Origin of the sequence: Aquiflexum gelatinilyticum (assembly GCF_024741135.1) — a bacterium.
GTDB classification, from domain to species: Bacteria; Bacteroidota; Bacteroidia; order Cytophagales; family Cyclobacteriaceae; genus Cognataquiflexum; species Cognataquiflexum gelatinilyticum.
The window spans coordinates 57672-115342 of record NZ_JANSUY010000013.1; the positions used below are offsets into that span (position 1 = coordinate 57672).

Consider the following 57671-nt stretch of genomic DNA (forward strand, 5'->3'; position numbering starts at 1 on the left):
TATTTTGAAAAATTGGCAGCAAGTTCGCCCCGGGTAAAGTTCGAAATCATCGGATATACCTATGAAAAGCGGCCCCAAATCATGTTGACGATCACCTCTCCCGAAAACCTCGCCAACATCGATAAAATCAAATCCGACAGACAGCAACTCCGTGACCCCAATGCCAAGATTGATTTTGATAAAATGCCCTTGGTCATGGCCGCGGGATATTCGGTCCATGGCAATGAGGCAAGCGCTATCAATTCCTCGATTTTGGCGGCCTACCATTTTGCTGCAGCAAATGAGATAGAACAAGACTTAAAAAACATCATCATCCTGATAGATCCTGCACTGAATCCTGACGGAAGCAACCGATACGCCTCTTGGGTCAATACCCACAGGTCTTACAACCTCAACGGCGATCCTGCAAACCGCGAACACAGCGAAGCTTGGCCGGGCGGAAGGGGAAACCATTATTGGTTTGACCTCAACAGGGATTGGCTGCTTGTACAGCATCCCGAATCACAAAACAGGGTTGCTAAATTTCAGGAATGGCTGCCCAATATTTACCTTGATTACCACGAAATGGGAACCAACAATACTTTCTTTTTTCAGCCGGGAATCCCAAGTCGGGACCATCCACTGACTCCAAAGAAAAATATGGAACTGACGGAGAAAATCGCCCAATACCATGCCAAGGCCATGGATGATTTAGGTTCTCTTTACCATTCCAGAGAAAGTTTTGATGAGTATTATTTTGGCTATGGATCTACTTATCCTGATATCCAAGGTTCAATAGGCATTTTGTTTGAGCAGGCTTCCTCAAGAGGTCATTTGCAGGAAAGCATCTATGGTCCTTTGCCTTTTGCTTTTACCATCAGAAATCAGTTCAGAACGAGCGTGAGTTCCTTTGAGGCAGCCAAAAACATGCGGGGAGAAATCAACAAGTTCATGCAGGATTTCTATGCTGAATCCTTGAAAGAATCTGCCGTGGACACCAACAAGGCATATATCTTTGGTGATACCGCAGATGCCGCACGTGGTTTTCACCTGGCTGAAATGATCCAACAGCATCAGATCGATGTCTACTCCCTCAACCAAAACATCACTGTCAACGGTGTCTCTTTTGAGAAAGAAAAAGCCTATATCGTCCCGCTAGACCAACCGCAATACAAGTTGATCAAGGCGATTTTTGAAACTCGAAATACTTTTCAGGATAGCCTTTTTTATGACGTCTCGGCTTGGACCTTGCCGATGTCCTTCAACCTTGACTACACCGCATTGAGCAGCAAAATCATGAATCTTGCAGACGTCACACTTCTCGAAGAAGGTTTTGGCAAAAAAGCCGGAACCCTGATCGGTGAAAAAAACGCCTATGCCTACGCCTTTGAATGGGCGGACTATTATGCGCCAAAGGCTGCTTACAAGTTGATGGATGAAGGATATTTGGTTCGTCTGACGCATGAACCCATCACCCTTGCTGACGGAAAGGTCCTGAAAAGAGGAAGTATTCTAGTCAGCACACAAAGAGATGCTGAAGAAGATGCTGCCACCAAACTTCACTCCTCTTTAGCTTCCCTTGCTGCCGAAACGGGAATCACTGTCTACGGCATCAATACCGGATATACTTCGGGTGTCAATATCGGATCTCCAAGCATTGATGTGTTGAAAAAACCAGAAGTCGCTGTCTTGGTAGGAACAGGTGTCGCAAGCGGAGAAGCCGGAGAAATGTGGCACCTCTTGGACCAAAGGTTTGATATGCCAATAACCCTCTTACCTGTAGAAAGACTACGAAATACCGACATGAGTAGGTACAATGTCCTTATCATGCCGAATGGCAATTATTCAAGTTGGGGAAAATCCGAAGCCGAAGAAATCAAATCCTGGGCAAGTGCCGGAAATACCCTGATCGCGAGAGGCAATGCCATGACTTGGCTCAACAGCAATGAACTGGTTTCATTTACCTTCAAAAAAGAACCCAAAGAGGAAGAAAAAATGGCCGCCCAACCTTATGAAGACTACACCAAAAATACCGGTGCAAGGATGACAAGCGGGACGATTTTCAATGTAAAACTTGACATTACACATCCCATAGGGTATGGCTACGGCAAGGGGGATCTTTTCACTTTCCGAAACAGTAACCAATTCCTTGAACCTGGAAAAAATCCTTACTCCAATCCCATGGTCTATACCGACAAGCCTTTGGCAAGTGGTTATGTCCATCCTGAAAACCTCGAGTTGGTCAGAAACAGCAGCGCCATTCAAGTCAAGCGCCTCGGCCGGGGACGTGTCATCGGTATGGTGGACAACCCCAATTTCAGGGCGATTTGGTACGGAACCAACAAGCTTTTCCTCAATGCCATATTCTTTGGTCAAGTGATAGAAGGCGGGACTGCGGATTGATCTTTTTCCAATTAACCCTCCAAGCCTTGAAAACCCTTGGAGGGTTATTCCTATTCTAGGGTCTTGAAATAATCCTTTTTGTAAACCAACGGCGTCACCCCAATCCTTTCCTTGAACTGTCTGTTAAAATTGGAAAGGGTATTGAAACCGCTTTCATAACAGATTTCGCTGATGTTGGCATCCATTTCATGTAGCAGTTTGCAGGCATGCCCGATCCTGACATCTGCAAGAAACTCCGAAAAAGACTTGTTCATCCTCGAAGAAAAGTACCGGCTGAAGGCACTTTCCGTCATATTCGCCAAGGATGCCACTTCCTCCAACAGGATTTTTTGGCGGAAATTCTCCATAACATATTCATAGACTTTACTCATCCTGTCTTTTTCGGATTCTTTGTTGGTATTGATGTAGCCGGCCTGCGTAATGGGATGACAGTCGGAAGACTCTGACAAAACTTTCAGTATTTCCAGCAATTTCAGGATACTGTCAATCCCTTTTGAATCAAGCAGTTTTTCCAATTGACCACGAAGCAACTCATTGGTCTTCCCTGTAATCTCCAATCCCCTTTCTGATTTTTGGAGCAAAGTCTTGATCGCTTCAAATTCCTCCTTGTCATAAATGGCATTTCCCAAAAAATCTTTCCCAAAGTACACCACAATCCCCTTTGTCATGAGGCCGCTGTCTTTGTCAAAGTACTGCGGATCATTCCTCCACAGATGCGGAAGGTTTGGTCCTGTAAAAACCAAATCAAACTCCTTGAAAGGCTTCATTTGATCACCAATAAACCTTGTCCCTTTACCCTCTAAAACTAAGAACAACTGGTACTCATTGTGAAAGTGCCAATGCTTGTCAAAATTGGGGGCAACAAGCGCTTTTGCCACAAATGCTTTGTCCTCAGGGATCCTGGATTTTTGAAGTGCCTGTTTCATGATTAGTCAATTATGCCATAATAATATTCAATTATCAAATTTATAGACAAAATTCAGTCACAATCAGCAAAAAAAAAGGAAGATTGCCATCTGTTTTATTTCCAATTTGAATCTTCCAATAAACCCTTATTTTCCCTAAATAACGCTATCCATGAGATATTCTCATTTACTCCTCCTCCTGCTCCTCTTTTTTGCCATCGGTTGCGGCAAAAAATCGAAATTACCTGAACTTCCTTCAGGACCAAGAAGGGCAGAAATCCTCTTCCTCGGTCATGACAGCAAGCACCATGATTCCGAGAAACTGATGCCTTACTTGGCTCGTCCCCTTTTCCAAAAAGGCATCAACCTCACCTATACTTCTGATCCCAATGACCTCAATCTGGACAACCTGAATCAGTATGACGGGATCATGATTTATGCTAACCATGACAGTATTACAGTAGAACAGGAAGCAGCCCTCAAAGAATATGTGGAAAGCGGCAAGGGTTTTATTCCCCTCCACAGTGCCTCTTTCTGTTTCCAGAATTCTGATTGGTATGTCGAAGCCGTAGGCGGACAGTTCCAATCGCATGGAACAGGGGATTTTACAGTCGACATCATTGCGGCTGACCATCCTGTAATGCAGGGCGTGGAAGTTTTTGAGACCTGGGATGAAACTTATATCCATACCCGAATCAATCCTGACATGACTATTCTGATGGAAAGGGAAGAAAACGGACACCGCGAGCCTTGGACTTGGGTGAGAAATCAAGGAAAAGGACGTGTATTTTACACAGCTTATGGACACAATGAGCGCACTTGGTCTCAGCCAAATTTCCATACCCTTGTCGCCAACGGCGTACTTTGGGCGATAGGAGATGATTTAGCCAAGCAGGTGGCCGATTTCAAAATCCCTCAACCGGTTTTTGAAGATGCCGTCATTCCAAACTACGAAAACAAAGACCCGGCGCCGAGATACCAACTTCCACTTTCTCCTGAAGAATCCATGAAATTGGTACAGATCCCAGTTGGATTTGAATTGCAGCTTTTTGCCTCTGAGCCTCAGATCGTCAATCCAATGGCAATGTGTTGGGATGAAAAGGGAAGACTGTATGTGATCGAAACAGAAGATTATCCCAATGAAGTTCGCACCGAAGGCGGAAATGACCGCATCAAAATTCTTGAAGATACAGACGGCGACGGCAAAGCTGACAAAGTAACTGTCTTTGCCGAAGGACTGAATATCCCTACTAGCATCATGGCCATGAATGGGGGAATCCTCATCTCCATGGCTCCGGATTTTGTATTCTTAAAAGATACCGACGGTGACGACAAAGCCGACGTAAAAGAAGTATTGATTACAGGTTGGGGCAAAAGCGATACGCACGCCGGACCTTCCAACTTGAAGTATGGCTATGACAATAACATTTGGGGTGTATTGGGCTATTCTGGATTTCAGGGAACTGTAGGCGGAAAGGAATTCAACTTCTCCCAAGGTATTTACAGATTCGCTCCTGATGCTTCGAACTTTGAGTTTTTGGGCTCGACCAGCAACAATACCTGGGGCCTTGGCTTCTCGGAAGATTTCAATGTCTTCATCTCTACAGCCAACGGTCAGCACTCTGCCTACTTGGCTATGACCAACAAAAACGTCAAAAGACCAATCGCCGGTGGGATGAACAATACCGTCTTTGGTATTGACAGCCATTACGACATGCCGCACCTGACGCAGTTTTTGAGACAGGTGGATTACCATGGAGGATATACAGCTGCTGCTGGACATAATTTCTACACGGCAAGAACTTTCCCCAAATCTTATTGGAACCGCGTCGCTTTCGTAGCTGAACCCACAGGAAGGGTACTTCACAATGCCATCATTACCAAAGATGGATCAGGATTCAAAGAAAAGAATGGCTTCAATATCGTGGCGAGTTCGGATGAATGGTTCTCTCCGGTACACGCAGAGGTCGGACCTGACGGTTCACTTTGGATTGCGGATTGGTACAACTTTATCATTCAGCACAATCCTACTCCCAAAGGATTTGATAACGGTGCCGGTAATGCCTACATCAACCCGATGCGGGATGCAAAGCATGGTAGAATTTACAGGTTGGTTTACAGAGGCGCTCCTGAATACAAAGGCTTCGCCATTGACCCAACCAAGAATTCCGATTTGATTGCCGGCTTGAAAAGTGACAACATGTTTTGGAGGATGACGGCCCAAAGGCTCATCGTCGAAACCCAAAACAAATCCATCATCGGTGACCTTTACGAGCTGATCGAAAATTCGGATGTAGATGAAATCGGTCTCAATACCGCTGCCAACCATGCTCTTTGGACATTGCACGGCCTCGGCGCACTGAGCGGTGATGATGCCCATGCCATCAAGAATGTGGGCAAAGCATTGTCCCATCCTTCTGCAGGTGTGAGAAAAAATGCCATTGAGGTATTGCCAAAAACCAATGAAACTTTTGCGCTGATTCAATCCAACAAGGTCCATCAGGATCCTGACCTGAATGTGAGAAAAGCGGCTTTCCTTGCCTTGTCGGAGATTCCTGCTTCTGCTGAAATCAGCAACCTGATCTATGAAGCAAGTCAGGACGAAGCCAACGGAAAGGACGCCTACCTTCCTCAGGTGATTTTCTCCGGGGTTCTCGCCCATCCAAATTATTTTGAGCAGAACCTTGCCACGCTTTTCCCTGAAGAAAAAGTAGATTCCCTCTACACACTGACAGAAAAACTCACCAAGAGTCTTGTCGTCGAGCAATACAACCTCGACAGAAGGGCAGCGATCGTCTATCCTCCTGATGTCAGCAACAAAGAAATCCATATCGTCACCGAATTGGCGGAAGGTAACGAACCGCTCGAAGGAGTCATTGCCGCACAGGGAAACAAGATGAACGGGTATTCCCTTTTTGTAAAAAAATCTACCTTGAATTGGGTAGTAAAACAAAACGGCAAAACCTATAAAATCACTGCCAGCAACCTGCCAAAAGAACTGTTTAAGGTGGAAGCCAAGCTTCTTGAGGGTGGAGTGATGACATTGCAGGTCAATGACAATCCGGTTGCCAAAGCAAAAGCACCTTCCCTATTTACCGCTCCATTGACTCCGGACAGAATCCGTGTGGGCAATGACATGGGTGGAGAAAATCAGGTCGGCGAATATGAAGGTTTCTCTTGGCTAAGGGGAAGAATGGGCAGAGACAGCTACCTCAGCCTCAAAGATCCCAACTTCAACCTGCAGGAATATTTGGCCAAAGGCCCTGAAAAAGCCGCCGCTCCGGTATCAAGAGAAAATGCCTTGGTAGTGAAGATTGGCGTAATTCCACATGAGATGAAATACAATGTGACAAGCTTCAAGGTGAAAGCCGGCCAACAGGTGATCATTGACTTCGAAAACAAAGATTTCATGCAGCACAACCTGATCGTTGCCAAGATAGGTTCTCTGGAAACGGTAGGAAAAGCCGCTGACGAAATGGCAAGAGATCCTAAAGGAATCGAAAAAAATTACGTTCCAAATATCCCTGAGATCATCATAGCCTCCAAGCTTGTAGATCCTGAAGGGCTCGAATCCATCATCTTCACTGCGCCAACAGAAAAAGGAGAATATCCTTTTGTATGTACTGTACCGGGACATTGGCGCATCATGAACGGTAAAATGATCGTCGAGTAAAAACAGGACATTATGGCAATAAATGCAACTTTTGGTGTCAGCACCTGGCTTTGGACTTCTCCATTCCAAAAAGATACAATTGGATTATTCTCAAAAATAAAAGAAATGGGCTTCGACGCGGTAGAAATACCCGTCGAAAACCCGGATCTGATCGACATCCCTTCCGTCAAAAAAGCACTTGAGGAATTCAGCCTGCAGCCCATCATCTGTGGGGCTTTTGGGCCGACAAGGGACCTGACGCATGATGATCCGAGTTTTCACAAGACAAGCTTTGACTACCTGCAAAGATGCTTTGAGATCAGTTCGGATCTCGGCGCACATTTCGTCGCCGGACCGATGTACTCTGCGGTGGGAAAAGCAAGGCTTGTCTCTCCCGAGCAGCGGAAGATAGAGTGGGACCGCGCCGTAACCAACCTCCACAAGGTCTGTCAGATGGCAGAGTCAATGGGTCAGGAGATTGCTTTGGAAGCTTTGAACCGCTTCGAAACTGACCTCATCAATACCACGAAGGAACTCATGCAGCTCATCTCAGACATCAACCATCCTGCTGCCAAAGTGCTCTTGGATGGCTTTCATATGAGCATCGAAGAATCCAATCTGGAAGAGGCCGTCAGGCATGTCGGGGATAAATTGCTCCATGTGCAAGTTTCCGAAAACCACCGCGGCATCCCCGGAACAGGTCAGACAAGTTGGTTTTCATTTAAGCGCGGACTCAATGCTGTAAACTATACCGGAGTGATTTCGATTGAGAGCTTTACGCCAAATGTGCAGGAACTTGCCGGTGCTGTCTGCATCTGGAAGCCCCTCGCCCCAAGTCAGGATGAATTTGCTTCCCAAGGACTTGCCTTTCTCCAGGACTGGATCTCAGGTACAAAATTCACACACTAGGGATGTCTTTCACCACAGAGCACACAGGGAGCACGGAGCCGGAGAGAACTAACATCTTCTTACCTCTCACCACTTACCTTTAACCAATAACCATTAACCAAATATCCCTCAACCAATAACCACCAACCTCCTACTTTTCAACCCTACCCATTAATTAACCAAATAACCATTTAACCTTTAACCAAATGAAAAAGCAAATCAACATCGCCATCGTCGGACTGGGTTTTGGGGCGGAATTCATCCCCATCTACCAAAAGCATCCGTTAGCAAATATGTATGCCATCTGCCAAAGAAATGAAGACAAACTCAATGAAATCGGAGATGCTTTTGGCATTGCAAAAAGATATACCGATTACGATGAACTGCTCAAAGACCCGAACATCGACGCTGTCCATATCAATACCCCCATCCAAGCCCATGCCGAGCAATCGCTTAAGGCACTCCGTGCCGGCAAGCATGTCGCCTGCACCGTACCCATGGCGACGACCGTGGAAGAGTGCCGTCAGATCGTCGAAGCCTGTGAGGAAACAGGACTGACATACATGATGATGGAGACGGTGATCTATTCCCGTGAATTCCTTTTTGTCAAAGAAATGTATGAGAAAGGGGAATTGGGTAAGATCCAGTTTCTGAGAGCAAGCCACCAACAAGAGATGGCCGGTTGGCCGGGATATTGGGAAGGGCTGCCGCCGATGCACTATGCGACGCACTGTGTGGGACCGGTATTGGCACTGCCAAAAGCACAGGCCGAATATGTGTCCTGCTTTGGTTCGGGAAGGATAGACGAAAACCTCATCCCAAAATACGGTTCTCCCTTCGCCATCGAGACCTGTCATATCAAACTCAAAGATTCCGACCTCTCCGCGGAAGTCACCCGCTCGCTCTTTAACACGGCGAGACAATACCGCGAAAGCTTTGATGTGTATGGTTCCAAAAAGTCATTTGAGTGGACACTTATCGAGCATGAAGACTCCGTCATCCATACCGGGGAAGTCCCCGAGCGGGTCAAAATCCCTGATTACGCCCACCTGCTGCCAAAGGAAATCGCTTCCTTCACCACCGCTGGTGTTTATGATTCGGATGACAACCAACACCTTTCCTTTATCCAAGGGGCGGGACACGGCGGTTCGCATCCTCACCTTGTCAATGAATTTCTGTCGGCACTGCATGAAGGAAGGGCACCCTATCCGGATGCAAGACAGTCCGCCAACATCACCTGTGTGGGCATCCTTGCCCATGAGTCCGCGATGGCCGGAGGTCAGATCATGAAGCTGCCCGACTTTACCTTCAGGTAAGCCAATCCCCTACAACCTATATCTCTCAAACCCTAAGAACCACTGCGAAAGCGGTGGTTTTTTTGTATTAAATTCAAATTGAGGGATGAAGGAATCAGTTACCAAACCGATTAAAATTCCTAATTTAGGATATCAAAATAGAAACATTATGTCAGTATCTGAACTCAAATTGGAGATAATCAATAAAGTAACCTCCATTTCTGATGAACAAATCCTTGAAGACATCATCAGACTGATCAATCAAGAATCAATTTTAGCCCAAACCTATAAGCTTACCCAAGAGGAACGTAACGCAGTCCAAAAGGGGCTTCAGGATGTTGCTGATGGGAATTTGCATTCTTCTGAATCTGCGAAAAATATGCTTAAGGAATGGTTAAAGAAATAGTCTGGACCCGCAAGTCAATTGAAGACAGGTACAAAATCTATCTTTATTGGGCAAAAAGAAATAAATCAGAGGTATTCAGCAAAAAATTGGAATTGCTTTTTAATCAGACAGCTATGCTCGTATCTCAATTCCCTGATATCGGACTTGTAACTGATTTTCCCGATGTTAGGGTAAAAATCATCAAAGATTTCAAAATGTTTTACCTCAATCATCCCGATAAAATCGTGATACTTCGGGTTTGGGATACAAGACAAAATCCAAAAAAGTTAAAGATGTAGGAACGTACTTTTCAAATAAAAAAGATCATGAAGCTTCCTGACTTTACCCTCAGGTAAGCCTATTCCTTACAACCTTTATCTCTCCAACCACAAGAACCACTGCGAAAGCGGTGGTTTTTTTGTGGGGTTTGGGAAGGAAGTGATCAGATAAAAAGACCGGAGGATGGATTGGATATTTAGGGGATTAGTTTTATGTTTAGATAATTGAAAAATAACAACAGTATTGTTGATACCAGCCCGAATTGGATAGATATCATCAAGTCTTGTTGATATACAAGCGTTGTTTGTAAGCATGTCCAAAAAAAAACAAGATGAAAAATTACTTAATAGGTACAATTTTACTACTTCTACTTACGTCATGTGGGCAAAAATCATATCAAATCCCACAAACTACTCAACTTGAAATAGGTGAAATAATTGCAAAAAAAGGGATTACGGAAAATCTCGATTCACTAATAAATAGACGATTTGACACACTAAGAAATCAACTACAGATTCAATTATCCATACCTGAAATAGAAAAGAAATTAGAGGGCAAATGGGTTCCTATAAAGTCAACTCGAGTTAATGGAAAAAATGCTGAAATCTTTAACAACACTAAATATACCTTTAATAGGGAAAAAAGGTTTATTGAAAAAAAGCCAGATGGAACAATAAACAAAGGAACATACTCTATAGTGCATAATCAAAGTGGAAATTTGGAATTACACTACGATGAACCCCAAATTCCTAATTATCCTACAGAGTATCTTGAAAAAATGACAATCGAGGAAATCAACCAAGCATCATATACGACAAGTCTATTAAACATATTTGAAGTGTCTGAAAATGAATTACTACTTTATACAGTATTGCCTCTTTTTGATAATTCGAATCCAGGATTAATAACTCACTCAAGATTGATAATTGAAAAACTCAAAAAAGAATAGCCTACAGACAACAATGCAAGACCATGCCAGGGGCCCCCGTCGGCAGGCTCCGCCAGGTATACTCATCGTTAACGGTAATATTTAAAGACTATGAACCCACTTAGGTGTAGTTTAGAGCTTGATGCTGCGACTGGGTGGGATAATATAAAATATCAAAATGACATAAAAAAAATTGGGAAACATCAAATCAAAAAATCAGACGAAGGTAGTTACCATAATATGCTTGACTTTTGTCATTTTGACAACATTCTATTACCATATTGATAAGCATTTAACAGGTATAGAATTTATTATTTTGACTATCTTAATCCCAACAACATTTATTGCAATGCTTGTTTACCTGGTAAAAGGACTTATTGGGATAATTCGAAATCGAAATAATTTAACCCTTCTTTTTTGTATGCCAACAATAGTAACGGTAACAACTTTTCTATTCATATTCAGCCCATGGTATTTTGACTCTGAGGATTTAGAAAGTAAAATTGAATTCAGAGCTTGCTATGAAGGGACACAAAATCAATCTTATATTAAATTTAGAGAGGATAAAAGCTTTGAAATACATTCGACAGGAGTATTCTTTGCCAATTCCTGGTATACAGGACATTGGAACAAATCCGGAGATACCCTTTTCATGGAATTTGACGAAAAAAATCCTGGATTTATTGGTGATACCTTGGTTATTCGGAATGAATATTTAATTGAAGTAAACAAATTAGCTTTAACAGACTCCACAAAAGACTACCGGAAAAATTATTATTTAGGATATTGTAAAGGATTAAATTGAAAAATTTTCTTTCTCTAATTCAACTACAACAGGATTTTTGTCCGACTCGAAAAAACCAGATTTGAATAGCATTGACTTAATTACCATCAAAGTGAAATTAAGATTAAAAACAACCTCTGAAGGTGGACGATGGTCAGGAATCTCTTCGGGTTATCGGCCTAATCATGTTTTTGAATACAACAAGAAGGGAAATTTCAATACCTCCTTCATTGGAGAAATTACTTTTGACAAGGAATGGATTCAACTTGGGGAAGAGGAGATTGTAACCATAAGTTTTATACCCGGACAGGTTGAAAAATATTTGAATGTTGGACAAAAATGGTGGTTACATGAAGGAAAGCAACTCGTTGGAGAAGCTGAGATTCTGCAAATAATCGAACTAATTAGTAAAATTAAGGAGTAAATATATATTCAATTGAATTAGGAATCTCCGACTAGATGTAATTCTAAATTACATCTTTTTCGTTCCTAAGAATTTGTAATTCAATAATCCCCGCAGGGGTACTTCCGAAGTGGAGGGGGGTACTTCGGAAGTACCCCCTCCCACTTCATAGGTGAACTCACTCACCTTTTTACCTACCCAGTTCACCTTTTTGGTAAACTCACTGACCTTTTTGGTGAACTCACTGACCTTTTTGCTGAACTAGTTCGCCTCAGAGGTGAACTCACTGACCAATTTGCTAAACTAGTTCACCTCGGAGGTGAACTCACTCACCTTTTTGCTAAACTCACTGACCTTTTTGCTTAACTAGTTCGCCTCAGAGGTAAACTCACTGACCAATTTGCTGAACTAATTCGCCTCGGAGGTGAACTCACTCGCCTTTTTGCTGAACTAGTTCGCCTCGGAGGTGAACTCACCATAAACCTCCCTAATTTTAAGTTTGAATATTTTAGGATAGAAAAATAGTTTGTCTGTATTTTACGGAAGAACAAACCCGTTTATTTACTCAGTAACAAAATATAAAATCCATCATCATGAAAAAATTAATTTCGCTGACTTTTTGCTTGGCTTTTCTTGGTCTTGCAAATTCCTTTTCACAAACAATTAATGATATACCGATTAAAGAAATTGATATTGAATACATCCAAATTGTTGGTTCGGGAAATTTTAGAGTTGGGAAAGTTGGAGTAAGAATAGATTTTGGAAATGAAAACAAATACTTAAGCACCAAAGAAATCAGAATTAAAGATGAAAATGGGGACCTTTTGGAGTTTAACTCTATGATCGATGCATTAAATTTCTTGAGTAAGAATGGCTATGAATTTATTGATTCCTATACAATACCACATGATTATAATGATACCTGTTATTATATTCTGAAAAAGAGGGATATACGGAGGTAAGATTTCCAATCCCACCCAGACAAGTTTTTTTAAGTTTGATATAATTACAATCAGAGAGGGTACTTTCAAAGTACCCTCTCCCATTTCAATTGCGAACTCACTCACCTTTTTACCTACCCAGTTCACCTTTTTACTAAACTCACTGACCTTTTTGCTAAACTAGTTCGCCTCGGAGGTGAACTCACTGACCTTTTTGCTGAACTGATTAGCTTCCGAAGTGGGTAAATGACTTAAAGGACCAAGCGCTTATTGCAAATTCCCTACCTGAATCCCTTTTTCAGTTCTTTTCTGATCTCTTTGGCCTCATCCAACTTGTCAAAAAACCACCTCCGAATTTCCAAAAACTCTTTTTTGTACACGTCTCCTTGGGTTTTTTGTAGCTTTTTCCATGTCCGGTTCAATTGGTAATAACCGACAAACCAGGCAATTGCCATGGGTTTCCTGATATCAAGTAATTGGTGGAGGGGAAAAGACCTGAGCTTTATCGGCAAAAACTTGGTTTTATCCCGGGCATTCCGGTCGTGAATCATCGCTGTAGCCACCTGAATCCCTATCTTGTAGCCAAAATACTGCGCGCGGGCGGCAAAGTTGTTGTCTTCGCCATAATGGAAAAAAACAGGGTGGAACAAACCCGTTTTCCGGATCATTTCGGCACTGAGAAACCATGCTGCCGCTCCCACAAACTTTACCTCTATCACTGGAGCAGGATTTTCATTGCTTAGTTCCTTTATGGCCATATCCGGGTCGGGAGAATAATGCTTCGCAACCTGCCCCTTGAATACCGGATCAAAATCGAGTCCAGAACTGTCCAACTGAACAGGGCTTAGGATTCCATATTGAGGATTTTCCAAGGCTGTGGAATGTAGCTTTGCGATACAATCCTGCTGCACATAAGCATCTTGGTTTAATAGAAAAATATGAGAATATCCAAGCTCCAAAGCCCTTTGGATCCCGATATTATTGGCCCCGCCAAATCCAAGGTTTGAGGGTAATTGTATGAACTCAATTTTTTCAAGGAAAGGACTGAGGATTTCAATCGTATCGTCTGTGGATTTGTTGTCCAAAAGAATGATATCCGAACTAACCGAGCTTTGAAACAAATGCTCCAAGCACTTTTTTATCCACCGGGATCCATTATAGGTCACGATAATAGTTGCTATCCCTGTCATTGATTTTCGCATTGGTCTAAAATTTTACTGACTTTGAATCCGCTATTTCTGAAATGCCTTGCATACTATATAGATTTTATGGCTGTCCTGCAAAGGTCTATATGCATCTTACAAATAGAAAGATATCCAAGGGAAATATACAGGTTGAAAATCAAAGAATGCGAAAAGATGGATGAGAAAAGGTGGAAAGTGTGGACAGATACAGCTTTTTGCGAATTAGAATTTGCCTTTTGATTTCTTTGATACCTGAATTTTTTTGAAAGAAAAGAAAGCTATCCTTACCTGACTTTTAAGATATATCCTGTAAATCGGGCGTATGTTACCGTCAATCAAAAAAAGGATTCACGGTTCATTTACTTCGTGCGATATTTTTATAAAAGGTCTGAAATCAAGCCGATTAAACCTGAAAAGTGTCGGTTTCTAAAAAATCATCCCAATCTGACCCCCTACTCTTGCATGACTGGAAAAATTTATTGAAATTCCTGCTATAACCATAAAACCCTCACTATGAAAAAATCTTTTTTACTTCCGACTTTGGCCATTCTCGGCCTGTTGTTTATCCAAGGTACTTCCAAAACCGATGCGGTATCAGAGTACGAACTGCATGCATTGGCTCCTGACATGCCCGCCAATGTCAAGGCAGTCGTCGAGCAAAAATGCTACGGCTGTCATAATGCCGAATCCAAAAACGAAAAAGGAAAAGCCAAGCTGGATTGGGATGCCTTTGAGGCAACCAAGAAATCCAAGCAACTCGCCACCATGGCCAAAATCAACGAAACATTGTCAAAAGGGGAAATGCCTCCTGCCAAGTTCCTCGAAAACAAGCCTGAGGGTAAGTTGTCCGAGTCTGACCTTGCGACGTTAATGGAATGGAGCGCCGGCAAAAAGAAATCAAAAGAATGAAACTCTGGCAATATATAGTGGGAGGCGTTGCCGTGGTATTTATAGGGATCCAATTTGTCCCAAACGAACTACCCTCGGTAGAGCCCAACAATCCTAGTGATATCGTACTCAACGGCCTGGCAAGTGAAGAGATTTCTACCATGCTGAAAACATCCTGTTACGCCTGTCACAGCAATGAGACGGTGTATCCTTGGTATTCGTATGTGGCACCGTCCTCTTGGCTTGTAGCCAAGGATGTGCGTGAAGGCCGCGAGGAACTGAACTTCTCCATCTGGCAGGAATACGACATGATGGACAAGCTCAAAATTCTGGATGACATCGCCATTGAAGTAAAAGAAGGCAGGATGCCGATGGAGATCTACACCTTGATGCATCCCTCCGGAAAGCTTGACGATGCGCAGCGTGCCAAGATCGTGACTTGGGCAGAGGAGACGATGGATATCGTGGCTGAGGAAGAAGGATAAGTCTCAAAATCCATTAGGTCAGATATAAATAAAAAAACCACCAATATCATGGTGGTTTTTTGCTTTGAGTTTAGATTTTCTTTTCTAGGGTCAAAGTTTTAATCCAAAGATTTCAAAATCTTTTCCATGTCAGATTTTAACTCAGGAATGTCAGTTTCAATTATCTGCCAAACCAGAGTAGCATCGACGCCAAAATACTCATGAACAAGAACATTCCTTAAAGAGATTATCTCTTCCCAACTTATTTGAGAATTGTTGGACTTTAAATCTTGTGAAATATGGTTGCTAGCCTCCCCAATTATCTCTAATTGCTTGATACAGGCAAAGCGAACCATGGAATTATTAAAAAAATCACCAATCTCCATATTTGCTACATAAGATTCGATTTCAACTATAGCATCAAGAATATGTTTTATGCGAATTTTATCCCCAAGTTTACTTCGCATAAATCAGTTTTTTTTCACCATCAATGATCGGTTTGATATATTTTGATAAGCCTGCTGAAGAAACCAAATCAACTTTTTTGTCAAGAAGATTTTCCAATTCAAGCTTCATTTGAATAAATCCCAATCCAATCTTTACAGAATAATCCAAATCAACCAAAATATCAACATCACTTTGTTCATCAGCCTCTTCCCTTACAAAGGACCCAAAAAGGTACGCTTTCAAAACCGGCTTCGTTTTGAAATAATCCTTAATAACTGCAATTTTTTCAGTTCCCAAATGCATGTTTCAAAGATACCAATAATTTGAAAAGAGCAATACCACACAATACATGTTTGGATTTCAACCTAAAAAGCAAAAAACCACTGGGATGGTGGTTTTTTTATGCTGACTTGAGCTTAAGCTCGCCTTTACGCTTGATGATTTTGAGTTCGAAGTACTCGTTGATAAAAAACTTGCAGTGGTTTTCTGACCATTCTGCCCTCGATTCTGTATCAAAAAGCAGGGTCATGCGAAGCATGGTTTTTACATATTGCTCGTGATATCCGAGTTCGTGAACCCACTGAATCAATTGCAAGGACCAATCTTCCTGAAACTTCTCCAAATGTGTCCTGCCGTCAAAAAGAAGTTCTAATTGGTTGTCTTTGTTCTTAAATCTGTAAATCCCGCAAAGCTGCCTATAGATCATCCTCAGCCTGTCCTTTGGATACTCATAGGTATCAAGGATTTTGGCAAAGGTTTCGTCCATCAGCATCAATGGATTGTAAAGTTGGGTGTAGGATTTTTTGAGTTCAAAAACCATCACTTCAAGCATTTGCTCTTCCAAAATGGATTGGGCCTGTCTTAAAATGTAATTTTTGTCAAGGGGAAATAACTTTTGAATCATTTGGCTGTCAAATCTTTCGCAAATTAGCCTTTTGCTTCCAGAAATTAAAGGTTTTGTCCTGAAAAAACAGTTTCTACAGCACTTTGGACCAAATCACTTTCAAATCCCCTACCTATCAGGTACTGTTGGATTTTGTACTTTTTCTTAAAGGGATCGGGTTCTTTAACGAACTCGGATTTTTTCTCCACCAAGTCCAGGAGCTTTTGCCAATAATCTTCAGGATCAATTTCTTTCATGCCCGACTTGATACAGTTAGGACTGACTTTTCGGAGTTTAAGTTCTTGAGTGATTTTGTTTCTCCCCCACTTTTTAAGGTTAAACTTTCCCCTGACAAAAGCCTGTGCAAAGCGCTCTTCATTCAAAAAACCCTCCTCGATCATATGGGAAATCAATTCCTCTGCCTGTTCACCATGAATTCCCTTTTCAGCCAGTTTGCTCCTGACCTCCTCCTGACAGCGCTCTTGGTAAGCGCAATAAGCCGCTATTCTAAGCTTGGCTTCTGTCGGAGACCAGTACTTTTTGGGTCGATCGGGATTATATTCTTTTCGTGGGTAGGACATTTTATGTAATTTTAGCCCAAAGTAACTTTTGAAGTTATTTTTTTCAAATCTAACCATCAAACCGAAGAAACCATGCGCAAAAAAATTGTTGCCGGAAACTGGAAAATGAACCTCACTTTTGAAGAAGGCCAAAAACTGACTTCCGAAATCGTCAATATGCTCAAGGATGAAAACATCAAAGATGTCATCACTGTCCTTAATCCACCTTTTGTACACCTTTATCCCGTCAAAAAACTGATTGGAGATACAGCAAACCTTTTTCTTGGTTCGCAAAATTGCTCCGACAAAGCCTCCGGTGCTTTCACAGGTGAGACTTCCGCCGGCATGTTGGCTTCCTTCGGTGCGACCTATGTGATCATCGGACACAGTGAGAGAAGGGAATACTTCAAAGAATCTAACCAATTGCTTACCGAAAAAACCAAGCAGGCACTTGCCAATGGACTGACTCCGATCTTCTGCTGTGGCGAACCTTTGGAAATACGTGAAGCCGGAACCCACGAAGCTTATGTGAAACAGCAATTGACTGAAAGTTTGTTTGATTTTTCTCCTGAAGAAATGTCTAAAATCGTCATCGCTTACGAACCGATCTGGGCCATCGGAACGGGAAGAACTGCTTCTTCCGATCAAGCACAGGAAATGCATGCGGCTTTGAGAGGACATTTGGCAAGTAAATTCGGCAAAGAATTGGCAGACAATATTTCTATCCTGTATGGCGGTTCAGCCAATCCCGGCAATGCCAAAGACCTTTTCTCCAAACCTGATGTGGACGGAGGATTGATCGGTGGGGCATCGCTGAAGTCAAGGGATTTTGTGGAGATAGTGAAGTCTTTCTAAGGAAGAATTACGAAGTGGGATTTACTAACAGCTAAACTTAAATTTGAAAATCTTTTAGCTCTTTTGAAATTGGCAGTGGAGACACTGCCTGGGGCGAACTTACGATTTAAGAAAAATCAGCGGCAGTGGAGACACTGCCGTTTATGCATAATGCAAATAACAATACAAATGGAATATTTAGAATTTAAGATTTCCTGCACAGAACCATTCCGGGAAATCCTCATCGCAGAGCTTTCTGAAGTCGGCTTTGATTCATTTTTGGAAACGGATGAAGGGATCGATGCGTACATTCAGGAGGATTTGATCGACAGGGAAGCCTATCAGGAAATCATCGACAGGTATAAAGAAGCTGGCAAAATTGAAGTTCAGGAAGGCAAGATGCCCAAAGTCAATTGGAATGAGGAGTGGGAAAAGCATTACGATCCCATCTTTGTCGGCGATCAGGTGTATGTGAGGGCTTCCTTCCACGAACCCAGACCCGAATTCAAATATGAAATCCATATCAATCCTAAAATGTCTTTTGGTACGGGACACCATGCTACCACATTTTTGATGTTGTCCCATCAGCTTACCTTAGATCATTCCGGCAAGAGGATTTTGGATATCGGAGCGGGTACAGGCATTTTGGCAATCATGGCACATAAACTTGGGGCTTTGGAGATTGAAGCCTTTGACATAGACGAATGGTGCGTGGAAAACGGCAATGAAAACTTTGACCTGAACGGCATGTCAAAAGTCAGGATGGGAAAAGGAACAGTCCGCGAAGTAAACCCTCAGGGTGAATTCGACATTGTCCTTGCCAATATCAATAAAAATGTCCTTTTGGATGAAATGGAAGTTTATTCTGGTCTTGTGAAAAAAGGAGGCAAACTACTGTTGAGCGGATTCTATGAGCATGACATTGTAGACATCCAAAACAGGGCTTCTTCCTTTGGACTTACTCTTTTGGAACAAAAGACAAAAGACAATTGGGCAGCTTTAATTTTGGAGAAAAAATGACCGAGCTGATAATTTACGCTTTCCTATTCATTGCCCTGATAGGACATACACTCATGGCCTCCAAGATGTACCGAACCGTACATGCTGACGAATCACTCAACATAAAAGAAAAGAATGACTGGAAGCTTAAAGCCTTGATTTTTCCAGGTTTTTTCTTTGGGAAATATAAAAGGCATAAGACATCCAAAAAGTAAAAATCCCTCCAAGAATCAAAATCTTGGAGGGATTGAACAGGTTGAATATTCCAACTTTTTAGCCGTCAGCATCCTCAATATTTGGAGTAAAAGGATTTGATTGACGGATCATTCCTGAAGGCAATTCTCCTTCCGTAGAAGCCACCGCGACGCATACTGCCGCATCTCCGGTAATATTGACGACAGTCCTAAACATGTCCAAAATCCTATCCGGTGCAATGATGAGGGCGATTCCGGCTCCAGGTACGCCTATAGCCTCCAATACTATGATCAACATGATCAATCCTGCACCCGGTACACCGGCCGAGCCTATTGCCGCCAAGGTTGCGGTCAAAACAATTGTCAATTGCTGGGAAATCGTCAGGTCCATACCCAAAGCCTGGGCAATAAATACTGCGGCAACCGCCTGATACAAACTTGTTCCGTTCATATTGACAGTAGCACCCAATGGCAGGACAAAGCTTGACACTTCCTCAGATACTCCGATTTCTTCTTCCACAATCTTCATCGTTACAGGTAGTGTGGCAGAACTCGAAGAAGTCGAAAAACCCAACAACATCGCAGGTCTAAAGGCTTTTAAGAAGGTGATGAAAGGAATTTTGGTGAAGGATTTTAGCAACACGTAATAAACTCCAAATACCACCAAAAATAAACCTCCTAGTACGACCAAAGTATATTTGAGGAGGGCTAGGAGCAGCTCAACTGCAGAATCAGGATCTTCTCCGGCAATCTCGACTATCAGGGAAGCCATCAATGCAAATACACCATAGGGCGCAATCAGCATGATGTACTCCACGATTTTGATGATCACATCATTGAATGCATCAAAGAAACTGGTAAAGTTTTTTGCTTTTTCCTTGGGAATCTGGAGTAAAGCAATGCCAACAATAATGGCAAAAAAGACAACCTGAAGCATGCTGCTGTTGTCTGCTGCTGCTTGGACAATGTTCTCGGGGACGATTTCAATCAATGGTTGCAAGGGGCCCTGGGTGGTGACTTGAGCAGCCTGGTCCGACTTAGATCCTACTGTGTCATCGTACAAGGACATCAAGCTGTCCCTTGTGGCTTGGGGAAGGCTTTTACCTGGTTTAAAGACATTGACCAACAAAAGTCCGATAGAAATCGCAATAATGGTAGTAATCAAATAAGCTAAAAGTGTTTTTCCGCCGATCCGGGAGAGTTTGGATACATCCCCAAGATTTGCAACGCCGATGACCAAGGAGGCAAATACCAATGGAACTGCAATCATTTTCAGGGAATTGATGAAGATAGTTCCTATTGGTTTGACAAAATTGATAATGATATATGGATCAACACCGAATTTGATCATGACCAAGCCGACTACCAGGCCCAAAACCAATCCGATGATAATCTGGGTATGCAAGGGTATCTTTTTCAACATAATAAGTTGGGTTAAAATTAAAGTTTATTTGTCCGGCTGATCAAAAGGTAATCTGCCAATACCAAAGCGGCCATCGCTTCGACTATGGGAACTGCTCTAGGCACTACGCATGGGTCGTGTCTGCCTTTACCCGAAACGGTAACTGAGTCTCCGGATTCATTGACAGATTCTTGATCCTGCATGATAGTTGCGACGGGTTTAAATGCCACATTGAAATATATATCTTCTCCGTTGGATATCCCGCCTTGGATCCCACCGGAATTATTGGTTCTAGTCCTGACCCGATCACCATCCTGGTAATACGCGTCATTATGTTGCGAGCCACGCATCTTCACTCCTTCAAATCCGCTTCCGTATTCAAAGCCTTTCACGGCATTGATGCTCAGCATAGCTTTTCCTAGCTCGGCATGAAGCCTGTCAAACACAGGTTCTCCCAATCCTGGAGGAACACCATTGGCCACACAGGAAACGATCCCGCCCACTGTATCCCTGTTCTTTCTGACCTCATCGATGAACTCAATCATCTTTTCGGCCATTTCCGGATCCGGACAGCGCACGATGTTTTCCTCAGCCTTAGCAAGATCAAGTTCTTGGTAGCTCTTCTCCAACTTCATGTCACCTACCTGACTGACATAAGCTTGGATACTGACACCATAGTGTTTCAAAAGCATTTTGGCAATCGCACCACCTGCTACCCTCGCTGCCGTTTCCCTGGCACTACTCCGGCCTCCACCGCGGTAATCACGGATGCCATACTTTTCGAAATAGGTATAATCCGCATGAGAAGGTCTAAATTTATCAGAGATATGGCTATAATCTTTACTCTTTTGGTCGGTATTCATGATGACCAAACCGATCGGCGTTCCTGTGGACTTCCCTTCAAACACCCCTGACAAGATCTGAAATTCATCTTCTTCTTTTCTTTGGGTGGTGATTTTGGATTGGCCTGGTTTGCGCCGCTGCATTTCGTTGCGGATAAATTCCTCATCGATCGGCAAACCTGCCGGACAGCCTTCTATCACGACACCCAAACCCAATCCGTGGGATTCGCCGAATGTACTTATCCTAAATATCCTTCCAAATGAATTACCCATTGCCTCTTCTTGTGATCAGGACGGCTAGTAGAATGACTGAACCGACCAATAATAAATTGATAAAAACTGAAAAATAGTACTTATATCTCTGGTTTGAAAGCTCGTTGTTTTCCACATCAATCAAATCATAAATCCCTCCCAAACGCTGATTGGAAATGGCTTGGTTGACTTTGGACTCCCCGGTAACATTAAGGATGGCCTTGGGTCTCAGGGTATCGTATTTTTCCAAAGCAGGATTAAAATATATCCATTCAAAGTAATCCCCGAGGTTGATTGTCCCTGGTTCGTTGATGGTAAGGTAATAGCTGAATTCCTTGATGCCGGTAATTTTTCCATTCCCTCTGTTGACCTGCTGACGTACATTGGGATCGAAAGTATTTAATAAATGGATCTGTTTTGTCTGCGGCGGAGAAATCGAATTGATGTTTCCCTGCCCGGTAATTCCAAAATTATAGGTGATGCCTTCTCCCGTTTGCGCTTCAAATTCCGTGATATTTTCTCTCAACTGAAAAATCCCGACACTGACTTCATTTCTGAGTGGATGTGGTGGCAGGGGTTTCACTTTGATAGTTTTTGAGGAAGAGGTAAAAGTTTTGAAATCCTCCAATCTATTGCTGCCAAAGAAAGTTGGATTCTTGGCCACTTTGTATTTGATCATTTCCCATGAAATGGGTGGGATTGTAATTTCACCTTCTGAAAAAGGAAAGAAAGTCGCTTCGTAAACTTTATATTTGATCCAGTTTTTCCCGTTAAAAGTCACCCTTTCAGGCTGGATATTGGTGATGTTGAAGTTTTCTTCCCAAGCATTGGCAGGCTTCATCTTTTTAAGAATAGCGTCCAATTGCTTGCCCGGTTCATAAAACTGAAAAGGGGCCTGATTGGTCTCAGACATGTAAAAAGCCAAGCTTACATTGAATCCTTCTCCAACATATATTTCTTCTTTATCTACGGATGAAGCAAAAAATGCGTCATCTTCGATTTCAATAAATTCGGGTTCTTCCCTTGTCCCGCCAAAAATATCACTGAAAGGATCCGATTGGTTTGGTTGTCTTTGGGCTGCCCGTGCATCGACTACGGTGACGGATTTACCGGGAGAGGCGTAGTCGGTTCCATTTATTTTGATGCTAAACTTTCCAATGTTAACAACACCTTTTTTGGTCGGTTTATAATATTGGATAATGCTGCTGGTACTGCTGACCTGCCCATTGATGACATTCATAGAAGATGATTGGGAAAGGCCCTGTTTTTGAAATCCGGCTATTTCCGGGAACTCATCATAGGATTTGATCTTGTCGTTTGCAATGGTCACTTTGATGCTAAACGTCTCGTTGAGTGCTATTTCATCCGGCCCCAATTCTATGGCCACTTCTTGGGCGAAAGTGCCCATAGAAATAAAAAGAAACAAACATACAAGAATAGCGCTGACTGTCGTTTTACTCATGTTGGTATGACTACTAATGGTTTGCAAATTAGCTTTATATTTTAAACGCAACAAACCAAATTACATGTCGTATTAACAAACAATCTGTTTAATCATTACTTACTAAATTCTTTAAAATATGCTGGAATACGTGAAAATCATCTTGATGAAAGTCAGTTTTGACGGAAAATTGTTTGAGAAAGAGTTGCGCAAGGCCCTAAACCTGCTGATGCCGACTGAGATACAGGAATTTAAGGATTGGTGTTACAGGAAGTTTTCAGGAAAATACGAACCCGTCCTAAATAAATATTTCATTAGCCTTGCAGGTTAAATCAAAAAGCCCCGAGTTTGGGGCTTTTTTTATTTATAGCAATACCGGATGCCTTTCAAAATGCTTCTGCCTATCAAACAAGTACCTGAAGGTAACCAAGGTCCGAAAGTGTTTTCCCCCGAGATTTTTTGAAATATTCAGCATTTTGGGATTAAAGTCCCCCTGCCAATACAGCTCCAGTTTTTTGTAGGAAGTGGTGGATTTGATGACTTTTTCCGCCTCCACGATCATATAATAATCAAGACCTGTGCCTTGGAATTCCGGTACCACACCGAACACCAAACCCACGAAATTCTCATTTTTCCCAAAGGTTTTGATGAGGAAGAATTTCAGTTTCGCAAACCAATCAAACTTTCCGTCAAGGTGCTTGATGATCTGATTGATGTCCGGAAGGTTGATCCACATCACCACAGGTTCATCTTTGTAATAGACAAACCAGATTAGTTTTCCATCCAAAACAGGTTTGATGGTTTTGAACAATTTCAACGCCTGTTCCGGTGAGATATCCTTGTTACCTTGATGCTTTGCCCAAGCCTTGTTGTACACGATACTGAGGTCTTTGGCATATTTCTCCAAGTTGTCCTTTTTGAGATATTCCGCCTTGAAGTCCGGGTTTCCATAAAACTTCTGATGGGCCTCATAAAACTTAGGATCCAGTTGATGCGCCTCTTGGGCCACAGAAAGACTCCAGCAAATTTGATTGTAAAAATTCTGGAAACCGTAGGCTTCAAATAATTTTTGGTAATAAGGCGGATTGTAATTCATGTTGTAGATCGGCGGATGAAATCCATCCACCAACAAACCCCACCATTTATCTCTGTCACCAAGGTTGATCGGCCCGTCCATTGCCTGCATTCCTTTTGACTCTAGCCAGTTTTTGGCAGTATCAAAGAGAAAGTCTGCGGCTTTATGGTCATCTATGCAATCAAAAAAACCGAATCCACCAACAGGGACATCATCCCCTTTGTTGGTGTATCTTTTATTTACAAAAGCGGCAATCCTTCCTATAAGCTTCCCCTGACCGTCTTTAAGGACCCATCGTTTGGCCTCGGATTTTGCCAAAAGTTTGTTCTTTTTTGGATCAAAAACTGACATCACATCAACATCCAATGGCCTGATCCAGTTGGGATAAGGCTTATTGATCAGGACATGAGCTTCCAGAAAATCCCTCTCCAGTTTTCCGGAATTGACTTCAAAAATCTTCATAGCATCTTATTGGTGACCCAAAATTAACCTATTTGATTTCTTAAATACAGATTTTTGGTTAGGATTTTAACAAAGAATGGCCTACCATAAACATGGATTACTTTATCAACCAGCATTTTAAGAGAAGCTATTTTTTTATCTCCTTTTTTGAAAAAATGTGGCGGCACATCCCATTTTTATTTGGAAAAATTAGTTGATATAGATTAGATTTAGGTTTGAGTCGGCTTTACACCTTTTCCTTTCAGAATTAATTTTATGTACCCAAACCTTAAGTGTTTCAGAATGCTAATTTTTTTTAGCATTTTGATGGTGTCAGCCACCTATTCTCTAGCCCAAAAACGAGTAAGAAACGATTATATCCTTTTCCAAGACAGTTTGCATATAGACGGAAGGATACTTGAAATTCCCACTTTAGAAAATCAAAGTTTGGTATTTCGATCAATAAAAGGCGGACAAGAGAAAACTTATGGCGTAAATGATGTCTCGGAGTTTCAATACAAAGACAGAAAGTTTTTTAGAAAGGATATCGGGAGCCCTCGAGAAATGCTGGTTTTCCTTGAATTGATCCCTACGGAAAACCAAGATCTGGCTCTTTACAGACTAAATGTTAAAAAGGAAACCTTTTACCTGGAAAACAAATCAACAGGTAAGTTGTATGCAGTAAACGGTCAAGTGTCTGATGCTTTTTCTTCCCTGAACAAAAACGATGCTGTCAATCCACTGATAGGACTAACCAAGCAAACAGCGGGTTCCATTGCATACCTGCTAAATTCTGCCGATCAGGTGAAAGATTTGCGGACTTTTTCTAAACCAATTTATGTAGAACCATTTTTTGGAACTGGTATTGCAATTGCCGAATTCGGGATTGAACCTGTTGAACAGGTCACTGAAATGGCAGGTCTGGCCATTTCTGGAGGATTATCCATCGAAGCCTTTCTCAATTTCAAGCGAAATATCTCCATTTCATTCTCCCCTCAGTTGTTTGGATTCGATGCTACCAAGTTTGAGAAAATCCAATTGCCTAATGGGCAAAACTATGAAACCGACCTCAGCATATCCATGATTGCTTTGCAGTTTCCGGTGGCAGTCAAGTACTATATTGACCTTAAGCCACAAAAATTCCGAACCTACCTCGAAATGGGGTATGCCTTTTCCAATACCTTGAATCAAAAATCTTATCAATTTGGCGCGTGGAAAAAAAACAATGAAATCACTTTTCATTCTGACAAGCCTGTATTGGCAGACAGTTATCAGGGCATTCATTTTGGTGCAGGGGCCAACATTATCCGAAAAAACAACAGGATCCTGACTTTAGGATTGAAAAGTTATCTCCAAAGCGGAAATTTGGGAAACACGACTTTGTCTATTCATTTGATTACCCTTGGTCTTAAATTTTAATACACCCATGAAATTTTCCAGCAAAAATATACTTGCACTTTTTGTAGTCATTCTTCAGGCATGTACCATCGACAGCAATATTTCAGAAAGGGATTATCCGGTGATCAAGAGCCTAGGAATCAAAGATCTCAATGAATCAGGAGTCAACATTGATTTTATGATCATTCAAAACACCTCATCGACAATTGAGAGCTACGGTGTTCAATATAGGGCAATCGAGAAAGAAGGCTCTGCCAACATCAGCATTCCCGAGTACTTTTTTTATGAGGAAATTACAGGTAAGCCCCAAGGAAATCCCCTGTCAATCAGGCTACAATATGACCTGATTCCCGGTCTTACTTATTTTGCAAGACCTTTTGTCCGTTCGGGATCGCAGATGATTTTTGGTGAATCTTTTAATTTTTCCAGTCTTGGGGTCAAAGGGCCGGAAATAACCTCGGTCTCCGAATCCAAGCTCTTCCGATACCATTCAATAACAATTGAAGGGAACTTCTTCAGTCGGAAACCGGAGAACAACATCCTTGATTTTGGAGGCTTGGAGGCGTATTTCAATTTCAGAATTATGGAGGCGACACCGACAAAACTTGTAGTAGAGGCTGTGAGAAATTCTTCTTTGATTTCTTCTTCAGGCCAAGAATTTGACCTTAAGATTTCAGTAAATGGTAAAACAGCGATACTAAAAGAAGCATTTGAAATAGGAATCCCAAATATCCTGACCGTATCACCAACCCAGTTATCAGTCGGTGAAAACATAACAATTGAATTAAGTTATTTGATCGAGATGGAATCAACTTGGTACCTTATTGATGCGAATAATATAGATTACAGAATACCGACGACTATAAATGAATCAAACAAAGTAGTGGGCGAAATTCCAAATATGCCTCCTGGTAAATATAAACTTGCGTTTAGGATTCAAAATTACAGTGAGATAAATTACGAGAAAGAGATCATTGTAAATGACAATTGGGTAAGCAGTCATGAAAATATTCCAAGAATAGTGGAGGGTTACTATAGTAACTTTTCAACGGGGAATGATATTTTGACTTATAACTATGGAATATATTTCGATATCCATGTTTTTAACTTAGCGGGTAATTCCATGAGTAAACTGGCTGATTTTCCTGATGATGGCAGAGGGAGGGCTTTTTATGCCTTATCTTACATGCCAAAGGACAATAAACTTTATTTTGGACTTGGAAATCAAAATGATTTCCCGAATCCACCGATTAATTATTCAGATTTTTATAGACTTGACCTAGTTTCAAAAAATTGGGAACAGCTACCAAACTTCATTGAGGGCCCTAATGCCGTTAAATTTTCTTTTGAATATGATGGAAAATTAACTTTTGTGTTTTACAACCGATCCAATTTCTATTTCTTTAATCCTGCTTTAAAAATATGGGAGGATTCAGGTATCCAAGTTCCCATTGAAATTAAAAATGCTACGAATATACTTTCGAATGACGGCACGATTTTCTTTCCTGAGATAAATTCCAATGTACTCAAACTGTTTTCGGTAAAAATTGGCCAATCACCAAAATTGTTGGGAGAATTTTCGGGTTTCTATGATCAAGGGTACCTTTGGTCAATCATTTCATTTGGAAACAGTATATTCTTAGCAAAAGGGAACAAAAATATTTTTGAATACAATTTAGCAGATGAAAGGATCAAACCTGTCCAAGGAATTTCAGCGATATTTAGAGAAGAGGCTAAATTTTATAAGGATGACAACAATCTTTACCTAGGATTTCGGGATTATGCCTATTATGATGATCAATTCCGGTTATTTAAATTTGTCAGATAATATTAGAATAGTCCCTTAATCTTATTTATCCTTCTTTGCAAACCCAACATTCCTCCTCAATCCTTTCAGCTTCGTCCGCTTGACAGCCGACTTTGAAAAAACCTTACTGAATGTTTCTTCGGTGATTTCTTCCCAATCATGATTGGTCATTTTCTCCAATTCGGATTTGGGATCAAAAAGCGGTTCTTGGTGGGGTTTTGAAAACCTGTTCCAAGGACAGACATCCTGACAGATGTCGCAACCGAAAACCCAGTTTTCCATTTTTCCTTTGAAGGCAGCAGGTATATTTTCTTTCAGCTCAATCGTCAGGTAGGAAATGCATTTGGATCCATCCACCACACCGGGTTGGACAATGGCCTCCGTCGGACAGGCATCGATGCATTTGGTACATGTACCGCAATAATCCTTCAACATCGGCGGGTCAGGAGCGACCTCAAGGTCGATGACCAATTCTGCCAAAAAAAAGAAACTGCCCATTTCCTTATTGAGTAGAAGGCTGTTTTTTCCCAACCAACCCAAACCTGATTTTTGGGCCCACTGACGCTCCATCATCGGCGCCGAATCCACAAAGGCCCTCCCGCCAATTTCGCCGATTTCTATTTGGAGATTTTCTAGAAGTACTTTCAACTTGTCCTTGATGACATAGTGGTAATCCTGCCCATAGGCATATTTTGCGATTTTGTATGCTTCTTTTTTTTGGAACAATTCCTTTTTTGGAAAATAATTGTAAACCAAGCTGACCACAGTTTTTGCTCCTTCCACGAGTTTAGTGGGATCCAGTCTTTTGTCAAAATGGTTGGCCATATACGCCATCTCACCTTGATAATTTTGGTTGAGCCAAGCTTCAAGTTTGGGTGCTTCCGATTCCAAAAATCCAGCTTTGGCAATGCCACAAAAATCAAAGCCCAGGTATTTGGCCTGGGTCTTTATGATTTGGCTGTATTTTTCTGGAAGATTCACGCTGGATTAATTCCGAATTTGGAAATGAATGCAAAACAATTACTCAAATAAACTGCCACTACTTGCCCCAAAATTCGGTTTGATTTTTAGGTGTTTATAAGCAAGTTCGGTGGCCATCCTTCCGCGTGCTGTTCTTTTGAGGTATCCTTCCTGTATCAAAAAGGGTTCATACACTTCTTCAATTGTCTCAGCCTCTTCACTACAAGCGGTGGCGATGGTAGACAATCCAACCGGACCTCCTTTGAATTTCTCGATGATGGTGAGAAGGATTCTGTTATCCATTTCATCCAAGCCGTTTTCATCCACATCCAAGGCTTTCAGGGCTATTTTAGCAATATCCAATGTAATTGTTCCGGTTCCTTTGATCTCAGCAAAATCACGGGTTCTGCGCAAAAGCATATTGGCAATCCTTGGTGTACCACGGCTTCTCCTTGCGATTTCATAGGCAGCAACTTCTTCTATCGGTGTTTGAAGAATCCCTGAAGATCTCTGCACAATGTCGGTCAGGAGCTTGGCATCATAATATTCCAGTCGGGAATTGATCCCAAACCTTGCGCGAAGCGGTGAAGTCAATAATCCTGACCTGGTAGTAGCACCGATCAAGGTAAATGGATTTAGTGAAATCTGTACCGAACGTGCGTTGGGTCCCGAATCCAGCATGATATCAATCCTGAAATCCTCCATGGCTGAATACAGGTATTCCTCCACGATGGGATTGAGTCTGTGGATCTCGTCAATAAAAAGCACGTCTCCTTCGTCAAGATTGGTCAGTAAACCAGCCAGATCAGAAGGTTTGTCCAATACCGGACCTGAGGTAATTTTGATCCCTGATTCAAGTTCGTTGGCAATGATGTAGCTGAGCGTGGTCTTTCCCAGCCCCGGAGGGCCATGAAGAAGTACATGGTCCAAAGGTTCATTTCTTCGCTTGGCGGCGAGTACAAAGACTTTCAGGTTTTCTACAATTTTGAACTGACCTGTAAAGTCATCAAAACTCAAAGGCCTCAAAGCCTTCTCAATTTCTTTGTCAGATGAATTCAGTTTTTCTTTGTCCCCACTCAGGTAATCTTCTCTCATGGCTTTACAATCAGCAATTCACAAATATAGAAAATAAGCCCATGGCAAAAAGGTAAAATAAATTCGCAAAAAGCTTTTGCAACAAAATTGCAAATAATAAGATTTTTGGAACTTAATTTGGAAAATTACCCTTAACTTTCGAAAAATTGGTCTTTTATATGCGAACCAACGCCAATAAGAACATAATCTATTCCATTATCCTGCTGCTGTTGGTAGCGGTGGTGTACCTCTATCGTCAAAACCAACAAAAGCCCGTTGAGGAAACCGTGGTGAAAGTCACGGGAAAAGTGGTACTAAACGGGAATACGATGGGGACGACTTACAATATTACTTACCTTGATCCAACCGAAAGGGATTTTCAGGCAAGTATAGATTCCTTGTTGACAGTTTTCAACCAATCGCTTTCCACCTATATTCCGGATTCTGAACTCAGCAGATTTAACCAAAGTGATACACTGTATTTCAAACTGCCTTATTTCTTGCCTGTTCTCCAAAGCAGCAAAACTGTATATGAAATCACAGGTGGGGCATTTGATCCGACAGTTGGTCCTTTGGTCAACCTTTGGGGATTTGGCCCGACAGGTCCGCAACTGAAAGACAGTGTCAACATTGATGGTATGTTGGATTTGGTAGGATTCAATAAAATCACTTTTGATTCGGCAAGTGTCAGAAAATCTCAATCGGGGATGTATCTCGATTTTAGCGCGATAGCAAAAGGATATGGTGTGGATGTCGTCGCTGAATTTTTGCAGGGAAAAGGAATAGAAAACCTTCTTGTAGAAATCGGAGGAGAATTGGTGGCAAGAGGAGTGAATGAAAAAGGTGAACTGTGGAAAGTGGGTATCAACCGTCCCGAAGAATTAGGAAGGGCAGATGATTTATTCAGCATTGTGGCTTTGCAGGATAAAGGAATGGCAACATCCGGAAATTACAGAAATTATTATGAAGCAGGGGGAATAAAAATCTCCCATACCATCAACCCCGCCACCGGCAGACCGGTCAACCACAGCCTTTTGAGTGCGACAGTATTGGCAAAAGACTGCATGACAGCAGATGCCTATGCCACTGCGATGATGGTGATGGGAACAGAAAAAGCCATTGAACTTCAAAAAAGCAGAAATCTATTTGAAATATTCCTGATTTACAGTGACTCTACCGGTCAGCTCAAATCCTTTGCAAGTGATGGAATCAAACCGTTTTTGTCATTTCCTCAAGATTAAAATAGTGACCACCCAGAAATCAACATGTATCGTTTTCTTAAAATTGAGTTCTTATTCCTGATTCAAGCCTAATTACCTTTATATCCCATGACATTCAATTTCCTGATTCTTTTCTTTACTGCTTTGATTGCAGGTGGATTGGCATATTTCATTCCAAGATGGGAGGAGCGGTATTTCAAATTGGTCCTGGTATTTGCAGGCTCTTATCTATTTGCCATCACTGTTCTCCATATCCTTCCTGAACTTTTTCTCGAATCATCAGATCCAACCAAGATGGGATTTTATATCCTGTTGGGATTTTTGTTGCAGCAGATCTTGGCCTTGTTGTCCACAGGCGTAGAACATGGGCATATTCACCATCCTGATCATCAACATCATGGAATGCAGGTTGGAGTTTGGACAATTATGATCGGATTGTTTTTGCATGCCTTTCTCGAAGGAACTTTGCTGACTGAAGACGGTTCTTTGGCAGGGCATTTACATGAACATGATGAGCACGCAGGCCACAGCCACCACCACCACGGCAGCAATAACCTGCTTTTTGGAATTCTATTGCACAAAGGGCCTGAGGCTTTTGCATTGGTCGCAGTACTGATGGCAAGCCTTAAAAAAAGATGGGTTTTTGCTTTATTGGTAGTTTTTGCTTTTGCCTCTCCTTTGGGAATGATATTGAGTAATTTTTTGTATGAAAAAAATATCCTTGGCAGGGAAGGACTTAATGTATTTTATGGGATGGTAGCAGGTGGATTTCTCCATATCTCGACTACCATCTTTTTTGAAAGCAGTCCCGACCACCGTTTTTACCTCAATAAAGTCCTGATCAGCATCTTGGCATTTGGCTTGGCTGTGGTTTTGGAAATGTTGGTCTAAGGGATTGGCGATAGGGTTATCTCGCAATTTTTGAAAAGAGAGAATGTTGGATTAGAATTCTTGGGTTTTGTTTTTCCCTTGAAGTAATTTTTTGGAAGATTGAAAATTCCGATTCTTATATTGGGTCAGTTTATCGATTTTAGATTTTAACACTGAAATCATTCCATTTACTGAGTTTGACTTATCTGCCATTAACTGCCGATGAAACCCGCCTATTGTGCTTTGGTTTGTTTTGTACTCATTCAAATGTCTTTTGAGGCAGTTGGACAGGATTCAGCACAGGTAGCCTACAATTCCGCCTTGGAAGATGCCAACAAAATCGATAATAGGTATAAACCTTTGGTTTGGAATCTTGATGCAAATGGCAGCAGGTATTTCAGGTTGATTTTGTGGAATCAGATTTGGGCTAAGGCTACAGAAACCAATCCCGGCACTTTGGGGGTGGATGGCAATCCAAAAAATAGTACCGTGGATATCGGAATCCGAAGGGCAAGGATTTTGGCCTATGCGCAGGTCTCTCCTAAAATTTTGTTTTTGGCTCATTTTGGTATCAACAACCAAACTTTCACCAACGGAGGCGTTCCCGGTGGTGGCAATTCAGGAAATGCAGGAAATATTCCTGTCACAGTGGACCCGGTCACAGGAATTGGAAACAGTTCCGGGACTTCTGCCAAAAAGCCACAAATGTTCCTCCACGATGTCTGGACAGAGTTTAAAGTTAGTAATGGCTTTTTTGTGGGAATGGGGCTGCACTATTGGAATGGTATCTCAAGACTCAGCAGTCAGGGAACATTGAATATGCTTACACCGGATGCGCCGATTTTCAACTGGCCCTTGATCGAAATGACAGATCAGTTTGCGAGGCAGTTTGGAGTGTATGCCAAAGGGCAGTTGGGAAAATGGGATTATAGAGTGGCGGTCAACAAACCTTTTTCTGTGGGCGAAGGAGGCATCTTCGAAAGTTCCCGTAACAGACCTGTGGCGGCCAATATCGTCAATGACAACTGGGCGACACAAGGCTATATCGCTTACCAGTTTTTTGAAAAAGAAAACAACAAGCTTCCCTTTTTTGTAGGTTCCTACCTTGGGTCCAAAAAAGTCTTTAACATCGGTGGCGGATGGCACCATCATCCGAAAGCAACAAGTTCTCAAAATCAATCCGGCCAAATCCAAAAACATGACATTGCTTTGTGGAGCATTGACAGCTTTTTGGATTTACCTCTTAGGAAGAGCAAAGGTACAGCCATAACAGTCTATGCAGTGTATTACACCTATGACTTTGGCCCAAATTATCTTCGGAATATCGGCATCATGAATGTCGGACAAGGTAGCGGAAGCACCCAAAACGGAACAGGAAATGCCCAACCTACCATCGGAACAGGAAATATTTTTTACCTTCAGACTGGTTTTTTGCTTCCGGGTAATATGTTGGGAAGAAATGGAAAACTGCAACCCTTTGGTGCTTTGACCCATAAGGATTTTGAGTATTTTGACACGGGAAGCTGGCAATATGACCTCGGCATGAATTATTTCCTGAACGGGCATCAGGCCAAAATATCATTACAATATAGCAATAGGCCTATCTTTGAAAATTACCAAAAAAGCAGCTCAGCCGGAGAATTTATACTTCAAACCCATATTTACCTATAAAACATGCTTGACAACAAACAAAAAATGAAAGCTTATTGGAAAAAGAATCTCCAAACACTCTTTTTCCTTTTATTGGTTTGGTTTACGGTTTCTTTTGGATTTGGAATCCTCTTGGTCGAACAACTGAACAATTTCAAATTCGGAGGATTCAAACTGGGATTTTGGTTTGCGCAGCAGGGATCTATCTATGCCTTTGTGATCCTGATATTCGTCTATGTCTACCGGATGAACAAGCTGGACAAGGAATTTGATGTCAATGAAAAATAAAACACCCAAAACCCAACCAAACTATGGAAATTTTAACCTGGACATACATCCTTGTCGGACTTTCATTTGCGATTTATATAGGTATCGCCATCTGGACACGTGCCGGATCTACCAAAGAATTTTACGTTGCAGGGGGTGGAGTCTCCCCACTTGCCAATGGCATGGCTACAGCTGCTGATTGGATGTCTGCGGCATCTTTTATCTCTATGGCCGGCATCATTTCCTTTTCGGGATATGACGGTTCGGTTTACTTGATGGGCTGGACTGGAGGATACGTTTTACTTGCATTGCTTTTGGCTCCCTACTTAAGAAAATTCGGAAAATTCACCGTTCCTGATTTTGTAGGCGATAGGTATTATTCTAACAAAGCGAGAGTTGTCGCTGTCGTTTGCGCACTGTTTATTTCCTTCACCTATGTGGCAGGTCAAATGCGGGGAGTGGGAATCGTTTTCTCCCGATATCTTGAAGTGGACATCAATACCGGAGTAATCATCGGGATGTGTATCGTTTTTTTCTATGCCGTTTTGGGAGGAATGAAAGGGATCACCTATACACAAGTGGCCCAATACTGTGTATTGATTTTCGCTTATATGGTTCCGGCAATTTTCGTCTCTATGCAGTTGACAGGAAATCCAATTCCGCAATTGGGCTTAGGAGGAACTGTTGCTGACGGGACCCCTCTCTTGGACAAACTAGATGGCGTATTGACGGAGTTGGGATTTGCGGCATACACTTCAGGAAGGAAAGAGATGGTAGACATGCTCGCCATCACACTTGCATTGATGGTCGGCACAGCTGGACTTCCCCATGTGATTGTCAGGTTTTTTACGGTACCAAGGGTCAAGGACGCAAGGTTATCCGCAGGATATGCATTGGTTTTTATCGCTATTTTGTATACCACTGCCCCAGCAGTAGCGGCATTTGGAATTTACAATGCCATCGATACAGTTGCGGAAAAGCCTGTTGACAACCTTCCTGAATGGGTCGGGAACTGGCAAAAAACCAACCTCATTGTCGTAGAGGATAAAAACGGTGATGGTATCGTGCAGTATGTGGCAGACAAGAAAACCAATGAACTTACCATCGACAAGGACATCATGGTATTGGCAAATCCTGAGATCGCCCAACTTCCAAATTGGGTTGTCGGCCTTGTGGCAGCCGGTGCGATGGCAGCGGCACTTTCAACAGCGGCAGGCCTATTACTTGTGATTTCAACTTCAGTTTCAAGGGATCTTTTTAGAACTTTCAGACCTGAAATGTCTGAGAAAAAAGAACTACGAATCGCTAGGATCGCGGCAGGAGGTGCTGTGGTATTGGCTGGGTACTTTGGTGTAAATCCTCCAGGATTTGTGGCTGAGGTGGTTGCTTTTGCCTTTGGGTTGGCGGCAGCTTCATTTTTCCCGGTCATCATTATGGGGATTTTCTCCTCCAGGATCAACAAAGAAGGAGCAATTACCGGAATGGTTTCAGGATTGGTATTTACGATGGCTTATATTATTTACTTCAAATTCATCAGTCCTGAAATGAATAATGCCGGACATTGGTGGTTTGGAATTTCACCGGAAGGAATCGGTTCATTGGGCATGCTACTCAATTTTGTGGTTTGCTATGTTGTGTCAAAAGCAACCCCGGCCCCACCACAGCATGTGCAGGATATGATCGAGGAAATCAGGATTCCAAGAGGTGCCGGTGGTGCGGTGGAGCATTGAAATTTTGGTGAAACCCCAATTATTACACAAAAATTGAGTTTGTTAAAGGAGACTTCGTTAATTTTCAACCAACAATAACCAAAATACATACAATCATGAGTGATAGGATACATACCTTGAGTGGGTACTTCTATGAATACCAAAAGTCTGTTACCGAACCGGAAAATTTCTGGGCTAGAATCGCAGACTCTTTTCACTGGAAAAAGAGATGGGACAAGGTGCTCAAATGGGATTTTGAAGGCCCAAATGTCAAATGGTTTGTCAACGGTAAACTGAATATCACTGAAAATATTTTCGAGAAAAACCTTTTTGCCTACGGCGACAGGACCGCGATCATCTGGGAACCAAGCGAACCCGGCGAAGAGGTCAGGAAGATTACTTACAAAGAATTGTACCATCAGGTTTGTCAGTTTTCCAACGCACTCAAATCAAAAGGCATCCAAAAAGGTGACCGGGTAATCATCTATATGCCGATGATTCCAGAAGCAGCCATTGCCATGCTTGCCTGTGCGAGGATCGGTGCGATTCATTCAGTGGTTTTTGCGGGATTCAGTGCCAATGCCCTTACAGACAGAATCCATGATAGCGGTGCAAAAGCGATTTTGACCTCAGACGGAAATTACCGCGGCAATAAAAAAATCGGCATCAAAGCCATCGTAGATGATGCTTTGGAAAAAGCCTCAGTTGAAACCGTGATCGTCTGCAAGCGTACCGGTCAGGATATTAGCATGAAAGAAGGTAGGGATTATTGGTGGCATGAGGTCATCGAAGGTGAAAAGGACAGCAACGTTGCCGAAACCATGGACAGCGAAGATCCGCTTTTTATCCTTTATACATCTGGTTCTACCGGCAAGCCGAAAGGTGTGGTTCACAGCACTGCGGGGTATATGGTGTATACCAAATATTCCTTTGAAAATGTGTTCCAATATTCACCCGGAGATGTGTATTGGTGTACAGCAGATATCGGTTGGATTACCGGACATTCTTACATAGTATATGGGCCATTATTGGCCGGCGCGACGACGTTGATGTTTGAAGGTGTGCCTACTTATCCTGACCCAGGAAGGTTTTGGGCAGTTATCGAAAAGCATCAGGTCAATCAATTCTACACCGCTCCAACAGCCATCAGGGCATTGCAGGCTTATGGTACAGACCCCATTGCTCCTTACAACCTGGATTCATTGAAGGTATTGGGTTCTGTAGGCGAACCTATCAACGAGGAAGCTTGGAGGTGGTACTACAACCATATCGGACAATCCCGTTGTCCGATCGTGGATACTTGGTGGCAGACTGAGACTGGCGGTATTTTGGTTTCGCCGATTGCAGGCATTACCCCTACCAAGCCTGCTTTTGCCACTTTGCCTCTTCCAGGCATTCAATTGGCCATTGTCGATCCTGAAGGAAATGAGCTGACTGGAAATTCTGTGGAGGGAAATCTATGTGTCAAATTCCCTTGGCCATCCATGATACGTACCTTATGGGGAGACCATGACCGCTGCAAACAGACGTACTTCTCAACTTACAAAGGTATGTACTTTACCGGTGACGGCGTCAAAAGAGACCATGACGGTTACTACCGAATCCTCGGTCGGGTCGATGACGTGATCAATGTTTCCGGGCACAGAATGGGAACAGCTGAAGTAGAAAACGCCATCAACGAACATCCTTTGGTCATCGAATCTGCAGTAGTCGGATATCCACACGATGTCAAAGGACAGGGCATCTACGCCTATGTGATCTGCGACATGTCGCATAGAACTGAAGAAAACCTCATCAACGAAATCAAGGAAACTGTCAGCAAGATCATCGGTCCGATAGCCAAACCTGACAAAATCCAGATTGTATCGGGATTGCCCAAGACACGTTCCGGAAAAATCATGCGTAGAATACTCCGCAAGGTTGCGGAAGGAAGTACGGACAATATGGGCGATACCTCTACACTGCTCGATCCGGATGTGGTCACGAAGATTATTGAAGGAAGAAAGTAAAATAAGACTTGAAATGTGAGACTTAGGACATGTGATTGGATCGATTAACAAATTAGATTTCAATTTCCTGATGGAATCTCTTTGATTAAACCAAATAAAGTCTCACATCTTGTGTTTCATGTCTTGTGTCTGATATGTGTCTCAAGTCTTGAATTTAGAATAAATGGCCAACGTCATCGTCAACCGCGTCAAGGAATTCCTCAAAAGGTTTCCTCCTTTCACTTTTCTCAATGATGCTTCATTGGGATTGGTGGCAAAGGGCGTGGAGGTCAAATATTTTGCACAAGAAGAATATTTATTCAAACAGGGAGATCCTGCCCAGGATTTCTTTTTTGTCCTGAAAGAGGGTTCTGTCCAACTCACCGAAAACAAAGAAGGAAAAGAACGTGTAGTAGAAGTCTGCGACGAAGGGGATGTTTTTGGGGTTTTGGCATTGCTTGGCAAAAGACCCTATATCCTAAATGCCCGAGCCATTGAAGACAGTTTGATTTATGCGGTTCCCGTGGCTATTTTTGAAAAAATCCTGAACGAAAACAGCAGAGTAAGTCTCTATTTTGCTGCAGGATTTGCATCGGGGCAGGTAGTAGTCAGAACGGACCTTTCCCAATCACAAAAAGCAAGAAGGGATTTCACAGAATTGTCCAAGGACAATGGTTTGATGATTTTCAGCGGACAGTCGGATCTGAATTTTTCTATAGATGTCCTGACTTGTCCAAAAGGAACTCCAATCTCAAAGGCTGTAGAAAAAATGGCGGAAAAAGGCGTCGGGTCCATCGTGATTGTGGACCATAACCATTTTCCTCTAGGAATAATCACTGATAAGGATATACGGAATAAGCTCGTTGCCCAACAAAAAAGCTATGAAACCCCTGTAGAAGATTTGATGTCAGCTCCTGTCTTGACCAAAAGAAAGGATGCAGGTTTTGCTGAACTTTACCTTACCATGATCAAAAACAGGCTTCACCACCTGATTTTCACTGAGGATGGCAGCCTTGAAAGCAAAGTGACAGGGATCCTTTCTGACCATGATATTTTACTTTCGCAAGGAAACAGCCCAGCAGTATTGATCAATGCCCTGATGAATACTTGGGATGTGGCTGAAATGTCCAAAATCCGAAACAGGGCGGAAATGCTTTTGAAGTATTACCTGGAAAATGAGGTGGCGATGGATTTTGTGGCAAACATCATTTCTGAAATCAACGACATCATCATCCAGCGTGCTGTCCAATTGGCAGTCAAAAAACACAGCCCAAACCATCTCGAGGCTTCAAAAGTAAAATTCTGCTTTTTGTCCATGGGAAGCGAAGGCCGTGAAGAGCAACTCCTCAGAACGGATTTGGACAATTCCATTGTATTTGAAGATGTGTCAAAAGAAAAATCTGAAGAAACACAAGCATACATGCTTTTGATCGCCCAGGAAGTGATTGAAACTTTATTTGCCTGTGGATTTCAGGCCTGCCCGGCAGATATGATGGCCAACAATCCCAAATGGTGTCAGCCCATGTCGGTATGGAAATCCTATTTTTCGGATTGGATCCTCAGTCCCAACCAACAGGCTTTGTTGAACGCCACCATTTTCTTTGACTTCAGGCCTGTATTTGGTCATAAAAAATTAGCCGAGGAACTTACCGAACATATCTATCAGGAAATTGCAGACAAAGCAATTTTTCTGAATTTCTTAGCCAAAAACGCTTTGCTCAATCCGCCTCCTTTGGGCTTTTTCCGTAATTTTTTGGTGGAAAAATCCGGGGAACAGAAGGACAAATTTGATATCAAATTACGGGCAATGATGCCTTTGGCGGATATGGCAAGGCTGTTGGTCCTCAGTCATCGGGTAGTGGGGATCAACAATACTTTCAAGCGGTTTGAGAAACTGTCCGAGCTAGAACCAAACTATACCGAACTTCTGATTGAAGCAGGTAAAGCTTATGAAATCCTGATGCGGATGCGGGCAATTGAAGGATTGAAATCAGGGAATTCGGGAAGGTATATCCATCCTGAGGACTTGGGAAAACTGCAGCGTCAGATGCTGAAAAATACTTTTGCTCCCATCGATGAGCTGCAGAAGATCATGCGGATCCGCTTTCAAATCGACTTTTTTACAGGCTGATATGAAATGGCTCGATTTTTTTTTGGGAAAGAAAACACCGAAATCTACATTCGTGGAAGAATACGAATCGGGTTTTGATAAAAAAATTCCTGCTTTGCGGGCTATATCACAGCTTTCATTTGTGGTGCTCGACACTGAGACCACGGGCTTCAATCCAAAAATCGATAATGTCGTTTCTTTTGGCGCGATCAAACTCAAAGGATATACTTTGCAAGTAGCAAACAGCATGGAAAGGTATCTTGATGCACCAGTCCAAAACAGGGAATCAGTAAAAGTCCATGAGATTTTGTATCCCATAGAAACGTCCCCTTTGAAGGATTTTGGAAAGGATTTGTTGGAATATATAGGTTCAGACATCATCGTGGGCCACCATATCGGTTTTGACTTAGCCATGTTGGAAAAAACTTTGAAGCCTTTTGGATTTAAAAAATTCCTGAACCCTGTGATTGACACCAAATACCTTGCGATGCGTTTGGAGAAAGGTCCTCACTTTGACACTAAGTCAGCAAAACAGGAGGAATACTCCTTGGATGCGGTCTGCGAACGCTTTGGAATAGAATTGGCGGACCGCCATACTGCTGCAGGAGATGCATTTCTGACAGCACAGTTTCTGATGAAACTACTCAAAATCGCAGAAATAAAAGGGATCAAGGATTTTGGAGGATTGATAAGGTAGGGAGAAGCATGGTTATGTGGAATCTTGACAGCTTGAAAAACTGTTTAAAAAAATGAATCACAAAACCCTGAAGTTCAGGAACGGTCATCAGTTACTCTAGTAAGGAAAAAATTCCGGGTTCGACTGTCTCAATTCGTAACATCTAAAAGCAGTTATAGGTTGGTCAATAACGGCAGCAGCTAAATACATGGTTATTTCAGGTAAAAATTTGGCATTTAACAATGCAGAAGAAACTTTCTCATCACCATAATACCTTCTAAAATTCCTGATGTCATCTACGTCTCCCCGCTCAAAAACCCGTTCGATGATGAAGTTGGGTTTGGCATCATAGTCCAACTTATCAAAGTTCACATCCCAAAAAATGCGTCTATGAAATATTGGTTTTGGTTTTTCTGACATAATATTTGAAATGATTATTTATTAAAATCCGATTTAAAGTTAAAATCGGAATTATTCATCTATGAAAAATCAATCAAAAAGTGTAATTCTGATTGTCTCGTGTCTCATGTCTTGAATCTATTTCACTTCCTTCAACTTTACTTCCATCTGCCCTGTTGACTTGAGGTAAATCCTTACGTCTTCCTCCGTATTGTAGATTCCCTGTACATCCAAAGTTGGATTTTTGACCTGAAAGGTTGCAAAGCCGGTCTCAAATTTTCCCTGCTTTTCCATCTCCTTTCTTGCCTCACTGAGGAAATCACCGACAGGATAGTTTGCCAGTTTCTTGATCTGATTCATGATTTTCCTCTTCTTCAGCCTGATACCGATATTGGCCATGCCATTGTCTGATTTGACATCAAACTCAGCTTCATCAAACCGGAGTGATTCAGTTGCAACGTCGAAGACAGGCTTTCCTGCAAAATACATTTTGCCTTTGATATCCTTTTTTCCCTTTCGGATACCGGTAAAATCCATCAACAACAAAGTCTTGTCTCCGTATTTTTGGGTTTTTAGATCAGTGGGAACTATCTCCGTCTTGCTGTCGATTTTGATTATTTTGCCTGACATTTCCTTGTTCAGATAGCCATCCAAATCCTCATAGCGTAAAATCAGGGGCAATATCAATTCGAGTTCGTTTGCCTTATTCTCATTGACATCAATATTGGGCAATGGGGATTTTGGAACTTTTGGTTTCGAACCGACTTTGGACATCATCTCTCCTTCCAATCCAACATAAAGGTTCAATTTTTGATCTGTCGTGATCTCCTCAGTCAATTTCAATTTGGTTGGAATACTGTAAAAATGGACTTCCAAACCTTGCTGGGTCATGGTATAAGGCTTAGAAAAAATATCCCAGGTCTCTTGTGCCATGCTTTTGAAATCAAAACGGCTGAGGTTGGCAGCAGACAACTGATTGTCGAGCACGGTTTGAAGCTGGCTTTTGACCACTTTATCAAGATCTATCTCGAATCCCAACAGATTGTATTTCATAGAGCGGCCCCAATTTTCTATTTCAAGGTTTTTGATGCCAAGTTCCCAATTGCTTTCGATTTCAGGGTCAAAGCTGATTTCGGGACTGATATTTTCATTAAAGGGGAAGTTTGTGGACAATATCTGCCCAAAAACCTTCTTTTCAATCTTCAGGTCTCCTTTGAGGTTCATGGGAATTTTGACCCGAAGCGTATTGTTTTCCAAGCCTGTCAGCACAATTTTGCCGGTTCTGGTCACATCAATATCGGTGGTAAGTCCGCTGCCGATGGGCAATCCATTTTCTGCAAACAACTTGCTGTTCCAATCTTGGTTGAGGTTATTTTCAATAAAGGAAAGTGGAATCTCTACAGGTACATTGGCTTTGGAAATGGCTTGTGGTAGTTCTATCCCTGAAGAAGCCGGGGGACGATCTGGCTTGATGGTCTTGCAGGAAGAAAATGTGATGGATAAAATGAAAATGGGGAGAATATATTTTGAAAACATATAAAATGAGAGAATCCGGATTTCGGTTTTAAGTCAAGAACTGTGGTATTCAGAACAAGCAAGAACCCTGCCTTTATACAAAAGAACGTTTTGCCTGAAAGGTAGCAAATGTGGAAATCTTGAAGGAACTAATTTCCATTCAAATTACTTTAGGTTTTGAAAGTTTAATAAAATTTAAGACATGGATTGGAATATACTGGAAAACTTATCTCAACTGGAGGAGATCAAGCAAAAAAGCGGAGAGAAACCTGTGCTGATTTTCAAGCATTCAACAAGGTGTTCTATCAGCGGTATGGCATGGAACAGGTTAAAGAGAAATTGGAAAAAAGAAGATTCTGAAAAAGTAACTCCTTATTTTTTGGATTTGATCCGTCATCGGGAAATCTCCAATCAGATCGAAAAGGAATTCAGCGTGTACCATGAATCTCCCCAAGTTATTATTGTCAAATCAGGAAAAGCGGTATATGACAACAGCCATATGGGAATCAGCTATGCGGATATCATGGGGAGGGTATAAAATCTAAGTAAAGTTTATTTTACTTTTAGAAAGGCCTTATCTGGAACCTATTATTGATATTGATGGATATTAGATATTTATTGATATTACTTTAAATATTAGAATTTTTTGACTTGGGAAATGAGGAATTGTCTAAATGAGCCAATATCCCCCTGACGATCAGGAATTGGGCGATGATATAAGTCCCCATAACAATCACCCCTGACTCGGGGAAAGGTTTGAAAAACATGTTTATGGCCAACACCCCATCAGAAACCATGAAAAACATTCCTCCTAGAAATACCTGCCAAAAACTGACTGGGTTTGTCTTTTTGTAGCGCTCCCTTGCAGTGGTTACCATCATGACTATAACAATAAGGTAAATTACCACAGGGATTTTCATGGGGCCGAGTCCGGGATTGATCAGGAAATAAACAATGGCTGCCAAAATGTAAATAGGGAGGTTGACAAAGAAGAGGTGGATAAAGTTGACCTTACCTATCGCAAAGGGATTCGTCTGCGCAATCTTGAATCCAATGATATAACAGATATGGGCCATCAGAAAAGCGCCCAATCCATAGAGGAACAAGTCCGGAAACATCAGGAGGACATCTCCCAACCACGAAAATATCAAAGCAGCACTGATGCTTTTTCTTAAAATTGTTCCTTTGATATTTTTACTGGAAAAAATAAAGAATCCCCATAAAGCAATTAAAATCAATGGCTTGGTAAAAATCCTAGAGGAAAACTCTCCATTTGCTGTGAAAACAATGTCAATAATTCCTGCAAAAAGGAATAAATAAAGCCAAAGTATGTTTTTGCTTTTCATAGGAATCAGAATTTTTCATTGTCAAATATAGCCAAGTTATATACTTATGTTCTGAACTTTTGTATAAATACCTATTCTGACAGAGAAGTAATGATTTGGTAACATTGTATTTAAAGGTAAACAAACGGCGTGTCCAAAATGACGTGAACTGCACTAATTTGCAACGAAATACAAAAAGCTGGTTAAAAATAAAACAACCTTTGGATTTTAATGTTAGGAATTTGTTAAGTAAACTTGTGAAAATTTGTTAAAACTTAACAATTTCAAAAAAAAATCCTTGCCCATCTCCCATACATTTGTATCGGAAAATAACCAGCTCCAAATATTTTAATTTCAATTTCCCACAAAAAACAAAAATTATGAGGCAATCATTACTAAAAAGTTTATTTGCGTTAATCATGCTTGTACTCGCTACAGGTGTTGCTTATCCGCAAGGGGTATCCACCTCCAGTATGTCTGGTAGGGTAGTAGACAACAGCGGGGAAACTCTTCCCGGTGCCAATGTCGTGGCAACACACATGCCTTCCGGTACAAGGTATGGTGCAGTGACCAACATAGACGGTAGGTATACCATCCCAGGTATGAGGGTTGGTGGACCTTATTCTGTTACGGTATCTTTTATCGGTTTTGAAACTCAGACTGTTGAAGGTGTATTCTTGAGTTTGGGTATTGCTGCCAACGTCAATGTCACCATGTTGGGTGATGGCGAGGAACTTGCTGAAGTAGTGGTTACAGGCGATAAAAATGCGGTATTTAGTTCCGACAGAACAGGTGCTACAACGGCAATCGGAAACGAGACTATCAACAAACTTCCGACGATCTCCCGTAGGATCAATGACTTCACAAGATTGACTCCGCAAGCAAACGGAAGTTCTTTTGGTGGTCAGGACAGCAGGTTGAACAACATCACTGTAGATGGTTCTTATTTCAACAACTCTTTTGGACTTGGAAGCCAGCCGGGTGACAGAACAGGTGTATCTCCAATCTCTTTGGATGCGATTGACCAGATTTCTGTAAACGTGGCTCCTTATGATGTTAGACAAGGTAACTTTACCGGTGCCGGTGTCAACACTGTAACAAGAAGCGGTACCAACACATTTACAGGTTCTGCTTATTACTTTTGGAGAGGAAGTGACAATGTCGGTACCCAAGCGGGCGACAACAGCTTTGATCCGGGAGAGTTCAAATACAGACAGGTAGGTTTTAGATTGGGCGGTCCAATCATCAAAAACAAATTGTTCTTCTTTGCTTCATTTGAAGATGATAAAGAAACAACTCCAGGAACAAACTTCGTTGCCAACAGTGGCAGTGATCCTATCACAGGTAACACCACGAGAGTTTTGGCTTCAGACCTCAATACTTTGAGTTCCTATTTGAGAAATAACTTCGGTTATGAAACAGGACCTTACCAAGGATATGACCACTCTACTATTGCAACCAAATTCTTGGCTAAAATAGATTACAACATCAATGACAAGAACAAATTGAGTGTAAGGTATAACCACCTTGATTCTTCCACTGATGTTTTGGCATCAGGTTCTTCTTCACTTGGTTTTGGTGGCAGAAGCAGAAACTTGAATGCTTTGAATTTCCAAAACACCAACTACATCATTTTCGAAAATATCCGTTCAATTGTAGCTGAATTGAATACAAGGCTTTCTCCTACTATGACCAACAGCTTGATCGTGGGTTATACCTATCAGGATGAAAGCAGGGGTTCAAGAGGAGATTTCTTCCCTATGGTAGATATTTTGGAGGATAATGCTACATACACCACATTCGGATTTGAACCATTCACTCCAAGCAATGAGTTGAGATACAAAACTTTCCAGATCCAGGACAACCTTCAGATCTTCAAAGGAAAACATACCATCACTACAGGTTTCAGCTTGGAAAGATATGAGTCTGAAAACGTATTCTTCCCTGGTTCACAGTCAGCTTATGTGTATAATTCTTTAGAAGATTTCTATGCAGATGCTGATGCTTACCTTGCAGGGACAACCCCAACTTCTACAGTAAGGAGGTTCCAAGTGAGATATTCCAATATTCCAGGTCAAGAAAAACCAGTACAGCCATTGAAAGTAACTTATGGTGGTATCTACGGACAGGATGAAATTCAGGTCAACAAAGACTTCTTGGTTACAGTTGGTTTGAGAATTGACGTTCCATTCTTCGCAGAGACAGGTTTCAGAAATCAAGAGGTGGAAGGATTCAACTTCCGCAATCCAGCAGGTGAGACTATCAAAGTCAGAACTGACAAACTTCCTGATGCCAATATCCTTTGGTCTCCAAGAGTAGGATTCAACTATGACCTCAGCGATGGCGCAAGAACTACCCAAGTAAGGGGTGGTACAGGTGTATTCACTGGACGTCCTGCTTATGTCTGGATTTCTAACCAAGTTGGAAATAACGGTATCTTGACAGGTTTTGACAGGTTTGACAATACTACAACCAGACCTTTCAACCCAGATCCTGATTTCTATAAGCCATCTTCAGTAACCGGTGTACCTGCTGATAGATATGAGTTGGCCTTGACAGAACCTACTTTCAAATTCCCTCAGATCTGGAGAACTAACGTGGCGATTGACCACAGACTTCCAGGTGGAATCATCGCCACTGCCGAATTCCTTTATAACAAAGATGTAAACGGTGTATCTTATTACAACGCGAACCTTGCCCCTGCAAACGGTAACTTTACAGGACCAGATCCAAGAGACAGATGGGTTGGTGGTACTTCTGCAACCAGAATTAACGGTAAAATTGACAATGCTGTGACCCTTGCCAATCAGGCAATCGGTAATTCTTGGGTCGCATCTATTTCCTTGGAAAAACCATTTGCAAACGGCTTGTACCTGAAAGGTTTCTATAGCTACGGCGAAGCAAAAAACACAATTGATGCAGGTTCTATTGCTTTCGGTTCTTGGAACAACAACCAACACCAAGGTGATCCAAACAACCCGGGATTGGGCTTTTCTGCCAACTCTATGGGACATAGAGTAGTAGCAGTAGCTAACTATTCTGTTGACTTGTTCTCCTTTGGTACTACCTCTTTCTCCCTATTCTGGGAAGGAAGAACCATCGGAAACGCGAGCTATGTATATGGCGGCGACTTTAACAGCGACGGTGGCTTCTCCAATGACTTGATCTACATCCCTGCAAATGCTTCTGAAACCAACTTCGTACAGTTTACTTCCTCAGGAAGAACATTCACTCCTGCTGAACAAGCTGCAGCATGGGAAGCATTTATTCAGCAAGACAAGTATTTGAGTGCCAATAGGGGACAAATCGCCGAAAGAGGTGCAGTATTCCTTCCAATGGTATACAGGGCTGACTTCAGTGCTTCCCAAACTTTGTTGACAACCAGCAAAAAGCAAAACCTTGAGTTCAGGGTAGATATCCTAAACGTAGGTAACTTGTTGAATTCAAATTGGGGTGTGGGTCAGTTTATGACTTCAACTTCTCCACTTGCCATACCGAGCGCAAGTCAAGGAGGTCCGGTAGATGCAAATGGCAGACCACAATTTGTTTTTAGAAATCTTGGAAACCAATTGATCACTGATTCTTTCACCCCATCTGCCGGTGCAGCTGACGTGTGGAGATTGCAGTTCGGTTTGAGATTCAATTTCTAATCAACACATCATATAAAATTCAAGAGGCATCCCCAAAAGGATGCCTCTTTTTTTTTAAGTCCTGACCGAAACGCATTCAAGATAAGGGACTTCCTAAGTGGGAGGGGGTACTTCGGAAGTACCCCCTCCCACTTCAATACCCCAACGTTGGACCTATTTGCACCGACGTTGAGCCTTTTTACTCAGACGTTGGACCTTTTTGCTCGGACGTTTCGCCTTTTTACTCAAACGTTGGACCTTTTTGCTCGGACGTTGGGCCTATTTGCTCGAACGTTGCGCCTTTTTACTCGGACGATGGACCTTTTTGCTCGGACTTTGGTCCTATTTGGTCGGAAGTTGGACCTTTTTGCTTCAATGGTGGGCCTTTTTGCTCGGACGTTGCACCTTTTTGCTCAAATGGTGGACCTTTTTGCTCGGATGTCCCACCTTTTTACTCGGACGTTGAGTCTTTTTGCTCAAATAAATGATAATAATCCCGCTTGGGGTTTTGGAAGAATCAAAACCTGAAGATTTCCCACCATTTCGGTAATGGAGATTCTCCAACTTACGAAATCCATGACCGAAATACCGTTAAAACCGCCTTTCTATCCATGGGCTGCAGTGCGTGGAGATTTGAAATAGTATGAAATCAGGTAATGCACCTTACCCATGGCTACAAATATTTCGCTCCGATGGGGCTTAAAGACATTGAGATTGGTTAAAGAATTAAATTTAGAGAAGCACCTTGCACGGGGCTATTCTTATTTCGCTCCGCCGCGGCGGACTGTTTGTCGAAGGATTAAAAATCTGAAGATTCCCTATTCTCCCTTCTTATTTTTCTGATTTTGCTATTCAAATTACAAGGAATTACCTTTAGATTTCAACAATAGGCAGGTTTATACCTTAACAAGAAAGTATAGCTATACTTTATGCATTAAACTTTGGAATACATGAATCATAAGAGTAATTTTTTTTTAATTGACTTATTGAACATTCTTCCTATCGAAATTGAATTATTTATTCAAGCCCCTAGTCTAATGAATGTTGTAATTGAGAAAATGTTGAAAGCTTCGGATCAACATTATTTTAAATCAGTTCAATTTGATGAGTTAATAAAAAAGGAATTTGTAGGAGAAGAGTTGAAATCATCCTTCAGCGTTTATATCCAAAATATTGAAATAAAGAAAAACGGAATTTTATTGTTTAAAGGTTATGATGGTGTTGAGTATGGAGTAATCTCTAAAAAAATATCTATTCCTGTGTGGTTTAAAGAAAAATATGTTCCTGAAATTTGTCTTATATCAGCAGATTGGTAAACTGAATAAATAACAATTACGAAATTGCTCTAAAATTAATAGTACCTCATTCATTAGAACAAAAGAATAACTTGAGTATAAAATGGGATATTTTTTCTAAACCAAACATTCTTCAAAAATTCAAAAGGCATTCTTTCCGGGATGCCTCTTTTTGTTTAAGTTGACTCCAAATTCAAAAACCATGAACAAGTACAGAAATAGCTTTTTTCAACTCTCTTTTTTGTGGGTATTAATCTTCCTTACTGCAGGAAACCATCCTGTTTTTGGTCAGGAAAAAACCAAATCCCTCACCTACACCCAAGTCAAAGGGAAAGTCACCTCAAAGGGTAGTCAGCTAAAAAACATCGTCGTCTCCGACGGAAAAGACGTTGTCCTGACCAATGAAAAAGGGGAGTTTGAATTAACCACTGACCAGGAATTTGTATTTATTTCCTACCCTTCCGGATATGCTTTTGACTTGTTGGAAAACGGTTCGGTGGATTTTTTTAGAAGAGTTGATCTGACCAAAGCCACCAACACCATTCTTTTTGAGCTGAAGCCAAACCCAAACGATGAATCCGACCACCACTTCATCGCAATCGCCGATCCGCAGGTGCAGACCGAGGAAGAAGCCAACCAATTTATCTCGGAATCATGTGCTGATCTCAGCAAAAAGAAAGCGGCACTCAATGATCCAAACCTGTTTGGCGTCGGTGTCGGAGATTTGGTTTTTGATAAGTTTGAATTGTATGAGCAATACAATCAAGGCATCAAATCTACCGGGATTCCATTCTTTCAGGTGTTGGGAAACCATGACATCAACCTGAATGCAAGGTCAAACGAGAGCAGTCAAGAACCATTTACAAGTCAGTTTGGTCCTGCCTATTATTCCTTCAACCGAGGAAAAACCCATTACATCATCCTGAATGATGTGTACTTTTTGGGAGCAAAACAATACTATGGCTACCTTCCTGAGACCCAATTGGCTTGGTTGGAGAAGGATCTGGCTTTGGTGCCTAAGGACAAAGCCCTTGTCATTTTCCTTCATATTCCGAGTTTTTCGCAGATCGTAGCCCATAATCCCGGCCGAGATATCAACAAGGAATCGGTCATCAACAGGGAAGCTTTGTACAAGATTTTGGAAGGATTTGAAGCGCATCTTATTTCGGGACACGTCCATTGGAATGAAAACACAGTGAACAACCATATTTTTGAGCACAACACCGCCGCCATCAGCGGGGCATGGTGGTCAGGCATCTGCTATGACGGCACACCCAAAGGCTACGGCGTCTACAGGTCTGATGCAGGAGATTTGTCTTGGCATTACCAAAGTGTGGGTGAAAACCCGGATTTCCAGTTCCGTATTTACCGTCCGGGAACCCACCCGGATTTTCCCAATGACTACATGGTCAATGTCTGGAATTGGGATCCTGAATGGAAGGTCAATGTGTATGAAAACGGAAACAGAACTGTCCAATCTGTACAGGTCATTGCCACAGATCCATTGGCAATGGAAATCTATGCACCGGGAAAACCCAAAAAGCAGCCTTGGATCTCCCCCCAAAAGAACGGTCATATGTTTGTTTTTAGGCCAAATAACCCCAGTTCAAAAATTGATGTGGAGGTGATCGACAGATTTGGAAACCAATATAAAAAAGGCCTTGACTGATTCGAAAACCTGAATTTTTAGCATTAGATTTAAAGAATAAATTCCGATAAAATGACCGGTTCAGAATCCCTAGATTTCATCAAAAAGGAACTCATTTCTTTAGAAAAAAATATGGCTGCTGAAGTGGCCAATAAGTCCGGTATCATCGAAAGCCTACACAAAGATCAAAAAGAAGCTGGTAAAAATCTGGTAGAATACCTGAGTGTCAGAAACAGGGATCTCCGAATTCTTCAGGACGCACTTCATATTCATGGCTTGTCTTCACTTGCAAGCAGCGAAAGCCATATCAGGAGACAGGTTCAGGCGATTTTGGAGCGGTTGGGAGAAACTATTCCCACAGAGCATATCGATATCTGCGATTTTTCATTCAGCAAAAAGAAAATCGATGAAAAAAGCCATTTGCTGTTCGGCAACAAAACCATTCCCAGCATTCCTTCTTTGATGGTCACGTTTGATTCAGGATTTGCAGATAGCTATGCTTTGATCAAAAGCCTTCTCGAAAACGGGATGAATGTCGCCCGGATCAACTGCGCCCACGATGATGAGGCTACTTGGTCCAAAATGATCAACAAACTCCGAAAAGCAAGCAAGAGAACAGGCATAGACTGCAAAGTATACATGGACCTTGCCGGACCCAAGATTAGAACTGTCTTACTTGGCAAAGGAAAAGACAAGGGAAAAGTCAAGGTGAAAGAAGGCGAACTGATTTGGCTGGCCGAAGAAGCCAAAGGCTTTGGACAGGATGATGTCGTCATCAGCCCCAATGTTCCGGGAATTATCGGGTTTTTGAAAAAAGGAGACCGAGTCTATATCGATGATGGCGTCATCAGGGCTACCGTAGAAAAAACCAAATCAGGCAAAGCCGGAATCAGGATTACCCGAATCTCATCTGAAAAAAGTCAAATCAAAGCGGAGAAAGGAATCAACTTTCCAGATACCTTAATACAGATTCCTTCCCTGACAGATTTTGACAAAGCCTGCCTCCCTTTTATCTGCGAAAATGCGGATCTTGTAGGCTATTCTTTTGTGAGAAATGCTGCCGACATCAGCAATCTCCAAACCGAACTCACAGCCATTTCAGAAACTCCTCCCTTGATGATTGTCAAAATAGAAACGCCGGAAGCAGTCAGCAACCTACCCTCATTGCTTATGGAAGGTATGAAACAAAAGGCTTTTGGGGTGATGATTGCACGTGGTGATCTGGCTGTGGAGATAGGTTTTGAAAGAATGGGGGAAATTCAGGAAGAGATTCTTTGGATCTGTGAGGCTGCTCATGTGCCGGTGGTTTGGGCCACCCAAGTTCTCGAAAGCCTCAATAAATCCGGCATGGCTACCCGATCTGAAATCACCGATGCCGGACAATCCGCCAATGCAGAATGCGTCATGATCAACAAAGGAGACCATACCATCGAAGTCATGGAAACGCTCAAAGACATCCTGCAGCGAAGCGCAGAGCACAGGGTGAAGAAGCGATTCCGCTTCCGTCAGCTCAAAATTGCGGAGCGGTTTTTGAAGTCCTGATTTTCCAAAGAAATTTTTGGTAGTTAAAAATAGACTGAACTTCCTCTTTGCCTGCGTTCTCTGCTGGAAACATAGAAAAATTATTTTCCCGCTGATTTCGCAGAACTACGCAGAAAAAATTTAAGCTCTGCTAGAATAATATCCAAACCGTCAACCGTCAGGAAAGGCTTTAAATGTTCAATCAAAAGTCTACTTTCTTGTCTGCGCCAATCTGCGCAATCTGAGGGAGAAATTGAAAGCTTCGGTTTTTACTTTCTATTCCAGAATTTTCGATTTACTTTTTAAACGGAGGACAGCTTTCCTCACTATTTATTTACTTTGAAATAATTACCTTCTACAATTAACCTTACCAAATTGAAATCAAATACCCCAAAATGGCTGATTTTAATCCTGTTCCTTTTGATTGGAACATTAAACAGCTGTACCAAAAAAGAAGAATCAACAAAAACTTTTTCCGGAAAAGACAAACCAGAGGACAGCAGATTTACCCAAGTGGTGGTGGCAGATGGGTTGGAAGAACCCTTGCAAATGGAGTTTGACAGGCAGGGATTTGTCTATTGGATCGAAAGGGCAGGACATGTCAAGAGGGTCAACGAACCCGGTGGAAATATCGAAATCCTCGGGACCATCCCAACCATCGTGGGAGAATCTCCAGGCATGATCGGGATATTGCTGGACAAAGATTTTGAAAATACCCGTCATATTTTTCTTTATTATTCTCCCCAAAGTGAAAACGGAAATATCATGCGGCTCTCAAGGTTCACCTTGGGTGCTGATAATAAGTTCGGCATGGATTCCGAAATCATTTTACTTGATATCCCTTGGGAGCAACCGGATGGCAGCCATTTTGGAGGGGGGATGACCTGGGACAAGGAGGGCAATCTTTACCTTTCAGTTGGCGGGGATTCAGCACCGACCCAATATTCACCTTTGCCTTTTACCAATGAAGGCGGGAGAGGCGAAGACGAGGGCCGGACTTCAGGCAATACAAATGACTTTCGAGGTAAGATTTTGAGGATTAAACCTCAGTCAGGTGGAACTTACACCATTCCTGAAGGAAACCTATTCCCGCAGGGAACTGATAAAACCCGACCAGAAATCTACGTCATGGGAAATAGGAACCCTTGGCGGCTTTCCATTGATTCCCATACCGGTTACCTGCATTGGGGAGAAGTCGGGCCGGATGCAGGAGTAGATTCAGAGGAATTTGGGCCGATGGGTTATGACGAATTCAATGTTGCCAAAAGGGCAGGGAACTTTGGTTGGCCTTTTGTCATCGGCAAAAACCTTCCTTACAGCGTTTACGATTACCAAAGCAAGACTTTTGAAAGCTTTTACAACCCTGATTCCCTTGTCAATAACTCGCCAAATAATACAGGATTGAAAGTCCTTCCACCGTCCCAACCTGCATTGGTGGCTTATCCATACCGGGTTTCGGAGGAATGGCCGATTTTGGGAAGTGCGGCTAGGTCAGCAGTAGGCGGACCGATTTTCCGCAGGTCAGATTTTTCTGCTGATGCCAAAAGGGTATTCCCAGATTATTACGAAGGCAAATGGCTGGTTACAGATTATGTTAGAAACTGGATCATGGTTGTGACAATGGATGAAGATAGAAACAATGTCACGTCCATCGAGCGTTTTTTACCTGCCGAAAAACTCATCCATTCCCAACCCTTGGATATGGATTTTGGACTAAATGGGGATCTGTACATCTTGGAATATGGTACAGGTACGAAAGGGAGGATTTCCAGGATTGAATTCAATGCAGGAAATAGAGCGCCAATTGCGGTAGCCAATTCAGAAATGAAATCTGGCAGCATACCTTTTGAACTTCAACTTTCCTCGGAAGGAAGCCGGGATAACGATGGAGATAAGCTGGATTTTGAATGGAAGATTGAGGGTGGGGAAACAACAGTATTGAATGATGCCAATCCCAAAATAACCCTTGACAAGCCGGGAAAATACAAAGTCTCTTTAACTGTAAAAGACCCATCAGGAGCTTCTGACAGTCATACTTTTGAAGTTGTTGCAGGGAATAAACAACCCGAAGTGAAGATCGAAATTACATCACGCAATAAGTCATTCTACTTTCCGGATGAAAAAATCAGCTACCAAGTTCAGGTCATCGATCAGGAAGATGGAACCCTAGCCAAAGGGCAAATCAATCCCGAGGCAATAACAGTAACTGCAGAATATATTCCTTCAGGGATTGACTTTGCGCAATTGCGAAAGCTAAAATCCGAAGGAAATCTTCAACCCGAAACCGTCCTGCGACACCTCAATGCAAAGGCTTTGATCAGCAAGAACAACTGCACGGCTTGTCATCAGGAAAAAACCAAATTGGTAGGCCCATCCTTTTTGGAGGTGGCCAAGAGATACAAAGATGCAGAAAATGTGTTTGACACCCTGTCGAAAAGTATCATCCAAGGCGGAAGCGGCAAATGGGGTGAAGTCCACATGCCACCTCAGCCGACACTGAGCGCGATCGATACGAAGCAGATCATTGAATACATCCTGGACCTTGCTTCCGCTGAAAAAGGAAACCCCAAACTTCCCTTACAGGGTGAATTCAAAACCAAAGCCATTCCAACCAAAATCGGTGACGGTCGCTTGTCCAAATTCTATCCGACAACATATGAAATGGGTTCCTACGTCTTTTCAGCCCATTATACCGATCAGGGTTCAGAAGAGGAAAGCAGCCTCAACCTCAAGAGTGAAGATTTTACCCTGCTTCGGTTTCCGTTGATGGGTCCTGAAAAAGCAGATGTTTTCTCCGAAACAGGAATTTCCTACACGCCATCAACAGATGATCCGGGATTTATTTTCACGGGAAAAGGAGGTTATATCGGATTCAAAAACATTGATCTTACAGGAATCAATCAGATCAGCATCGGTGCAATCACCAGGTTTTGGCATTGGTCGCACTTCATCGGAGGCGATATTGAATTGAGGTTGGATTCTCCCGAAGGGACTTTGGTCGGTGAGGCAAAACAAGTCCCTCCTGCCCCTCAGGGAGAAAAAGGTCCTTTCTTTGGTGATGCAACGGGCAAGCCTACGGTCATCGATGTGTCCAAAATTGATGGCGTCCATGACCTGTATATCCTTGTCAAAAATTCCGGGGCGAAAGAAAGTGATGCATTGGTGATTATGACGGGGATTGAGTTTAGGAGGTGAATTTGAAGTCCATGGTCCATAGTCGACAGCCAACAGATGCAGCTTTTGGAATTCAGGGCTTGTCTGATTTGGGAAGGAAAATGAAAATAAAGTCCATAGTCCATGGTCCACAGTCCACGGATGCAGCATTTGGACTTCAAGGCTTGTTTGATTTGGGTCGGAAATGGGATTTGAAATTAGAATTTATGAGGATCGTTAACTTTAGAAAATTGTTTTTACTTAAAGTGATCTGGGGTGTGGCGGCATTTCTATTTTCTGTGGAAAGCAATGCCCAGTTCTCACAGATTCAGGAAGGTTTTGTTCCTATTTTCAACGGGAAGGATTTGGAGGGTTGGCACATCAGCCGAACCAATCACCACGGTACCAAGGGTAATTTTTTTGTTGAAGACGGAGCCATTGTCATGAAGCAATTTCCCTATGGTCAGGGAGGAATTATTTTGTCAGACAAAAAATATCAGGATTTTGAATTGTCTTTGGAATTCAAGGGCCATCCGGGAACCAACGGCGGGATTTTCTTTCGCTCAAGTGAAAGCGGTTCAGGTTATCAGGTGGAATTGTCCGGAGACGGGCAACCCGGTACTGCCAACCTGATTGGCGAAATGCTTCGTGTTGCGAAAGGTGCGCAAGCAACCGATTTGGGAAAAGTCTGGAAGAAAGGGGATTGGAATAGCTTCCGTCTTCGGGTTGTTGGGCAAAAGCCAAAAATGACACTTTGGGTAAATGATGTTCTGATGTGGGAAGTACGGGCAGAGCGGAATGACCTGATTGCAGATACTACTTCGGGGATGATCGCTTTCCAGTTGCATTGGAGTGCGACGTTGATGCCTGTTCCGGGTGGACGCTGTTGTGATTTCTCCTGGAAACCGGGTGCTGCACATGCTTACAGAAAAATAGCCATCAAAGAACTTTAATTTCCTCATGATGAAAATCTTTCAAGTATATATTCTACTTTTTTTGACAGCTTGTTCTGTTTTGTTTCCTAAAAATAATGTGCAGGAAAATAACCCTGATTCCATTGTCAATGACATTGGAATGGAATTCGTTTTGGTCCAACCAGGCACGATGACTGTAGGCAAGATTGACATCGAGTGCCCTACATTTCCAGATACCCGAGATGTGCCTGACAGTGAAAAATGGACTGAAGAAGATTTCAAAATTTGTCAGGAGATGGCCAAAAGAGATTCTAGAGAGGGATTTTTGGTAAGCATTTCCGAACCCTATTACATCGGAAAATACGAGGTGACCCAAGGCCAATGGAAAAAAGTGATGGGTTCCAATCCTTCCCATTTCCAAGGGGAAAAGGTTGCGGGTGACTCGGACCTGCATCCTGTGGAAAATGTGACTTGGGAAGATGCCAACAGCTTTATTCAAAAACTGAATGAGATGGATCCTGCTTATACTTATCGGTTACCGACCGAGTTTGAATGGGAATATGCTGCCCGTGCAGGTGCGGAGGAATTGCTTTCCTGGTCAGAAACAGGCAAACAGGCTTGGATCCAAAAATCAGACAAAGGCACTACAATTGCTGTAGGGCAGATGAAACCCAATCCTTGGGGATTACATGACATGTTGGGAAATGTCTGGGAATGGGTTGAGGATTATTACAATGAAGATGTTTTTGCCCATCCGGTTCCTCCGGTTTCTGGGGAAGTTCATGTGCTGAAAGGTGGAAGTTTTATTTCTGATGTGGTCAATGCCACTTATTTTTTCCATGGAGGCGGGCCGGGAAATGGATATGATGTGGGGTTTAGGGTGGTAAGGGAAGTAAAATAGATATTGATGGATATTGAATATTGGGAAATTGTAATTGATCACTGAAGATGATTTATGACGGGGAAGGATCCTTTGCTTTTTTCCGTCTCAGTCAGTGTCTTCACTGACTGAAATTTTAAATTCAAACTGCCAATAGCGTAGAAAATTTGCTCCCGCAGACTGACGCAGAAAAACGATTAAATTTAGAAGACCTCATTCAACTTTGATATGTCTCTGTTAGATGGAAGTGAGTGGAGACACTCACTTTGGAACCCCATAATATCAGTGAAGTCAAGACAATTGCAAAGAAATTTTGCCCCCGCAGATTTCGCAGACTGTCGCAGAAAAAGTCGAGATTCGGAGAGAAATGAAACCATGAAAACCATAAGCCCATATGAAACTGAAATACTCCTTCTTCATTTTCCTCCTGCTGACAATCATCGCTTTTTGGATAATGCGGCATCACCAATTTCAATTTGAAGCTGCCACAGGATTGAAATTCAATGTGATGGAATTTGAGCTTCCGGGGAGTGCCGAAAAGCTGAATGAGTTGATTGAAACCTGGGGCGAACCTGGACAAAAGGCATTTGTCCTGAAGCAACTGCAGTTAGATTACTTCTTTATGTCAACCTTGTTTCCCACCATTTTTATCCTTTGCCTGTGGGCAAGGAAAAATTTCCAGGTATTGGAATTGAAAAATCATTCTCCGGATAGGTTTACATTCCCCAAAAACTTGCTGTTTTTTCTAGCTGCTTTTCAGGTTTTGGCCCTGATTTTTGATATCAGCGAAAACATTAGGCTGACGCAATGGATCCAACGGGGATTTGTCGGGAATATGGTCCTGTTTGAAACCCTTGTGAAAATGAAGTTTGTCTTTGCCGCTGCAGGATTTCTGTCCGCACTGTTTTTTTTGGG

At 42.2% G+C, this 57671-nt stretch carries 50 protein-coding genes (2 of these 50 cut by a window edge); 35 read left to right on the plus strand and 15 right to left on the minus strand.

Going from position 1 to position 57671, the window contains the following annotated elements; translation table 11 throughout:
• Window positions 1–2382, plus strand: partial view of a M14 family zinc carboxypeptidase gene (locus tag NU887_RS14045; protein ID WP_258424012.1) — the 3' portion only. 207 nt of this gene lie to the left of the window's left edge; only the last 2382 of its 2589 coding nucleotides appear in the window; its start codon lies beyond the left edge, outside the window; it ends in the stop codon at window positions 2380–2382.
• A gap of 50 nt (window positions 2383–2432) precedes the next feature.
• Here the strand turns inward: NU887_RS14045 and NU887_RS14050 are convergent, their stop codons facing one another.
• The gene (locus NU887_RS14050) at window positions 2433–3308 is read right to left on the minus strand and encodes an AraC family transcriptional regulator (protein ID WP_258424013.1); all 876 of its coding nucleotides are present in this window, start codon (window positions 3306–3308) and stop codon (window positions 2433–2435) included.
• A 151-nt stretch (window positions 3309–3459) separates the two neighbouring features.
• Here NU887_RS14050 and NU887_RS14055 point away from each other — a divergent pair, with 151 nt between their 5' ends.
• From NU887_RS14055 to NU887_RS14095, 9 genes are all read left to right on the plus strand, one after another.
• Window positions 3460–6960, plus strand: a complete 3501-nt coding sequence (locus tag NU887_RS14055) for a PVC-type heme-binding CxxCH protein (RefSeq protein ID WP_258424014.1) — start codon at window positions 3460–3462, stop codon at window positions 6958–6960.
• A gap of 12 nt (window positions 6961–6972) precedes the next feature.
• The gene (locus tag NU887_RS14060; RefSeq protein ID WP_258424015.1) at window positions 6973–7848 is read left to right on the plus strand and encodes a sugar phosphate isomerase/epimerase family protein; all 876 of its coding nucleotides are present in this window, start codon (window positions 6973–6975) and stop codon (window positions 7846–7848) included.
• Between the two features lie 185 nt (window positions 7849–8033).
• Window positions 8034–9143, plus strand: a complete 1110-nt coding sequence (locus NU887_RS14065) for a Gfo/Idh/MocA family protein (RefSeq protein WP_258424016.1) — start codon at window positions 8034–8036, stop codon at window positions 9141–9143.
• Between the two features lie 148 nt (window positions 9144–9291).
• Window positions 9292–9528: a hypothetical protein gene (locus NU887_RS14070; protein ID WP_258424017.1), complete on the plus strand. Its 237-nt coding sequence runs from the start codon at window positions 9292–9294 to the stop codon at window positions 9526–9528.
• Window positions 9513–9806 (plus strand): type II toxin-antitoxin system RelE/ParE family toxin, encoded by a 294-nt coding sequence (locus NU887_RS14075; protein ID WP_258424018.1) that lies wholly within the window; start codon window positions 9513–9515, stop codon window positions 9804–9806. The genes NU887_RS14070 and NU887_RS14075 overlap by 16 nt, the downstream gene beginning before the upstream one ends.
• A gap of 311 nt (window positions 9807–10117) precedes the next feature.
• Complete coding sequence (locus tag NU887_RS14080) at window positions 10118–10735, plus strand: hypothetical protein (protein ID WP_258424019.1); 618 nt, start codon at window positions 10118–10120, stop codon at window positions 10733–10735.
• A gap of 172 nt (window positions 10736–10907) precedes the next feature.
• Window positions 10908–11519, plus strand: coding sequence for a hypothetical protein (locus NU887_RS14085; RefSeq protein WP_258424020.1), 612 nt, complete (start codon window positions 10908–10910; stop codon window positions 11517–11519).
• Window positions 11520–11610: 91 nt separating this feature from the next.
• On the plus strand, window positions 11611–11922 hold the full coding sequence (locus NU887_RS14090; protein WP_258424021.1) for a hypothetical protein: 312 nt from the start codon (window positions 11611–11613) through the stop codon (window positions 11920–11922).
• A 572-nt stretch (window positions 11923–12494) separates the two neighbouring features.
• Complete coding sequence (locus tag NU887_RS14095; RefSeq protein WP_258424022.1) at window positions 12495–12863, plus strand: hypothetical protein; 369 nt, start codon at window positions 12495–12497, stop codon at window positions 12861–12863.
• 260 nt (window positions 12864–13123) lie between these two features.
• Here the strand turns inward: NU887_RS14095 and NU887_RS14100 are convergent, their stop codons facing one another.
• Window positions 13124–14044, minus strand: a complete 921-nt coding sequence (locus tag NU887_RS14100; protein ID WP_258424023.1) for a glycosyltransferase family 2 protein — start codon at window positions 14042–14044, stop codon at window positions 13124–13126.
• A 495-nt stretch (window positions 14045–14539) separates the two neighbouring features.
• Between NU887_RS14100 and NU887_RS14105 the strand changes: the two genes are divergently transcribed.
• The gene (locus NU887_RS14105; RefSeq protein ID WP_258424024.1) at window positions 14540–14935 is read left to right on the plus strand and encodes a heme-binding domain-containing protein; all 396 of its coding nucleotides are present in this window, start codon (window positions 14540–14542) and stop codon (window positions 14933–14935) included.
• Complete coding sequence (locus tag NU887_RS14110; RefSeq protein WP_258424025.1) at window positions 14932–15399, plus strand: heme-binding domain-containing protein; 468 nt, start codon at window positions 14932–14934, stop codon at window positions 15397–15399. Before NU887_RS14105 ends, NU887_RS14110 begins: the two co-directional genes overlap by 4 nt.
• 98 nt (window positions 15400–15497) lie before the next feature.
• Here NU887_RS14110 and NU887_RS14115 read toward each other — a convergent pair whose 3' ends face one another.
• The 4 genes from NU887_RS14115 to NU887_RS14130 all read right to left on the minus strand — a co-directional run bounded on the left by NU887_RS14115 (window position 15498) and on the right by NU887_RS14130 (window position 17289).
• Window positions 15498–15845, minus strand: coding sequence for a HepT-like ribonuclease domain-containing protein (locus NU887_RS14115; protein WP_258424026.1), 348 nt, complete (start codon window positions 15843–15845; stop codon window positions 15498–15500).
• On the minus strand, window positions 15835–16128 hold the full coding sequence (locus NU887_RS14120) for a nucleotidyltransferase family protein (RefSeq protein WP_258424027.1): 294 nt from the start codon (window positions 16126–16128) through the stop codon (window positions 15835–15837). Before NU887_RS14120 ends, NU887_RS14115 begins: the two co-directional genes overlap by 11 nt.
• Before the next feature lie 97 nt (window positions 16129–16225).
• The gene (locus NU887_RS14125; protein WP_258424028.1) at window positions 16226–16729 is read right to left on the minus strand and encodes a hypothetical protein; all 504 of its coding nucleotides are present in this window, start codon (window positions 16727–16729) and stop codon (window positions 16226–16228) included.
• Between the two features lie 44 nt (window positions 16730–16773).
• Entirely contained in the window at window positions 16774–17289 is a 516-nt protein-coding gene (locus NU887_RS14130; RefSeq protein ID WP_258424029.1) for a regulatory protein RecX, read from the minus strand.
• A 72-nt stretch (window positions 17290–17361) separates the two neighbouring features.
• Between NU887_RS14130 and tpiA the strand changes: the two genes are divergently transcribed.
• The 3 genes from tpiA to NU887_RS14145 all read left to right on the plus strand — a co-directional run bounded on the left by tpiA (window position 17362) and on the right by NU887_RS14145 (window position 19316).
• Complete coding sequence (gene tpiA, locus NU887_RS14135) at window positions 17362–18123, plus strand: triose-phosphate isomerase (RefSeq protein WP_258424030.1); 762 nt, start codon at window positions 17362–17364, stop codon at window positions 18121–18123.
• Between the two features lie 168 nt (window positions 18124–18291).
• Window positions 18292–19122 carry a 50S ribosomal protein L11 methyltransferase gene (prmA, locus tag NU887_RS14140; RefSeq protein WP_258424031.1) on the plus strand — a complete coding sequence of 277 codons (831 nt, stop codon included), beginning with the start codon at window positions 18292–18294 and terminating at the stop codon, window positions 19120–19122.
• Window positions 19119–19316, plus strand: a complete 198-nt coding sequence (locus NU887_RS14145; protein WP_258424032.1) for a hypothetical protein — start codon at window positions 19119–19121, stop codon at window positions 19314–19316. The genes prmA and NU887_RS14145 overlap by 4 nt, the downstream gene beginning before the upstream one ends.
• A 58-nt stretch (window positions 19317–19374) precedes the next feature.
• Here the strand turns inward: NU887_RS14145 and NU887_RS14150 are convergent, their stop codons facing one another.
• From NU887_RS14150 to NU887_RS14160, 3 genes are read right to left on the minus strand one after another with little or no spacing between them, the layout of a single operon-like run.
• Window positions 19375–20718, minus strand: coding sequence for a dicarboxylate/amino acid:cation symporter (locus tag NU887_RS14150; protein WP_258424033.1), 1344 nt, complete (start codon window positions 20716–20718; stop codon window positions 19375–19377).
• A 17-nt stretch (window positions 20719–20735) separates the two neighbouring features.
• A complete protein-coding gene (gene aroC / locus NU887_RS14155) occupies window positions 20736–21812 on the minus strand; it encodes a chorismate synthase (protein ID WP_258424034.1) in 1077 nt (358 codons plus the stop codon).
• Window positions 21805–23253, minus strand: coding sequence for a BatD family protein (locus tag NU887_RS14160; RefSeq protein WP_258424035.1), 1449 nt, complete (start codon window positions 23251–23253; stop codon window positions 21805–21807). Before NU887_RS14160 ends, aroC begins: the two co-directional genes overlap by 8 nt.
• Window positions 23254–23371: 118 nt before the next feature.
• Between NU887_RS14160 and NU887_RS14165 the strand changes: the two genes are divergently transcribed.
• Window positions 23372–23563, plus strand: a complete 192-nt coding sequence (locus NU887_RS14165; RefSeq protein ID WP_258424036.1) for a hypothetical protein — start codon at window positions 23372–23374, stop codon at window positions 23561–23563.
• A 33-nt stretch (window positions 23564–23596) separates the two neighbouring features.
• On the opposite strand, the gene NU887_RS14170 is transcribed toward NU887_RS14165, so the two are convergent.
• The gene (locus tag NU887_RS14170; RefSeq protein WP_258424037.1) at window positions 23597–24769 is read right to left on the minus strand and encodes a hypothetical protein; all 1173 of its coding nucleotides are present in this window, start codon (window positions 24767–24769) and stop codon (window positions 23597–23599) included.
• A 282-nt stretch (window positions 24770–25051) separates the two neighbouring features.
• On the opposite strand from NU887_RS14170, the gene NU887_RS14175 reads away from it, so the two are divergent.
• Window positions 25052–26167 carry a hypothetical protein gene (locus NU887_RS14175; protein WP_258424038.1) on the plus strand — a complete coding sequence of 372 codons (1116 nt, stop codon included), beginning with the start codon at window positions 25052–25054 and terminating at the stop codon, window positions 26165–26167.
• 7 nt (window positions 26168–26174) lie between these two features.
• Window positions 26175–27974, plus strand: coding sequence for a Kelch repeat-containing protein (locus NU887_RS14180; protein WP_258424039.1), 1800 nt, complete (start codon window positions 26175–26177; stop codon window positions 27972–27974).
• Window positions 27975–27995: 21 nt separating this feature from the next.
• On the opposite strand, the gene queG is transcribed toward NU887_RS14180, so the two are convergent.
• Both queG and ruvB read right to left on the minus strand, forming a co-directional pair.
• Window positions 27996–28934: a tRNA epoxyqueuosine(34) reductase QueG gene (gene queG / locus NU887_RS14185; RefSeq protein WP_258424040.1), complete on the minus strand. Its 939-nt coding sequence runs from the start codon at window positions 28932–28934 to the stop codon at window positions 27996–27998.
• Between the two features lie 39 nt (window positions 28935–28973).
• Entirely contained in the window at window positions 28974–30008 is a 1035-nt protein-coding gene (ruvB, locus tag NU887_RS14190) for a Holliday junction branch migration DNA helicase RuvB (RefSeq protein ID WP_258424041.1), read from the minus strand.
• 158 nt (window positions 30009–30166) lie between these two features.
• On the opposite strand from ruvB, the gene NU887_RS14195 reads away from it, so the two are divergent.
• The 8 genes from NU887_RS14195 (at window position 30167) to NU887_RS14230 (ending at window position 40498) form a co-directional block, all read left to right on the plus strand.
• Entirely contained in the window at window positions 30167–31228 is a 1062-nt protein-coding gene (locus NU887_RS14195) for an FAD:protein FMN transferase (protein WP_258424042.1), read from the plus strand.
• 87 nt (window positions 31229–31315) lie between these two features.
• Entirely contained in the window at window positions 31316–32098 is a 783-nt protein-coding gene (locus NU887_RS14200; RefSeq protein WP_258424043.1) for a ZIP family metal transporter, read from the plus strand.
• Between the two features lie 201 nt (window positions 32099–32299).
• Window positions 32300–33748, plus strand: a complete 1449-nt coding sequence (locus tag NU887_RS14205) for a porin (protein WP_258424044.1) — start codon at window positions 32300–32302, stop codon at window positions 33746–33748.
• 3 nt (window positions 33749–33751) lie between these two features.
• Window positions 33752–34015: a DUF4212 domain-containing protein gene (locus NU887_RS14210; protein WP_258424045.1), complete on the plus strand. Its 264-nt coding sequence runs from the start codon at window positions 33752–33754 to the stop codon at window positions 34013–34015.
• A gap of 23 nt (window positions 34016–34038) precedes the next feature.
• Entirely contained in the window at window positions 34039–35724 is a 1686-nt protein-coding gene (locus NU887_RS14215; RefSeq protein WP_258424046.1) for a sodium:solute symporter family protein, read from the plus strand.
• A 95-nt stretch (window positions 35725–35819) separates the two neighbouring features.
• Window positions 35820–37712: an acetate--CoA ligase gene (gene acs, locus NU887_RS14220; RefSeq protein ID WP_258424047.1), complete on the plus strand. Its 1893-nt coding sequence runs from the start codon at window positions 35820–35822 to the stop codon at window positions 37710–37712.
• A 163-nt stretch (window positions 37713–37875) separates the two neighbouring features.
• The gene (locus NU887_RS14225; protein ID WP_258424048.1) at window positions 37876–39822 is read left to right on the plus strand and encodes a DUF294 nucleotidyltransferase-like domain-containing protein; all 1947 of its coding nucleotides are present in this window, start codon (window positions 37876–37878) and stop codon (window positions 39820–39822) included.
• Window positions 39823–39874: 52 nt separating this feature from the next.
• Window positions 39875–40498, plus strand: coding sequence for a 3'-5' exonuclease (locus tag NU887_RS14230; protein WP_258424049.1), 624 nt, complete (start codon window positions 39875–39877; stop codon window positions 40496–40498).
• A 96-nt stretch (window positions 40499–40594) separates the two neighbouring features.
• On the opposite strand, the gene NU887_RS14235 is transcribed toward NU887_RS14230, so the two are convergent.
• Both NU887_RS14235 and NU887_RS14240 read right to left on the minus strand, forming a co-directional pair.
• A complete protein-coding gene (locus tag NU887_RS14235; RefSeq protein ID WP_258424050.1) occupies window positions 40595–40897 on the minus strand; it encodes a DUF6922 domain-containing protein in 303 nt (100 codons plus the stop codon).
• A 117-nt stretch (window positions 40898–41014) separates the two neighbouring features.
• The gene (locus tag NU887_RS14240) at window positions 41015–42412 is read right to left on the minus strand and encodes a DUF4403 family protein (RefSeq protein ID WP_258424051.1); all 1398 of its coding nucleotides are present in this window, start codon (window positions 42410–42412) and stop codon (window positions 41015–41017) included.
• Between the two features lie 181 nt (window positions 42413–42593).
• On the opposite strand from NU887_RS14240, the gene ytxJ reads away from it, so the two are divergent.
• Window positions 42594–42929, plus strand: a complete 336-nt coding sequence (gene ytxJ, locus NU887_RS14245; protein ID WP_258424052.1) for a bacillithiol system redox-active protein YtxJ — start codon at window positions 42594–42596, stop codon at window positions 42927–42929.
• 91 nt (window positions 42930–43020) lie between these two features.
• Here the strand turns inward: ytxJ and NU887_RS14250 are convergent, their stop codons facing one another.
• Complete coding sequence (locus NU887_RS14250; protein WP_258424053.1) at window positions 43021–43737, minus strand: lysoplasmalogenase; 717 nt, start codon at window positions 43735–43737, stop codon at window positions 43021–43023.
• Window positions 43738–44135: 398 nt separating this feature from the next.
• On the opposite strand from NU887_RS14250, the gene NU887_RS14255 reads away from it, so the two are divergent.
• The 8 genes from NU887_RS14255 to NU887_RS14290 form a co-directional block, all read left to right on the plus strand.
• Complete coding sequence (locus tag NU887_RS14255; RefSeq protein WP_258424054.1) at window positions 44136–47366, plus strand: TonB-dependent receptor; 3231 nt, start codon at window positions 44136–44138, stop codon at window positions 47364–47366.
• A gap of 929 nt (window positions 47367–48295) precedes the next feature.
• The gene (locus NU887_RS14260; RefSeq protein WP_258424055.1) at window positions 48296–48661 is read left to right on the plus strand and encodes a hypothetical protein; all 366 of its coding nucleotides are present in this window, start codon (window positions 48296–48298) and stop codon (window positions 48659–48661) included.
• A gap of 181 nt (window positions 48662–48842) precedes the next feature.
• Window positions 48843–50309, plus strand: a complete 1467-nt coding sequence (locus NU887_RS14265) for a calcineurin-like phosphoesterase family protein (protein ID WP_258424056.1) — start codon at window positions 48843–48845, stop codon at window positions 50307–50309.
• Window positions 50310–50360: 51 nt separating this feature from the next.
• A complete protein-coding gene (locus NU887_RS14270; protein WP_258424057.1) occupies window positions 50361–51830 on the plus strand; it encodes a pyruvate kinase in 1470 nt (489 codons plus the stop codon).
• A 354-nt stretch (window positions 51831–52184) separates the two neighbouring features.
• Window positions 52185–55004: a PQQ-dependent sugar dehydrogenase gene (locus NU887_RS14275; RefSeq protein ID WP_258424058.1), complete on the plus strand. Its 2820-nt coding sequence runs from the start codon at window positions 52185–52187 to the stop codon at window positions 55002–55004.
• An 11-nt stretch (window positions 55005–55015) separates the two neighbouring features.
• Window positions 55016–55915, plus strand: a complete 900-nt coding sequence (locus tag NU887_RS14280; protein WP_258424059.1) for a 3-keto-disaccharide hydrolase — start codon at window positions 55016–55018, stop codon at window positions 55913–55915.
• A gap of 7 nt (window positions 55916–55922) precedes the next feature.
• The gene (locus tag NU887_RS14285; protein ID WP_258424060.1) at window positions 55923–56777 is read left to right on the plus strand and encodes a formylglycine-generating enzyme family protein; all 855 of its coding nucleotides are present in this window, start codon (window positions 55923–55925) and stop codon (window positions 56775–56777) included.
• A gap of 373 nt (window positions 56778–57150) precedes the next feature.
• Window positions 57151–57671 carry the 5' portion of a hypothetical protein gene (locus tag NU887_RS14290; RefSeq protein ID WP_258424061.1) on the plus strand. The gene runs 37 nt beyond the window's last position, so 521 of the gene's 558 nt are visible here — the first part of the coding sequence; its start codon is at window positions 57151–57153; its stop codon lies beyond the right edge, outside the window.

Excerpts from the sequence above, each read along its gene's own strand:
- NU887_RS14210 (WP_258424045.1), top strand. The coding sequence starts at position 33,752 with ATGCTTGACAACAAACAAAAAATGAAAGCTTATTGGAAAAAGAATCTC.
- NU887_RS14080 (WP_258424019.1), top strand. The coding sequence starts at position 10,118 with ATGAAAAATTACTTAATAGGTACAATTTTACTACTTCTACTTACGTCA.
- NU887_RS14205 (WP_258424044.1), top strand. The coding sequence starts at position 32,300 with ATGAAACCCGCCTATTGTGCTTTGGTTTGTTTTGTACTCATTCAAATG.
- NU887_RS14240 (WP_258424051.1), bottom strand. The coding sequence starts at position 42,412 with ATGTTTTCAAAATATATTCTCCCCATTTTCATTTTATCCATCACATTT.
- NU887_RS14195 (WP_258424042.1), top strand. The coding sequence starts at position 30,167 with ATGCGAACCAACGCCAATAAGAACATAATCTATTCCATTATCCTGCTG.
- NU887_RS14180 (WP_258424039.1), top strand. The coding sequence starts at position 26,175 with ATGAAATTTTCCAGCAAAAATATACTTGCACTTTTTGTAGTCATTCTT.
- NU887_RS14260 (WP_258424055.1), top strand. The coding sequence starts at position 48,296 with ATGAATCATAAGAGTAATTTTTTTTTAATTGACTTATTGAACATTCTT.
- NU887_RS14160 (WP_258424035.1), bottom strand. The coding sequence starts at position 23,253 with ATGAGTAAAACGACAGTCAGCGCTATTCTTGTATGTTTGTTTCTTTTT.
- NU887_RS14125 (WP_258424028.1), bottom strand. The coding sequence starts at position 16,729 with ATGATTCAAAAGTTATTTCCCCTTGACAAAAATTACATTTTAAGACAG.
- NU887_RS14225 (WP_258424048.1), top strand. The coding sequence starts at position 37,876 with ATGGCCAACGTCATCGTCAACCGCGTCAAGGAATTCCTCAAAAGGTTT.
- NU887_RS14165 (WP_258424036.1), top strand. The coding sequence starts at position 23,372 with ATGCTGGAATACGTGAAAATCATCTTGATGAAAGTCAGTTTTGACGGA.
- NU887_RS14075 (WP_258424018.1), top strand. The coding sequence starts at position 9,513 with ATGGTTAAAGAAATAGTCTGGACCCGCAAGTCAATTGAAGACAGGTAC.
- NU887_RS14130 (WP_258424029.1), bottom strand. The coding sequence starts at position 17,289 with ATGTCCTACCCACGAAAAGAATATAATCCCGATCGACCCAAAAAGTAC.
- NU887_RS14215 (WP_258424046.1), top strand. The coding sequence starts at position 34,039 with ATGGAAATTTTAACCTGGACATACATCCTTGTCGGACTTTCATTTGCG.
- NU887_RS14070 (WP_258424017.1), top strand. The coding sequence starts at position 9,292 with ATGTCAGTATCTGAACTCAAATTGGAGATAATCAATAAAGTAACCTCC.
- prmA (WP_258424031.1), top strand. The coding sequence starts at position 18,292 with ATGGAATATTTAGAATTTAAGATTTCCTGCACAGAACCATTCCGGGAA.
- NU887_RS14120 (WP_258424027.1), bottom strand. The coding sequence starts at position 16,128 with ATGCATTTGGGAACTGAAAAAATTGCAGTTATTAAGGATTATTTCAAA.
- acs (WP_258424047.1), top strand. The coding sequence starts at position 35,820 with ATGAGTGATAGGATACATACCTTGAGTGGGTACTTCTATGAATACCAA.
- ytxJ (WP_258424052.1), top strand. The coding sequence starts at position 42,594 with ATGGATTGGAATATACTGGAAAACTTATCTCAACTGGAGGAGATCAAG.
- NU887_RS14285 (WP_258424060.1), top strand. The coding sequence starts at position 55,923 with ATGATGAAAATCTTTCAAGTATATATTCTACTTTTTTTGACAGCTTGT.
- NU887_RS14200 (WP_258424043.1), top strand. The coding sequence starts at position 31,316 with ATGACATTCAATTTCCTGATTCTTTTCTTTACTGCTTTGATTGCAGGT.
- NU887_RS14175 (WP_258424038.1), top strand. The coding sequence starts at position 25,052 with ATGCTAATTTTTTTTAGCATTTTGATGGTGTCAGCCACCTATTCTCTA.
- NU887_RS14170 (WP_258424037.1), bottom strand. The coding sequence starts at position 24,769 with ATGAAGATTTTTGAAGTCAATTCCGGAAAACTGGAGAGGGATTTTCTG.
- NU887_RS14100 (WP_258424023.1), bottom strand. The coding sequence starts at position 14,044 with ATGCGAAAATCAATGACAGGGATAGCAACTATTATCGTGACCTATAAT.
- NU887_RS14065 (WP_258424016.1), top strand. The coding sequence starts at position 8,034 with ATGAAAAAGCAAATCAACATCGCCATCGTCGGACTGGGTTTTGGGGCG.
- NU887_RS14115 (WP_258424026.1), bottom strand. The coding sequence starts at position 15,845 with ATGCGAAGTAAACTTGGGGATAAAATTCGCATAAAACATATTCTTGAT.
- NU887_RS14050 (WP_258424013.1), bottom strand. The coding sequence starts at position 3,308 with ATGAAACAGGCACTTCAAAAATCCAGGATCCCTGAGGACAAAGCATTT.
- NU887_RS14055 (WP_258424014.1), top strand. The coding sequence starts at position 3,460 with ATGAGATATTCTCATTTACTCCTCCTCCTGCTCCTCTTTTTTGCCATC.
- NU887_RS14250 (WP_258424053.1), bottom strand. The coding sequence starts at position 43,737 with ATGAAAAGCAAAAACATACTTTGGCTTTATTTATTCCTTTTTGCAGGA.
- NU887_RS14060 (WP_258424015.1), top strand. The coding sequence starts at position 6,973 with ATGGCAATAAATGCAACTTTTGGTGTCAGCACCTGGCTTTGGACTTCT.
- NU887_RS14105 (WP_258424024.1), top strand. The coding sequence starts at position 14,540 with ATGAAAAAATCTTTTTTACTTCCGACTTTGGCCATTCTCGGCCTGTTG.
- NU887_RS14280 (WP_258424059.1), top strand. The coding sequence starts at position 55,016 with ATGGTCCATAGTCGACAGCCAACAGATGCAGCTTTTGGAATTCAGGGC.
- NU887_RS14270 (WP_258424057.1), top strand. The coding sequence starts at position 50,361 with ATGACCGGTTCAGAATCCCTAGATTTCATCAAAAAGGAACTCATTTCT.
- NU887_RS14235 (WP_258424050.1), bottom strand. The coding sequence starts at position 40,897 with ATGTCAGAAAAACCAAAACCAATATTTCATAGACGCATTTTTTGGGAT.
- NU887_RS14110 (WP_258424025.1), top strand. The coding sequence starts at position 14,932 with ATGAAACTCTGGCAATATATAGTGGGAGGCGTTGCCGTGGTATTTATA.
- NU887_RS14150 (WP_258424033.1), bottom strand. The coding sequence starts at position 20,718 with ATGTTGAAAAAGATACCCTTGCATACCCAGATTATCATCGGATTGGTT.
- NU887_RS14255 (WP_258424054.1), top strand. The coding sequence starts at position 44,136 with ATGCTTGTACTCGCTACAGGTGTTGCTTATCCGCAAGGGGTATCCACC.
- NU887_RS14265 (WP_258424056.1), top strand. The coding sequence starts at position 48,843 with ATGAACAAGTACAGAAATAGCTTTTTTCAACTCTCTTTTTTGTGGGTA.
- NU887_RS14095 (WP_258424022.1), top strand. The coding sequence starts at position 12,495 with ATGAAAAAATTAATTTCGCTGACTTTTTGCTTGGCTTTTCTTGGTCTT.
- tpiA (WP_258424030.1), top strand. The coding sequence starts at position 17,362 with ATGCGCAAAAAAATTGTTGCCGGAAACTGGAAAATGAACCTCACTTTT.
- ruvB (WP_258424041.1), bottom strand. The coding sequence starts at position 30,008 with ATGAGAGAAGATTACCTGAGTGGGGACAAAGAAAAACTGAATTCATCT.
- NU887_RS14145 (WP_258424032.1), top strand. The coding sequence starts at position 19,119 with ATGACCGAGCTGATAATTTACGCTTTCCTATTCATTGCCCTGATAGGA.
- aroC (WP_258424034.1), bottom strand. The coding sequence starts at position 21,812 with ATGGGTAATTCATTTGGAAGGATATTTAGGATAAGTACATTCGGCGAA.